Annotated in this window: 47 protein-coding genes (2 of these 47 cut by a window edge); 30 read left to right on the top strand and 17 right to left on the bottom strand. The window is 62.0% G+C overall.

Annotated elements, in window-relative coordinates; genetic code table 11:
- From glmU to FF124_RS13720, 3 genes are all read left to right on the top strand, one after another.
- Positions 1–898: the 3' portion of a bifunctional UDP-N-acetylglucosamine diphosphorylase/glucosamine-1-phosphate N-acetyltransferase GlmU gene (gene glmU / locus FF124_RS13730; RefSeq protein ID WP_138749060.1), read on the top strand. The gene continues 464 nt to the left of window position 1, outside the view; 898 of the gene's 1,362 nt are visible here — the last part of the coding sequence; the start codon falls outside the window, past its left edge; it ends in the stop codon at positions 896–898.
- Positions 899–922: 24 nt separating this feature from the next.
- On the top strand, positions 923–2,752 hold the full coding sequence (glmS, locus tag FF124_RS13725; protein WP_138749059.1) for a glutamine--fructose-6-phosphate transaminase (isomerizing): 1,830 nt from the start codon (positions 923–925) through the stop codon (positions 2,750–2,752).
- A gap of 61 nt (positions 2,753–2,813) precedes the next feature.
- The gene (locus FF124_RS13720) at positions 2,814–3,314 is read left to right on the top strand and encodes a GNAT family N-acetyltransferase (RefSeq protein ID WP_138749058.1); all 501 of its coding nucleotides are present in this window, start codon (positions 2,814–2,816) and stop codon (positions 3,312–3,314) included.
- A gap of 5 nt (positions 3,315–3,319) precedes the next feature.
- Here FF124_RS13720 and recG read toward each other — a convergent pair whose 3' ends face one another.
- Entirely contained in the window at positions 3,320–5,419 is a 2,100-nt protein-coding gene (recG, locus tag FF124_RS13715) for an ATP-dependent DNA helicase RecG (protein WP_138749057.1), read from the bottom strand.
- A gap of 93 nt (positions 5,420–5,512) precedes the next feature.
- Here recG and FF124_RS13710 point away from each other — a divergent pair, with 93 nt between their 5' ends.
- Both FF124_RS13710 and mfd read left to right on the top strand, forming a co-directional pair.
- Positions 5,513–5,815 carry an FAD assembly factor SdhE gene (locus FF124_RS13710; RefSeq protein WP_138749056.1) on the top strand — a complete coding sequence of 101 codons (303 nt, stop codon included), beginning with the start codon at positions 5,513–5,515 and terminating at the stop codon, positions 5,813–5,815.
- A gap of 16 nt (positions 5,816–5,831) precedes the next feature.
- Complete coding sequence (gene mfd, locus FF124_RS13705) at positions 5,832–9,338, top strand: transcription-repair coupling factor (protein ID WP_138749055.1); 3,507 nt, start codon at positions 5,832–5,834, stop codon at positions 9,336–9,338.
- 212 nt (positions 9,339–9,550) lie between these two features.
- Here mfd and FF124_RS13700 read toward each other — a convergent pair whose 3' ends face one another.
- Together FF124_RS13700 and FF124_RS13695 are read right to left on the bottom strand one after the other, a co-directional pair.
- Positions 9,551–10,222: a DsbA family oxidoreductase gene (locus FF124_RS13700; protein WP_138749054.1), complete on the bottom strand. Its 672-nt coding sequence runs from the start codon at positions 10,220–10,222 to the stop codon at positions 9,551–9,553.
- A 180-nt stretch (positions 10,223–10,402) separates the two neighbouring features.
- Positions 10,403–12,220, bottom strand: coding sequence for an extracellular solute-binding protein (locus FF124_RS13695; protein ID WP_138749053.1), 1,818 nt, complete (start codon positions 12,218–12,220; stop codon positions 10,403–10,405).
- A 255-nt stretch (positions 12,221–12,475) separates the two neighbouring features.
- Between FF124_RS13695 and FF124_RS13690 the strand changes: the two genes are divergently transcribed.
- A complete protein-coding gene (locus FF124_RS13690; protein ID WP_138749052.1) occupies positions 12,476–13,117 on the top strand; it encodes an invasion associated locus B family protein in 642 nt (213 codons plus the stop codon).
- Positions 13,118–13,207: 90 nt separating this feature from the next.
- On the opposite strand, the gene hspQ is transcribed toward FF124_RS13690, so the two are convergent.
- The 3 genes from hspQ to FF124_RS13675 form a co-directional block, all read right to left on the bottom strand.
- A complete protein-coding gene (gene hspQ / locus FF124_RS13685; RefSeq protein ID WP_138749051.1) occupies positions 13,208–13,537 on the bottom strand; it encodes a heat shock protein HspQ in 330 nt (109 codons plus the stop codon).
- Positions 13,538–13,698: 161 nt separating this feature from the next.
- Positions 13,699–15,108 (bottom strand): type I glutamate--ammonia ligase, encoded by a 1,410-nt coding sequence (gene glnA, locus FF124_RS13680; protein WP_138749050.1) that lies wholly within the window; start codon positions 15,106–15,108, stop codon positions 13,699–13,701.
- 73 nt (positions 15,109–15,181) lie between these two features.
- A complete protein-coding gene (locus FF124_RS13675) occupies positions 15,182–15,520 on the bottom strand; it encodes a P-II family nitrogen regulator (protein ID WP_024707846.1) in 339 nt (112 codons plus the stop codon).
- A 356-nt stretch (positions 15,521–15,876) separates the two neighbouring features.
- On the opposite strand from FF124_RS13675, the gene FF124_RS13670 reads away from it, so the two are divergent.
- Positions 15,877–17,343 carry an NAD(P)H-hydrate dehydratase gene (locus FF124_RS13670; protein WP_138749049.1) on the top strand — a complete coding sequence of 489 codons (1,467 nt, stop codon included), beginning with the start codon at positions 15,877–15,879 and terminating at the stop codon, positions 17,341–17,343.
- On the opposite strand, the gene FF124_RS13665 is transcribed toward FF124_RS13670, so the two are convergent.
- Genes FF124_RS13665 through uvrA form a run of 3 tightly spaced genes read right to left on the bottom strand, consistent with a single transcriptional unit; the run spans position 17,336 to position 21,537 of the window.
- Positions 17,336–18,136, bottom strand: coding sequence for a DUF72 domain-containing protein (locus FF124_RS13665; RefSeq protein WP_138749048.1), 801 nt, complete (start codon positions 18,134–18,136; stop codon positions 17,336–17,338). The genes FF124_RS13670 and FF124_RS13665 overlap by 8 nt on opposite strands.
- Before the next feature lie 21 nt (positions 18,137–18,157).
- Positions 18,158–18,616, bottom strand: a complete 459-nt coding sequence (locus FF124_RS13660) for a GNAT family N-acetyltransferase (RefSeq protein ID WP_138749216.1) — start codon at positions 18,614–18,616, stop codon at positions 18,158–18,160.
- Positions 18,616–21,537, bottom strand: coding sequence for an excinuclease ABC subunit UvrA (gene uvrA, locus FF124_RS13655; protein WP_138749047.1), 2,922 nt, complete (start codon positions 21,535–21,537; stop codon positions 18,616–18,618). Before uvrA ends, FF124_RS13660 begins: the two co-directional genes overlap by 1 nt.
- Positions 21,538–21,784: 247 nt before the next feature.
- Here uvrA and FF124_RS13650 point away from each other — a divergent pair, with 247 nt between their 5' ends.
- Positions 21,785–22,294: a single-stranded DNA-binding protein gene (locus tag FF124_RS13650; protein WP_138749046.1), complete on the top strand. Its 510-nt coding sequence runs from the start codon at positions 21,785–21,787 to the stop codon at positions 22,292–22,294.
- Between the two features lie 219 nt (positions 22,295–22,513).
- Positions 22,514–23,413: an alpha/beta fold hydrolase gene (locus FF124_RS13645; RefSeq protein WP_138749045.1), complete on the top strand. Its 900-nt coding sequence runs from the start codon at positions 22,514–22,516 to the stop codon at positions 23,411–23,413.
- Positions 23,414–23,451: 38 nt separating this feature from the next.
- Here the strand turns inward: FF124_RS13645 and FF124_RS13640 are convergent, their stop codons facing one another.
- Positions 23,452–24,093, bottom strand: a complete 642-nt coding sequence (locus tag FF124_RS13640) for a MarC family protein (RefSeq protein WP_138749044.1) — start codon at positions 24,091–24,093, stop codon at positions 23,452–23,454.
- 245 nt (positions 24,094–24,338) lie between these two features.
- Between FF124_RS13640 and gyrA the strand changes: the two genes are divergently transcribed.
- From gyrA to FF124_RS13600, 8 genes are all read left to right on the top strand, one after another.
- Complete coding sequence (gene gyrA / locus FF124_RS13635) at positions 24,339–27,137, top strand: DNA gyrase subunit A (protein ID WP_138749043.1); 2,799 nt, start codon at positions 24,339–24,341, stop codon at positions 27,135–27,137.
- A 143-nt stretch (positions 27,138–27,280) separates the two neighbouring features.
- Positions 27,281–27,775 (top strand): pantetheine-phosphate adenylyltransferase, encoded by a 495-nt coding sequence (gene coaD, locus FF124_RS13630; protein ID WP_138749042.1) that lies wholly within the window; start codon positions 27,281–27,283, stop codon positions 27,773–27,775.
- A 37-nt stretch (positions 27,776–27,812) separates the two neighbouring features.
- Entirely contained in the window at positions 27,813–28,391 is a 579-nt protein-coding gene (locus tag FF124_RS13625) for a peptidylprolyl isomerase (RefSeq protein WP_138749041.1), read from the top strand.
- A gap of 132 nt (positions 28,392–28,523) precedes the next feature.
- A complete protein-coding gene (locus FF124_RS13620) occupies positions 28,524–29,024 on the top strand; it encodes a peptidylprolyl isomerase (protein ID WP_138749040.1) in 501 nt (166 codons plus the stop codon).
- Positions 29,025–29,702, top strand: coding sequence for a hypothetical protein (locus FF124_RS13615; protein WP_138749039.1), 678 nt, complete (start codon positions 29,025–29,027; stop codon positions 29,700–29,702).
- On the top strand, positions 29,693–30,769 hold the full coding sequence (queA, locus tag FF124_RS13610; RefSeq protein ID WP_138749038.1) for a tRNA preQ1(34) S-adenosylmethionine ribosyltransferase-isomerase QueA: 1,077 nt from the start codon (positions 29,693–29,695) through the stop codon (positions 30,767–30,769). Before FF124_RS13615 ends, queA begins: the two co-directional genes overlap by 10 nt.
- Positions 30,766–31,899, top strand: a complete 1,134-nt coding sequence (tgt, locus tag FF124_RS13605) for a tRNA guanosine(34) transglycosylase Tgt (RefSeq protein ID WP_138749037.1) — start codon at positions 30,766–30,768, stop codon at positions 31,897–31,899. The genes queA and tgt overlap by 4 nt, the downstream gene beginning before the upstream one ends.
- A 378-nt stretch (positions 31,900–32,277) precedes the next feature.
- Positions 32,278–34,941 carry an autotransporter family protein gene (locus FF124_RS13600; RefSeq protein ID WP_187326938.1) on the top strand — a complete coding sequence of 888 codons (2,664 nt, stop codon included), beginning with the start codon at positions 32,278–32,280 and terminating at the stop codon, positions 34,939–34,941.
- Positions 34,942–35,175: 234 nt separating this feature from the next.
- On the opposite strand, the gene FF124_RS13595 is transcribed toward FF124_RS13600, so the two are convergent.
- Positions 35,176–35,775 (bottom strand): invasion associated locus B family protein, encoded by a 600-nt coding sequence (locus FF124_RS13595; protein WP_246072429.1) that lies wholly within the window; start codon positions 35,773–35,775, stop codon positions 35,176–35,178.
- Between the two features lie 203 nt (positions 35,776–35,978).
- Between FF124_RS13595 and FF124_RS13590 the strand changes: the two genes are divergently transcribed.
- The 3 genes from FF124_RS13590 to FF124_RS13580 are packed head-to-tail and all read left to right on the top strand — an operon-like array spanning position 35,979 to position 39,168.
- Complete coding sequence (locus tag FF124_RS13590) at positions 35,979–37,232, top strand: efflux RND transporter periplasmic adaptor subunit (RefSeq protein ID WP_425462538.1); 1,254 nt, start codon at positions 35,979–35,981, stop codon at positions 37,230–37,232.
- 9 nt (positions 37,233–37,241) lie between these two features.
- The gene (locus tag FF124_RS13585; protein WP_138749034.1) at positions 37,242–37,970 is read left to right on the top strand and encodes an ABC transporter ATP-binding protein; all 729 of its coding nucleotides are present in this window, start codon (positions 37,242–37,244) and stop codon (positions 37,968–37,970) included.
- Complete coding sequence (locus FF124_RS13580) at positions 37,960–39,168, top strand: ABC transporter permease (protein WP_138749033.1); 1,209 nt, start codon at positions 37,960–37,962, stop codon at positions 39,166–39,168. Before FF124_RS13585 ends, FF124_RS13580 begins: the two co-directional genes overlap by 11 nt.
- A gap of 109 nt (positions 39,169–39,277) precedes the next feature.
- Here FF124_RS13580 and eno read toward each other — a convergent pair whose 3' ends face one another.
- From eno to FF124_RS13560, 4 genes are all read right to left on the bottom strand, one after another.
- The gene (gene eno, locus FF124_RS13575) at positions 39,278–40,552 is read right to left on the bottom strand and encodes a phosphopyruvate hydratase (RefSeq protein WP_138749032.1); all 1,275 of its coding nucleotides are present in this window, start codon (positions 40,550–40,552) and stop codon (positions 39,278–39,280) included.
- Between the two features lie 202 nt (positions 40,553–40,754).
- Entirely contained in the window at positions 40,755–41,594 is an 840-nt protein-coding gene (gene kdsA / locus FF124_RS13570) for a 3-deoxy-8-phosphooctulonate synthase (protein WP_138749031.1), read from the bottom strand.
- A gap of 1 nt (position 41,595) precedes the next feature.
- Positions 41,596–42,486 carry a VOC family protein gene (locus FF124_RS13565; protein WP_138749030.1) on the bottom strand — a complete coding sequence of 297 codons (891 nt, stop codon included), beginning with the start codon at positions 42,484–42,486 and terminating at the stop codon, positions 41,596–41,598.
- Positions 42,487–42,582: 96 nt separating this feature from the next.
- Positions 42,583–46,506: an autotransporter domain-containing protein gene (locus FF124_RS13560; protein WP_187326937.1), complete on the bottom strand. Its 3,924-nt coding sequence runs from the start codon at positions 46,504–46,506 to the stop codon at positions 42,583–42,585.
- Between the two features lie 271 nt (positions 46,507–46,777).
- Here FF124_RS13560 and FF124_RS13555 point away from each other — a divergent pair, with 271 nt between their 5' ends.
- From FF124_RS13555 to FF124_RS13535, 5 genes are read left to right on the top strand one after another with little or no spacing between them, the layout of a single operon-like run.
- Positions 46,778–48,673 carry a SurA N-terminal domain-containing protein gene (locus FF124_RS13555; protein WP_138749028.1) on the top strand — a complete coding sequence of 632 codons (1,896 nt, stop codon included), beginning with the start codon at positions 46,778–46,780 and terminating at the stop codon, positions 48,671–48,673.
- Positions 48,674–48,685: 12 nt separating this feature from the next.
- Positions 48,686–49,708, top strand: coding sequence for an anthranilate phosphoribosyltransferase (gene trpD / locus FF124_RS13550; RefSeq protein WP_138749027.1), 1,023 nt, complete (start codon positions 48,686–48,688; stop codon positions 49,706–49,708).
- Between the two features lie 9 nt (positions 49,709–49,717).
- Entirely contained in the window at positions 49,718–50,533 is an 816-nt protein-coding gene (gene trpC / locus FF124_RS13545) for an indole-3-glycerol phosphate synthase TrpC (RefSeq protein ID WP_138749026.1), read from the top strand.
- Complete coding sequence (moaC, locus tag FF124_RS13540; RefSeq protein ID WP_138749025.1) at positions 50,530–51,024, top strand: cyclic pyranopterin monophosphate synthase MoaC; 495 nt, start codon at positions 50,530–50,532, stop codon at positions 51,022–51,024. The genes trpC and moaC overlap by 4 nt, the downstream gene beginning before the upstream one ends.
- Positions 51,025–51,027: 3 nt before the next feature.
- Entirely contained in the window at positions 51,028–52,245 is a 1,218-nt protein-coding gene (locus FF124_RS13535; protein WP_138749024.1) for a molybdopterin molybdotransferase MoeA, read from the top strand.
- A gap of 3 nt (positions 52,246–52,248) precedes the next feature.
- Here FF124_RS13535 and FF124_RS13530 read toward each other — a convergent pair whose 3' ends face one another.
- Positions 52,249–52,569, bottom strand: coding sequence for a DUF1476 domain-containing protein (locus FF124_RS13530; protein WP_138749023.1), 321 nt, complete (start codon positions 52,567–52,569; stop codon positions 52,249–52,251).
- A gap of 52 nt (positions 52,570–52,621) precedes the next feature.
- On the opposite strand from FF124_RS13530, the gene FF124_RS13525 reads away from it, so the two are divergent.
- From FF124_RS13525 to FF124_RS13505, 5 genes are all read left to right on the top strand, one after another.
- Positions 52,622–52,876 carry a hypothetical protein gene (locus tag FF124_RS13525; protein WP_138749022.1) on the top strand — a complete coding sequence of 85 codons (255 nt, stop codon included), beginning with the start codon at positions 52,622–52,624 and terminating at the stop codon, positions 52,874–52,876.
- A complete protein-coding gene (locus FF124_RS13520) occupies positions 52,851–53,603 on the top strand; it encodes a phosphoribosylaminoimidazolesuccinocarboxamide synthase (protein WP_138749021.1) in 753 nt (250 codons plus the stop codon). Before FF124_RS13525 ends, FF124_RS13520 begins: the two co-directional genes overlap by 26 nt.
- Before the next feature lie 19 nt (positions 53,604–53,622).
- Positions 53,623–53,871 (top strand): phosphoribosylformylglycinamidine synthase subunit PurS, encoded by a 249-nt coding sequence (gene purS, locus FF124_RS13515; RefSeq protein ID WP_024707875.1) that lies wholly within the window; start codon positions 53,623–53,625, stop codon positions 53,869–53,871.
- Positions 53,872–53,893: 22 nt separating this feature from the next.
- Positions 53,894–54,568: a phosphoribosylformylglycinamidine synthase subunit PurQ gene (gene purQ / locus FF124_RS13510; RefSeq protein ID WP_138749020.1), complete on the top strand. Its 675-nt coding sequence runs from the start codon at positions 53,894–53,896 to the stop codon at positions 54,566–54,568.
- A 132-nt stretch (positions 54,569–54,700) separates the two neighbouring features.
- Positions 54,701–55,294 (top strand): acyloxyacyl hydrolase, encoded by a 594-nt coding sequence (locus FF124_RS13505; protein WP_138749019.1) that lies wholly within the window; start codon positions 54,701–54,703, stop codon positions 55,292–55,294.
- 81 nt (positions 55,295–55,375) lie between these two features.
- On the opposite strand, the gene clpA is transcribed toward FF124_RS13505, so the two are convergent.
- Positions 55,376–57,671: the 3' portion of an ATP-dependent Clp protease ATP-binding subunit ClpA gene (gene clpA, locus FF124_RS13500; RefSeq protein WP_138749018.1), read on the bottom strand. Its footprint extends 104 nt past the window's final position; 2,296 of the gene's 2,400 nt are visible here — the last part of the coding sequence; its start codon lies beyond the right edge, outside the window; the stop codon is at positions 55,376–55,378.

Below are 57,671 nucleotides of genomic sequence, written 5' to 3'. Positions count from 1 at the left end.
CCGCGAGGAGAAGGATGCGAGCGCCGACGAACGCGGCGTGAAACTCTGCAACAGCGGCCTGATGGCGATCAACGGCCGCCGCGCGCTCGAATTCCTCGATGCGATCGGCAATGACAACGCCAAGGGCGAGTATTATCTGACCGACGTGGTGGAAGTGGCGCTTGCAAAGGGCGGCCGGGCGAGCGTGGTGATGGCCGATCCGCAAGAGGTGCTTGGCTGCAACAACCGCGCCGAACTGGCTGAGCTGGAACGCATCTGGCAGGCGCGCCGTCGCCGCGAACTGATGCTGTCGGGCGTCACGATGATCGCCCCGGAGACGGTGTTTCTTTCCCATGATACCGAGATCGGCCTCGATACGGTGATCGAACCCAATGTCTGGTTCGGGCCGGGCGTGCGCATTGCCGCCAACGTCACCATCCATGCTTTCAGCCATATCGAAGGCGCTTCGGTCGCTTCCGGCTGCCAGGTGGGGCCGTTTGCGCGCCTCAGGCCCGGCGCCGTGCTGCATGACGATGCCAAGGTCGGCAATTTCTGCGAGGTGAAAAACGGCGATATCGGCGTCGGCGCCAAGGTCAACCATCTGAGCTATATCGGCGACGCCAGCGTCGGCGCGAAGGCCAATATCGGCGCGGGAACGATCACCTGCAATTATGACGGCGTGAACAAGGCGCGGACCACGATCGGCGAAAGCGCCTTTATCGGTTCCAATTCGGCGCTTGTGGCGCCGGTTGCGATCGGGAACGGCGCCTATGTCGGCTCCGGCAGCGTGATCACCACCGATGTGCCGGACAATGCCCTCGCCATTGCTCGTGGCCGGCAGGAAAACAGGGAAGGGCGGGCCGAACTGATACGCGCCCGCGCGCGCGCCATAAAGGCGGCGAAGCAATCGAAATCCTAAAGTTTCAGCGGAGAGAACAGCGGAATGTGCGGAATTGTCGGAATTGTCGGCCGCGAGCCGGTCGCCGAGCGGCTTGTCGATGCGTTGAAGCGCCTGGAATATCGCGGCTATGATTCCGCCGGCATCGCCGTCATCGAGGCTGACGGAGCGCTTTCCAGAAGGCGCGCGCCAGGCAAGCTGGAAAATCTGCGCGCCCGTCTTTCGCAAGATCCGGTCGACGGCGTGACCGGCATAGCCCACACCCGTTGGGCGACCCATGGCGTGCCGAGCGAGACCAATGCGCACCCGCACGTCGCCGGCGATGTCGCCGTGGTCCATAATGGCATCATCGAGAATTTCGCCGAACTGCGGGCCGAGCTTGCGGCGGACGGCGTGGTCTTCGAGACGGAGACCGATACGGAAATCGTCGCAAGGCTGCTGGACAAGCACCGCCGCGAAGGCCTTGCGCCTCGTGATGCGGTGCTCGCCATGCTGCAAAGGGTCACCGGCGCCTTTGCCCTGGTGATCCTGTTCCAGGACCGGCCGGAAACGCTTTATGTTGCCCGCTACGGACCGCCGCTGGCCGTCGGTTACGGTTCTTCGGAAATGTATGTCGGCTCGGACGCGATCGCGCTTGCGCCCTTTGCTCAAGGAATTTCCTATCTCGAGGACGGCGACATGGCGATCGTCGACCGCGACGGCGTCGAGTTCTGCGATTTTTCCGGCGCGCCCGTTGCCCGCAAGCGCCAGCCGCTGCAGCTCTCCTCGATGCTGATCGACAAGGGCAATCACCGACACTTCATGGAGAAGGAAATCTTCGACCAGCCGGAAGTGATCTCGCACACGCTCGGCCATTATTGCGATTTCGCCAACCAGCGGGCGCAGACGGACGGCGACGGGGTCGATTTCTCGAAAGTCTCGAAGCTGGCAATTGCGGCCTGCGGCACCGCCTATCTGTCCGGCCTGATCGGTAAATACTGGATCGAGCGTTTCGCCCGTCTTCCCGTCGAGATCGATGTCGCCTCGGAATTCCGTTATCGCGAAATGCCGCTGTCGGAAGACCAGCTGGCGCTGTTCATCTCGCAGTCCGGCGAGACCGCCGACACGCTCGCATCGCTGCGCTATTGCAAGGCGAACGGGGTGAAGACCGGCGCGCTGGTCAACGTCACCGGCTCGACGATTGCGCGGGAGGCCGATGCGGTCTTTCCCATTCTCGCCGGGCCGGAGATCTCGGTTGCCTCCACCAAGGCCTTTACCTGCCAGCTTGCGCTGATGGCCTCACTGGCGCTGAGGGCTGGACGCGAACGCGGGACGTTGTCGCTGGAGGAGGAGCAGACCCTCGTTCACCAGCTTTCGGAGGTGCCGCGGCTGATGAGCCGGGTGCTGCATGCGGTCCAGCCGCAGATTGAACGCCTGGCGCGGGAACTGTCGCGCTTCCACCACGTGCTGTATCTCGGTCGCGGCACCAGCTATCCGCTGGCGCTCGAAGGCGCGCTGAAGCTGAAGGAAATTACCTATATCCATGCCGAGGGCTATGCCGCGGGCGAACTGAAGCACGGACCGATCGCGCTGATCGACGAGAACATGCCGGTCATCGTCATTGCGCCGCATGACCGGTTCTTCGAAAAGACGGTCTCCAACATGCAGGAGGTCGCCGCCCGCGACGGTCGTATCGTCTTCATCACCGACGAGGCCGGCGCGGCTGCGTCCGACCTGAAGACCATGGAGACGATCGTGCTGCCGGATATGCCGGAATTCATCGCGCCCATGGTGTTTGCCCTGCCGATCCAGTTACTGGCCTATCACACGGCCGTTTTCATGGGCACGGATGCAGACCAGCCGCGAAACCTTGCCAAGGCCGTCACCGTGGAGTGAGGCGGATCAAGATTTCCTCCTGGCAAATGTGATAGTCTCCACAGCAAGGAGGATCACGAAAATGAAGATACGCCGTGAAAGCCATGACGATGTCCGGGCCGTTGATGCGCTGGTGCGCCGGGCGTTCTATGGGCATCCCCACAGCGATGGCAGCGAGCCGGATATCATTCGCCGCCTGAGAAGCGTGGGGGCGCTCTCGCTTGCGCTGGTGGCGGAGGAAGACGGTCGGATTATCGGTCATATCGCCTTTTCCCCGGTCGGGTTTTCCGGCGGCGCACGGGATTGGTATGGCGTCGGCCCCGTTGCCGTCGATCCGGACTGTCAGAACAAGGGGATCGGCTCGGCGCTGATGCTCGGCGGCCTCGAACTCCTGAAGGATGACGGCGCGCGCGGCGCCATCCTCGTCGGTGATCCCGGCTTCTATGGCCGTTTCGGCTTCCAGGCGGAGCCCGGCGTCTCCCACAAGGGCGTCCCCGCCGAGAATCTGCTTGTCCTGCCATTCGACAATGAACTTCCGAAGGGCGAGGTTGCCTTCCACCGCGCTTTTTTCGGCGAGGTCTGAACACGTCAACCCGCGTTCAGATAGCGGATCGCCTCGTCCCGTCGGAAGAGATAGAGCAACATGCGCAGCGCCCTGCCGCGTTCGCCCTGAAGCTCCGGATCCTTGTTGACGACATAGGCGGCGTCCTTGCGGGCAAGCGCCAGAATGTCGCTATGCGCCTCCAGATGGGCGAAACGGAAGCCGGGCATGCCGGACTGGCGCGTGCCGAGAAGTTCGCCTTCGCCACGCAGTTTCAGATCCTCCTCGGCGATCCGGAACCCGTCATTGCTCTCGCGCAATACGGATAGCCGCGCCCGGCCGGTTTCCGACAGCGGGCCCTTGTAGAGCAGGATGCAGGAGGAGGCCTCATCGCCGCGACCCACGCGACCGCGCAACTGGTGCAGCTGGGCAAGGCCGAAGCGCTCGGCATGCTCGATGACGATGATCGTGGCGTCCGGCACATCGACGCCGACTTCCACCACCGTTGTGGCGACGAGCAGACGGGTCTCGCCGTTCTTGAACGCTTCCATTGCCGCTTCCTTGTCGGCGGACGACATGCGGCCATGCACGAGCCCGACAATCTCCGGCCCGAGCGCCTTTGCCAGGGTTTCCCGCCGCTCTTCCGCCGAAACCAGATCGACGGCCTCCGATTCCTCGACCAAAGGGCAGATCCAGTAGGCTTTCTTTCCTTCGTCAAGCGCCTGCCGCAGGCGGCCAACCACATCGCCGATCCGCTCCGTCGGGATTGTCACGGTCTGGATCGGCTTTCGTCCGGCCGGCTTTTCAGTCAGGTTGGAGACATCCATGTCGCCAAAGGCCGCCAGCACCAACGTGCGCGGAATCGGCGTCGCGGTCATCACCAGCAGATGCGGCGCCATGCCCTTGGCGGTCAGTTTCAGCCGCTGGTGCACGCCGAAACGGTGCTGCTCGTCGACGATCGCAAGCCGCAGGTCATGATAGCTGACATTGTCCTGAAACAATGCGTGGGTGCCGATGATGATCCGCGCCGTGCCATCGGCGATTTCCGCCTCGATCACGCGTCGCTCGGCCGCCTTTGTTTTGCCGGTCAGAAGCTTCACCGCAACGCCCGCCTTCTCGGCAAGCGCGGCAATGCCTTCAAAATGCTGGCGCGCGAGAATCTCGGTCGGGGCCATCAGCACGGCCTGGCCGCCATCCTCCACCACCGCCAGCATGGCCAGAAGTCCGACGACCGTCTTGCCGGAACCGACGTCGCCCTGGAGCATGCGCAACATGCGCGTTTCCTGGGCCATGTCCGCAAGGATCGCCGTGACGGCATCTTCCTGGCCGGAGGTCAGCGCGAAGGGCAGGGCGGCGCGAACCTTGCTGGAAAGCGCGTCCGTCGGGTGCACGGGCCTTCCCCTGGTCCGCCGCATCCGGCTTCTGACGAGGGCAAGCGAAAGCTGGCCGGCCAGGAGTTCGTCATAGGCCAGCCGGCGCCGCGCCGGGGCCTGCGGATCGAGGTCCGCCGCGTCGCGCGGATTGTGAAGCGCAAGAAGCGCCTCCTTCAGCGCCGGAAAGCCCTGACGCCTGACGATCTCGCCGTCAATCCATTCGGGAAAGGTCGGGATCCGCTCGCTGGCACTGTCGATCGCCCGCCGCAGAACTTTGGGCGAGAGCCCTGCGGTCATCGGGTAGACCGGTTCGCATTCCGGCAGGGTATCCGCCTTGTCGGCAGTCATCATGTAATCGGGATGGACCATGGAGGGGCGACCGTTGAACCATTCCGCCCGGCCGCTGACCAGCACCGTCTCGCCGACGGGAAGCGCCTTTTCCAGCCAATCGGCCTTGGCGCGGAAGAAGGTCAGCGTCAGTTCGCCCGTATCGTCATGGATGAACACCCTGTAGGGTGCGCTCGAGCGCGCCGGCGCCGGCTGGTGCCGGTCGACACGGCCTTCGACCGTCACGATCGCGCCCTCGGGCAAATAGGCAATGCCCGGCCTCAGACGACGGTCGATCAGCGAGGTCGGCGTATGGAAGACCAGATCGATGACGCGCGCCTCGTCGTCGCGCCCGGTGAGCCGGGCGAGAAGCTTTTCAAGCTTCGGCCCGATCCCGGAAAGCGAGGAGACGGGCGCGAACAGGGGGTCGAGCAAAGCAGGGCGCATTATTCCCAATTGGACCCAAGGAAGCGCTTTGGCAAGGCTGACAAGCGCGAAACGAGCGGCTATAGAGACCAATCAACAAAGAAGGTTTTTGAAATGACCGGTCTGAAACGTTCGAGCGCCGATCTCGACCCCCGCCGCCGGCGGATCCTGTTTCGCTGCTGGCATCGCGGCATTCGCGAGATGGATCTGGTCCTCGGCCAGTTCGCCGAGGAAAATCTTGCCGACATGGATGACGAGACGCTGGACGCGCTCGAAACGATCATGGCCGAGGAAGACAATGATCTGATCAAATGGATCAACGGCGCCGAGCCGGTGCCAGACCACTTGCGTATGCCGCTCTTCGAACGCATCTGCGCATACAGGCCGGATTTCGACCCGGTCGAGAAAGACATCTGAAGATTTTTGCAACAACATGATAGCCGGATTTAACCCGAAAAAGCTGGATGGCCTCAGCGGCGCCGTCACCATCGCCAATGCCGTGCCGGGAACCGAGCCGCTTGTGCTGGCGGAGATGGCGCGTGCCGGCCAGTCCGTCGCCTATGTGCTGTCCGACGGTCAGCGGATCGCCGATTTCGAACAGATGCTCGGTTTTGCCGCGCCCGACATTCCGGTGCTGACGCTGCCCGCCTGGGACTGCCTGCCCTATGACCGCGTTTCGCCGGGGGCGGACACGTCTGCGCGGCGGCTTTCTGCGCTCTCCGGCCTCATCGCCCATGCCGAAAAGCCGCATCCGGCCATCATCCTCGTCACCGTCAACGCCATGCTGCAGAAGCTCCCGCCGCGCGAGATCATCGCGACGCTCGGTTTTTCCGCCCGCGCCGGCCAGGTGATCGACATGGAGGTGATCGTCCGCCGGCTGACGGATGCCGGCTTCGAACGCGTGCCGACCGTGCGCGCTGTCGGCGAATATGCGGTGCGCGGCGGCATTCTCGATGTCTTTGTGCCGGGAGCCGAAAACGGCCTGCGGCTCGATTTCTTCGGCGACACGCTGGAATCGATCCGCGCCTTTGATGCCGCGACCCAGCGCACCATCGGCTCGGTCAAGGCGTTCACGCTCAACGCCATGAGCGAGGTGACGCTGAACGACGAGAACATCGCCCGCTTCCGCAAGAACTACCTGTCGCTCTTCGGCGCCTCGACGCGTGACGACGCGCTCTACCAGGCGGTTTCGGAAGGCCGTCGCTATGCCGGCATGGAACACTGGCTGCCGCTGTTCTACGAACGTCTGGAAACCATGTTCGACTATCTTTCCGGCTTCCGGATCGTCTTCGACCATACGGCGCGCGAGGCGGCGAATGACAGGGCGGATCTGATCGAGGACTATTACGAGGCCCGCCGCACCAATCTGGGCGCCGCCCATGGCGGGCAGGGCGCGCCCTACAAGCCCGTGCCGCCGGACATGCTTTATCTCGACGAGAGCGCATTTGCCGCCGGGCTCGAAGCGAATGAGGCCGTGCGGCTTTCGCCCTTCAACGAGGCATCCTCGCTCGGCAAGCCGGTGATCGCGCTTGAGGCCCATGCCGGCCCGCGCTGGGCCGTTGCCGCTCAGGCGCGCAGGCAGGAAGACGGCGAGCGGGCGAATGTCTTCGAGGAGGCCGTCCGGCATATCGCCGACACGCGCTCGAAGGGCGGCAAGGTGCTGATCACCGGCTGGTCGGAGGGCTCTCTCGACCGCCTTCTGCAGGTGTTGAAAGAGCACGGGCTTTCGAAGATCAAACCGGTCAAGGCGCTTGCGGACCTTCAAAGCCTCGCCAAGGGCGAGGCGGCGAGCGCGGTCCTCAGTCTTGAGGGCGGTTTCGAGACCGGCGACCTGCATGTGATCGGCGAGCAGGATATTCTCGGTGATCGGCTGATCCGCAAGACCAGAAAGAACAGGAAAGCCAGTGACTTCATCACCGAGGTTTCCGGACTGGATGAAGGATCGCTGGTCGTTCACGCCGAACACGGCATCGGCCGGTTCACGGGACTGCGCACCATCGAGGCGGCCGGCGCGCCGCGCGACTGCCTGGAACTGCATTATGCGGACGACGCCAAGCTGTTCCTGCCGGTGGAGAACATCGAGCTTCTTTCGCGCTACGGCTCCGATGCCGCCGACGTGCCGCTCGACCGGCTTGGCGGCGGCGCCTGGCAGGCGAAGAAGGCGCGGCTGAAGAAGCGGCTTCTCGACATGGCCGACGAGCTGATCGCGATCGCCGCCAAGCGGGCAACGCGCACGGCGCCGCCGCTGGTGGCGGCAGAAGGGCTTTATGACGAATTCGCCGCCCGCTTCCCCTATGAGGAGACCGAGGACCAGTATAACGCCATCGAGGCGGTGCGCGGCGACCTCGGCCTCGGACGGCCGATGGACCGGCTCATCTGCGGCGATGTCGGCTTCGGCAAGACCGAGGTGGCGCTGCGCGCGGCCTTCCTCGCCGCCATGAACGGCGTCCAGGTGGCCGTGGTCGTGCCGACGACGCTGCTGGCGCGCCAGCACTACAAGACCTTTATGGAGCGTTTCCGTGGGCTGCCGATCAAGATCGCCCAGGCTTCGCGTCTCGTCAGCGGCAAGGAACTGGCGCAAACCAAGAAAGATCTCTCCGAGGGCAAGGTCGATGTGGTGGTCGGCACGCATGCGCTGCTGGGCACCTCGATCAAATTCGCCAATCTCGGCCTCCTGATCATCGATGAGGAGCAGCATTTCGGCGTGCGCCACAAGGAGCGGCTGAAGGAGTTGAAGAGCGACGTGCATGTGCTGACGCTTTCGGCGACGCCCATTCCGCGCACGCTTCAGCTTGCCATGACCGGCGTGCGTGAACTGTCGCTCATCACCACGCCGCCGGTCGACCGCATGGCTGTCAGGACCTTCATCTCGCCCTTTGACCCGTTGGTGATCCGCGAGAACCTGATGCGCGAACACTATCGCGGCGGCCAGAGTTTTTACGTCTGCCCCCGCCTCTCCGATCTGGAGGAGGTTCTGGCCTTCCTGCAGGCCGAAGTGCCGGAACTGAAGGTCGCCGTTGCCCACGGGCAGATGGCGGCGGGCCAGCTCGAGGACATCATGAACGCCTTTTATGACGGCAGCTATGATGTGCTGCTGTCGACGACGATCGTCGAATCCGGGCTCGACGTGCCGACGGCCAACACCCTGATCGTCCACCGTGCCGACATGTTCGGCCTCGCCCAGCTTTACCAGTTGCGCGGCCGCGTCGGCCGTTCGAAGATCCGCGCCTTCGCGTTGTTCACGCTGCCGGCGAACAAGCGCATGACGGATACGGCCGAGCGCCGTCTGAAAGTGCTGCAGTCGCTCGACACGCTGGGCGCCGGCTTCCAGCTCGCAAGCCACGATCTCGATATTCGCGGCGCGGGCAATCTTCTGGGCGAGGAACAGTCCGGCCACATCAAGGAGGTCGGCTTCGAGCTTTACCAGCAGATGCTGGAAGAGGCGGTCGCCGAGGCCAAGGGCGACGAGGATGCCGGCGGCAGCGACTGGTCGCCGCAGATCGGGCTCGGAACGTCGGTGATGATCCCGGAAAGCTATGTGCCGGACCTGAACCTCCGCATGGCACTCTATCGCCGTCTTGGCGAATTGACCGATGCCGGCGATATCGACGCCTTCGGCGCGGAATTGATCGACCGGTTCGGGCCGATGCCGGAGGCGGTGCAGTCGCTTCTGAAGGTGGTGTTCATCAAGTCGCTCTGCCGCACGGCCAATGTCGAGAAGCTCGATGCCGGACCGAAGGGCATCGTCGTGACTTTCCGCAACAAGGAATTTCCGAACCCGGCGGGCCTTGTCCAGTTCATCGCCGAACAGAGCGTTTCGGCCAAGATCAGGCCGGACCAGAGCGTGTTCTTCAACCGCGACCTGCCGACGCCCGAAAAGCGCCTCGGTCAGGCCGCGATCATCATGAGCAAGCTTTCGAAGATCGCCGAAGCCGGTTAGGCAGCCCCAGCTTGCTGACAAACCTATCATCACACTCGGCGTCATCCTCGGACTTGATCCGAGGATCCAGGCAGCACGACAAGAGATCACAATAGGTTTTTCTAAATTAAATAACTGGAGTCGCCTGTATGCTCGGATCAAGTCCGAGCATGACTCCCGCAGGTAGGCCTGCGTGCGGTAGCAGCTTGCGCCTTATTGGGTTTGTCAGCAGCCTAGGCGGCCCCGTTTCCGTTGCCGACATCGCCCGACGCCAACTGCTGCAGCGCGTTCTGCAGCACTTCGGCCGGCTGCGCGCCGCTCAGCGCGTATTTCTGGTTGAGGATGAAGAAGGGCACGCCGGAGACGCCCATCTGTTCGGCATTGGCGATCTCGTTGCGCACCATATCGATATCGGCGTCGCTGGCGAGGAGGCGCGCGACCATCTCGCGGTCCATGCCGCACTCGGCGGCGATATCTGCCAGGACCGCATGGTCGCCGAGATTGCGGCCCTCTTCGAAATTCGCCTTGTAGAGCCGGTCGACCACCACATTCTGCATGGCGATGCTCTCCGTATGGGCCCACAGCAGCAGACGATGGGCATCGAGCGTGTTCGGCCGGATCAGGATACGGTCGAAATTGAAGGTGATGCCTTCCTCGCGGCCGAGATTTGTCAGCTGTTCATGCATCTCGTCGCGGCGGATCGGACTGCCGAGTTTTTCGGCGAGCATCGCCTGGTTGTCGACGCCTTCCGGCGGAATGGTCGAATCAAGCTCGAAGGGACGCCACTGCACGACCACTTCGACATCGCCCTCAAGCGCGGAGATGGCGCGGTCGAGGCGCGCCTTGCCGAGATAGCACCACGGGCAGACGACATCGATGACGGCGTCGATGGTTACGGTGTTCATACCGTTCCTTTCCAAAATTAAGAGGCGCTGGTTGGCCGTTTTGCCCGCCGACAGGCTTACCCTTTCCGGTGTCACCCTCGGGCTCGACCCGAGGGTCCAGGCGACGTTCTCCGTGCTGCCTGGATGCTCGGGTCAAGCCCGAGCATGACCCAAGAGGGAACGTCGGCATGCGGGCAGACCTCACTGCGCGTTCTGATCCCACCAGGTGGGAAGCTGATAGCCATAGATAGGTGTTTCAGCCGGCGGCACAATATCGTTCCAGCGCGCCACCCATTGGCCGTTCCGGTGATAGAGCGGCAGCATGTAGTGGCCGTTGACGAGCAACCGGTCAAGAGCACGGACGGAATCGGTGAAATGCCCCGTCGAGCGCGCCTCGAGCATGTCGTTGATCATGCGGTCGACATCGGCGTTGGCCACGCCGGCAAAATTGAACGTGCCCTCGATATCACGCGAGCGCGTCTCCCAGCGCCAGGTCTGCTCGGCGCCCGGTGAGAGCGACGACGTATAGTAGAAGCCCGGTGCGACGAGCACGATCATGTCATAGTCGAAGGTGTTGAGCCGCTTCTGATACTGTGCATCATCGACGGTGCGGATCGTCATCGCCACGCCGATGAGGTTCAGCGAATGCTGATAGGCGAGCGCCAGTTTCTCCTGGGCCGAATTGGTGGTCATCACCTCGAAGGAAAGCTGGTTGCCGTCCGGCCCGATCATCTTGCCGCCGTCGATCTTGTAGCCGGCTTCGGCCAGAAGACGCACGGCAGCGCCCAGAACCTTGCGGTCGGAGCCGGAACCGTCGGTGACCGGCATGGCGTAGTCGCCGGCGAGGATCTTCGGATCGATCACGTCGATCGCGTCCTCGAGCAATTCGCGCTCGGTTTCGGTCGCGGGGTTTCCATAGGCGCCGAGCGCGGAATTCTGCCAGTAGCTTTCGGTGCGCTGATAGGCGTTGTCGAAGAGCGTGCGGTTGACCCACTGGAAATCGAACACGTTCGACAGCGCCTCGCGGACCCGCGCATCCTCGAATTTCGGCCTGCGCGTGTTGAAGACGAAGCCCATCATGCCCGTCGGCGTCTCGGGCGAAAACGTATCCTTGATCACCCGGCCGTCACTGGCGGCGGGAAAATCATAGGCTCGGGCCCAGTGGCTCGGGTCGTCGTCGGGATAGATATCGACCGCGCCCTTCTTGAAGGCCTCGAACAGGGTCGAACTCTGCAGGTAGTAGTCGACGGTGATCTTGTCGTAATTGGCAAAACCGACCATCGAGGGCAGGTCCTTGGCCCAGTAGTCATCGCGGCGGGTGTACACGATCTGCTGGCCGGGTTCCACCGTGTCGATGGCGTAAGGGCCGGAGCCGAGCGGCATGGCCATCGTATCCGTGTCGAAGGTTTCCGGATCAAGCGCGTGCGCGGGGAACACCGGCATCAGCGCGAAGATCAAGGGCGTTTCCCTGTTGGCCTTGTCGTTGAAGGTGAAGCGCACGCCGCGCTCGCCGACCTTTTCCATCTTGTCGACCAGATCGAGACGGCGGTTATAGGGCGGGCGGCCCTTCTCCTTCAGAAGGTTGAAGGTGAATATCACATCGTCGGGCGTCACCGGCTCACCGTCCGCCCATTTGGCGCGCGGATCCATGTTGAACTGGATGTAGCGGCGTTCCGCGTCCCATTCCGCCGTTTCCGCGAGAAGGCCGTAAAGCGTGAAGGGCTCGTCGCGCGAGCGCTTCATCAACGGCTCGTAGACGAGATGGCCGAACTCTTCCTCCCAGAGACCGCGAGCGGATGACCGCATGCCCTTCAGCACGAAGGGATTGAGCGCATCGAAGGAGCCAACCACGCCATAGGTGATCTCGCCGCCCTTCTTGACATCCGGATTGACGTAACTGAAATGCTGATAGTCCGGCGGCAGGGCCGGGTCGCCATGCATGGCGATGCCGTAGAGCGGATCGGCGACGGCCGCACCCGCCCAGGCCACGGTAAAGAGGAGAGGAACAATGATGCGCATCGATTCGTCCTGTCTTGATCCCTAGATGACAAAGACTAGCATGGCTGCAGCGGCTTGCGAAATACGTGCGGGATTTTGCGGTTTCGCGGCAATTTAGACGTTTTCGGGGGTAGAACAGGAACGAATGTGACGATATCAGGGGAAACACTGGCGGTTGAGGCCCGAATGAGGGATGGTCTGCCGCATTTCGGTAACATTAGGCATGCAGGTTCCAGCACCATTGACCTCATGCAGACGAACCAGGAGAGATATTTCATGCTTTCACGCGCCAGATTTATGAAGCATGTCGCGGTTTGCGCTTTCACCATTGCCGGCATCTCCGCCGGCGGCGCATCGGCCCAGGACCAGCAGGCGGCCCAGCAGGGCCAGGGACTGCCTACCCAGGGCTGGTTCAAGACCTGTAACGACAACGGCCAAGCCAATGTCTGCATCGTCCAGAACTATGCCCGCGCCGAGAACGGCCAGGTTCTGACAGCCGTTGGCCTGATCACGCCGCAGGGTGGCAACGGCCAGCCGATGCTGCAGATCACCGTGCCGACCTTCCGTGTCATTCCGGCCGGCGTGACCATGCAGATCGACAATTCGAGCCCGCAGCGCGTCGATTATGCGCTGTGCACCAACGAACAGTGCATCGCCCAGGCGCCGCTGACCGACACACTGGTCAACGCCATGAAGCGCGGCGGCAAGGTCACCTTCACCTCGGTGAATGTCCGCCAGCAGCCGAACCCGGTCGACGTTACGCTCAGCGGCTTTACGGCCGCCTTTGACGGCGATCCGATCAGCCAGCCCGACCTCGTCGAAAGCCAGCGCAATCTTGATGAGTCGATCAAGAAGATGGCCGTCGACCGCCGCAAGAAGATCGAGGAAGCCCAGCAGAGCGCCACCGGCGGCAACTGATCAGGCAGATCCGTACAATAAGAAAGGCCCGGTCGCTCCATGGCGGCCGGGCCTTTTCAATTTTGCGGTCGGCGCCTTGGCCGCGTTGCGTCAGTGGGAGACTGCGTAACGCGGGGCAAGCTGTCCGTTGTCCGTCACGGTGAAAATCTCGCCGATCTGAGGGTTGCGCAGCGGTTCGCCGCTCAGATCATGTTCGAGATTGCCTTCCGAGACATAGGCCACATAGCCCTTCTCGTCGTTTTCCGCGACGAGGTGATAGAAGGGCTGGTCCTTGTCCGGGCGGATTTCCGGCGGAATGGAATTGTACCATTCGTCGGTGCGGGAGAATTCCGCGTCCACATCGAATATCACGCCCCGAAAGGGAAGCGTACGATGACGGACGATGTCGCCGATATTGTATTTCGCTTCACGTATCTTCATGAGCATTTCCTTTCAAATATTATATGGAAACGCACCACGGAGAGTGCAAGAGGCGCATCGGTTTTGTCGGTTTTGCCGCAAAAGCTTCTGAAAACAAAAAGAAAACCGGCCGCCCGAGGGCGACCGGTCTCTTGCTGTCTGAAAGACGGCTCGGGCTGGGATCAGACCGAGTAGTACATGTCGAATTCGACCGGGTGCGGCGACATTTCGAAACGCAGCACTTCTTCCATCTTCAGGTCGATATAGGCGTCGATCTGGTCGTCGTCGAACACGCCGCCGGCGGTCAGGAAGGCGCGGTCGGCATCCAGACTCTCGAGCGCTTCGCGCAGCGAACCGGAAACCGTCGGGATTTCCTTCAGCTCTTCCTTGGGCAGGTCGTAGAGGTCCTTGTCCATGGCGTCGCCGGGGTGCAGCTTGTTCTTGATGCCGTCGAGACCGGCCATCATCAGGGCGGCGAAGGCGAGGTAGGGGTTGGCGCCCGGATCGGGGAAGCGAACCTCGACGCGCTTTGCCTTCGGCGAGGAGCCGAACGGAATACGGCAGGAGGCCGAGCGGTTGCGTGCCGAATAAGCGAGCAGCACCGGAGCCTCGAAGCCCGGGACCAGACGCTTGTAGGAGTTGGTCAGCGGGTTGGTGAAGGCGTTGATGGCCTTGGCATGCTTGATGATGCCGCCGATGTAATAGAGGCAGGTTTCCGACAGACCGGCATATTCGTCACCGGCGAAGGTCGGCTTGCCGTCCTTCCAGATCGACTGGTGAACGTGCATGCCCGAGCCGTTGTCGCCATAGACCGGCTTCGGCATGAAGGTCGCGGTCTTGCCATAGGCGTGGGCAACCTGGTGGACGCCGTATTTGTAGATCTGGGTCTTGTCGGCCATGCGGGTCAGCGTGTCGAAGACCATGCAGAGCTCGTGCTGGGCGGACGCCACTTCGTGGTGATGCTTTTCAACGGTGATGCCCATTTCGGCGAGAACCGTCAGCATTTCCGAGCGCATGTCCTGGACGCTGTCGACCGGCGGGACCGGGAAGTAGCCGCCCTTGGTGCGCGGACGGTGGCCCATATTGCCGGTTTCGTATTCGGTGTAGGCATTCGACGGCAGTTCGGTGCTGTCGAGCTGGAAACCGGTGTTGTAGGGTTCGGCGGAGAAACGAACGTCGTCAAAGACGAAGAATTCGGGCTCGGGACCGAAGAAGGTCGTGTCGCCGATACCGGTCGATTTCAGATAGGCCTCGGCCTTCTTCGCCGTGCCGCGCGGGTCGCGGTTATAGGCTTCGCCGGAAAGCGGCTCCAGAACGTCGCAGAAAACAGCCATGGTGGACTGTGCGAAGAAGGGGTCCATGTGCGCCGTTTCGGTGTCGGGCATCAGGACCATGTCGGACTCGTTGATGGCCTTCCAGCCGGCGATCGACGATCCGTCGAACATGATGCCGTCGGCGAACATGTCTTCATCGACAGCCGAAACGTCCATCGTCACGTGCTGCAGCTTGCCCTTGGGATCGGTAAAGCGCAGATCGACGAACTTGACGTCGTTGTCTTTGATTTGTTTCATAATTTCAGCAGCTGTCGTCATTTAACGTTTTCCTTGCATAAGAAGATGACGATAGGGAATCCCCGTCTTTCCGGACGGAAAGAGGAGGGATGGATCAGATGGCGTCAACGCCGGTTTCGCCGGTGCGGATACGCACGACGCCTTCGACATTGGAAACGAAGATTTTTCCATCGCCGATGCGCCCGGTCTGCGCGGCATTGCGGATGGCATCGATGACGGCATCCACATTGTCGTCTGCCAGCACGACCTCGACTTTGACTTTGGGAAGAAAGTCGACGACGTACTCGGCGCCACGGTATAGTTCCGTGTGACCCTTCTGGCGCCCGAAGCCTTTCGCTTCCGTGACAGTGATGCCCTGCAAGCCGACTTCCTGAAGGGCTTCCTTCACTTCGTCGAGCTTGAAAGGCTTGATGATCGCTTCGATCTTTTTCATGAGAAAATTGCTCTCCGCTTCTCCCGTTGAAGCAGGCGTCAGCCCGCTCGGAACTTCAGATGCACATTGCATGCCAGTTTGATCATATTGTCCCGTAATCACACCAAAATGGAAGGGTGTTTTTACAGAAGCCACGGCTTTGCTGATGTGCCACCGAAATCAGGCTCGCCAAAAGGCGGGCTTGCGTCAAGAGCGGGGCATTTCCGTTGCAAGACACGGCCAATGCCTGGCGATTCAGCAGACATTCGTGTTTAAATAATAGGCAATTGATTATTGTATGAACATTATAAACGCAGCGCTTGCACTCGCGCCGCAATTGCCGTTCTACTCGTCGGCGCACTAGGGAGGTCCAAGACATGCTTCTCCTGACACCGGAAGAGATGGGCCGCGCCGACCGTCTTGCGGCCGAAAGCGGGATCGACAGCTACGGCCTGATGATCAGGGCCGGCCACGCGGTTTCCGCCGCCTTCCTGCGTCTTTATCCGGCGGCCTTGAGGGCCGATGTCCTCTGCGGTCCGGGCAATAATGGCGGCGACGGCTATATCGCCGCCGAGGCGCTGAAACAGGCAGGCGTTGAAGTCGCGCTTTTCCATCTGGGCGATCCGGAAAACCTGAAGGGCGACGCCCGACGCGCCTTTCAGGCCTGCAGCATAGACGGCAAGCCGGTGGAAGATTACCGGCCGGCCGCCGGCGCTGTGATCATCGACGCCCTGTTCGGGGCCGGACTGCAGCGGCCCCTGTCCGATGCGCTCTGCATGCTGATCAGTCAGGTGAACGAAGCGGCAGAACCCGTGATCGCCGTCGACCTGCCTTCCGGGATCAGCGGACTGACCGGCAAGGTTCAGGGCGCAGCCTTCTCTGCAGCCCACACAGTCACCTTCATGCGGGCAAAGCCGGGTCACTTCCTTCTGCCGGGGCGAGAGCATTGCGGTAGGCTGGACGTCTTCGATATCGGCATTCCGCAGCGCATTCTTGAAGAGGCGGGCGGGGGGCACCATCTCAACGGGCCGGATCTGTTTGCGAGCGCGCTGCCCGCGCTGACGGCCTCATCGCACAAGTTCAGGCGCGGCCATCTCGGCGTCTTCAGCGGCGGGCCATCGGCTTCAGGCGCAGCGCGGCTTTCCGCGACGGCGGGGCTCAGGACCGGGGCGGGACTGGTGACGCTTGCCGTGCCGCCGAACGCGGCGATGGTGGTCGCGAACCAGGTGACCGCGGTGATGCTGAAAGCGGTTCCAGACGTTGCCGCGCTTGACGAATGGCTTGAGGACAAGCGCCTTTCAGCCTTTGTCCTCGGGCCGGGTTTCGGCGTCGGGGAAAAGGCGCGGGCCTTCGTCTCGGCCTTGGCTTCCCGGCCGCTGGTGCTGGACGCCGACGGGATCTCATCCTTCGCCGACGAGCCGGACGCCTTGTTCGCGCTGTTATCGGGCGCCGATCCGCATTGCGTGCTGACGCCGCATGAAGGCGAGTTCGCGCGGCTCTTTCCAGACATCGCCGCCGACGACAACATCGGCAAGCCGGAAAAGGCCCGCCGCGCTGCCGAACGCGCCAATGCGATCGTGCTCTACAAGGGCGCCGATACCGTGATCGCAGCCCCGGACGGCCGCATCGCCATCAACGCAAACGCGCCGCCCTGGCTGGCAACGGCGGGTTCGGGCGACGTTCTGGCGGGGATTATCGGCGGCCTTCTGGCCCAGGGCACGCCGGCCTTCGAGGCGGCTTGCGCCGGCGCCTGGCTGCATGGCCAGGCGGCCAAACGGGCCGGCGAGGGGCTGACGGCGGAGGATCTGCCGAACCACCTGCCGCCCTTGAGCGGGGTCAGCTGAATTTCTGCTGCAGCGCCATGGCGCCGGCAGGGGCGCGGACCTTGCCATTGGTGATGAAGAAGGCGAAGACGTCGCGGGGCGTCTTTTCGGACTTTGTCTCATCAAGCAGCGGCAAGTCGTCCGGCGCGCCGCCCTCGGCCCATGTCTTCAGGCGCCCGGCCCAGCGGTCCATCTGGTCGTCGGGATAGCAATGCGGATTATCATCCGCGCCCTTCTGCAGGCGGCAATAGATAAAGTCGCCGGTGACATCGGCGATCATCGGATATTCGGGATGATCCGCACAGACGATGGTGGCGCCATAGCGGCGCACCAGCTCGACGAATTCCGGCACGACAAATGACGGATGCCGAACCTCGATTGCGTGGGAAAGCTGAATGCCGTCATGGGTTTGCGGCAGAAGTTTCAGAAAATCCTCAAAGTCGTCCGGCTCGAATTTCTTCGTCGGCATGAACTGCCAGAGGATCGGTCCAAGTCTGTCACCCAGCTCGGTGATGCCCTGATTGAGGAATTTCTCGATTGAGCCTTCGGCTTCGGCCAGCTTCTTGCGGTTGGTGCAATAGCGGCTCGCCTTCAGCGAAAAGATGAAACCTTCCGGCACGCTTGCCGCCCATTTGGCGAAGGTGGCGGGTTTTTGCGAGGAATAATAGGTGCCGTTGACCTCGATGACTCGCAGCTTCTCCGAAGCATATTCCAGCTGCCTGGTTTTCGGCAGCTTGTCCGGATAGAAGCTTTCGTTCCACGGATCGAAGGTCCAGCCGCCGATGCCCGCGCGAATTTTTCCTGATTTGGACATCGCGTCCCCCCTGGTTATCGATCAGTCCTCAATCGGCATTGCCATGTCGACGATCGTGAATTGCGGACGCTTCGGATTGGGTCTGCGCCCCGTCTCGGTGAAGCCGAAGCGCTCGTAAAGCGCTATATTGCGCGTCATCAACGCATTGGTATAGAGCCTGATTTCGCCGACATTCTCCGCTCGCGCACGGCCTCTGAGCCACTCAAGCATCGCTCGCCCATATCCCTCACCCTGGTGGGCGGGCGCCACGATGATACTGAACAGCATGAGGTGGTCGGCATGCTTCTCGACCACGCAAAGCCCCAACGGCTCGGCGGCGGCGCCGAACAGAAAGACTTCGCCGCGCGCAATGCGCGGCCTGTAGTCCTCCGTAACCGGAACCGGCGGATAGCCGAGCACAGGTAGATAAACTTCATAGGCTTCTTTTGTCAGCTGCTCGACTGACCTCAGATCCGAAAGCGCAGCCAGCCGTGGCGTCATCATTCCGCCGCTTCCGTTTTCTTCTGTGGCCGCCGCTCCAGCAGCTCCTGCATATAAATGCCGGTATAGGAACGCTTCTCTTTCACGATGTCCTCCGGCGTACCAGTCGCGACGATCTCGCCGCCGCCGTCGCCGCCCTCGGGGCCGATATCGATCACCCAGTCGGCGGTCTTGATCACTTCGAGATTGTGCTCGATGACCACGACCGAATTGCCCTGTTCGACCAGCTTGTGGAGCACGTCGAGCAGCTTGGCGACGTCATGGAAGTGCAGGCCCGTGGTCGGCTCGTCGAGAATATAGAGCGTCTTGCCGGTGGAGCGGCGCGACAGTTCCTTGGCCAGCTTGACGCGCTGGGCCTCGCCGCCCGACAGCGTGTTGGCCTGCTGGCCCACCTTGATATAGCCAAGCCCGACGTCCTGCAGCGTCTGCAGCTTGTCGCGCACCGAGGGGACGGCTGAGAAGAACTCGACGCCTTCCTCGACCGTCAGCTCCAGAATGTCGGCGATCGACTTGCCCTTGAACTGCACCTCCAGCGTCTCGCGATTGTAGCGCTGGCCATGGCAGACGTCGCAGGTGACGTAGACATCCGGCAGGAAGTGCATCTCGATCTTGATCAGCCCGTCGCCCTGGCAGGCCTCGCAGCGCCCGCCCTTGACGTTGAAGGAGAAGCGGCCGGGCTGATAGCCGCGGGCCTTCGCCTCCGGCAGGGCGGAAAACCATTCGCGGATGGGCGTGAAGGCGCCAATATAGGTCGCCGGGTTGGAGCGCGGCGTGCGGCCGATCGGCGACTGGTCGATGTCGATCACCTTGTCGACGAATTCCAGCCCCTCGATCCGGTCATGCGGCGCCGGGTTTTCGCGCGCGCCCATTATGCGCCGCGCCGCCGCCTTGTAGAGCGTCTCGATCAGGAAGGTGGACTTGCCGCCACCGGAAACACCGGTCACGGCGGTGAACATGCCGAGCGGGATCTCGGCGGTGATGTTCTTCAGATTATTGCCGCGCGCGCCGACGACCTTCAGCGCCTTGCCCTTTTTCTGCTTGCGCCGTTCGGCGGGCACGGCAACGGCCTGAACGCCGCTCAGATATTGCCCGGTCAGCGATTTCGGATTGGCCATGATGGCAGCCGGCGGTCCCTCGGCAATGATCTCACCGCCGTGAATGCCGGCGGCGGGGCCGATATCGAGCACATAGTCGGCAGCCAGGATCGCGTCCTCGTCATGCTCGACCACGATCACCGTGTTGCCGATATCGCGCAGATGCTTGAGCGTGTCGAGAAGCCGGGTGTTGTCGCGCTGGTGAAGGCCGATGGAGGGCTCGTCCAGCACGTAAAGCACGCCGGTGAGCCCCGAGCCGATCTGCGAGGCAAGTCGGATGCGCTGGCTCTCGCCGCCCGACAGCGTGCCGGAATTGCGCGACAAGGTCAGATATTCGAGGCCGACATCGTTCAGGAAGCGCAGCCGCTCGTTGATTTCCTTCAGGATGCGAACGGCAATATCGTTCTGCTTTTGCGAAAAACGCTCGGGCAGGCTGTCGAACCAGTCGCGCGCGCCCCTGATCGACATTTGGCTGACATGGCCGATATGACGGCCATCGATCTTGACGGCGAGCGCCTCGGGCTTCAGCCGGTATCCCTCGCAGGCCGGGCAGGGGGCGGCCGACATGTAGCGCTCGATCTCCTCGCGCGCCCAGGCGGAATCCGTCTCCTTCCAGCGGCGCTCGAGGTTCGGCATGATGCCTTCGAACGTTTTTGTTGTCTTGTAGGAGCGGGCGCCGTCGGCGTAATGGAACTCGATTTTCTCGTCCGTACCGTTGAGGATCGCATCCGTCGCGGACTTTGGCAGCTTGTCCCAGCGCTCGCTCATCTTGAATCCGAAATGCCTGCCGAGCGCCTCCAGCGTCTGCTTGTAATAGGGCGAGGAGGATTTTGCCCAGGGCGCGATCGCGCCATCGGAGAGCTTCTTGGTGCGGTCGGGAACGACCAGTCCTTCATCGATCTTCTGCTGGAAGCCGAGGCCGTCACAGGTCGGGCAGGCGCCGACGGGGTTGTTGAAGGAAAAAAGCCGTGGCTCGATCTCTGAAATCGTGAACCCCGAAACCGGGCAGGCGAATTTTTCCGAAAAAACAAGCCGTTCATGGGTTTCGTTGAGAGACTTGTTCTTCGCGCCACCGGCCGCCGTGTCCCCCTCGGGCAGCGGCTTGTCGGCGAATTCGGCGATGGCCAACCCGTCTGCAATCTCCAGGCAGGTCTCCAGACTGTCGGCAAGCCGGGTCGCAAGATCGGAACGCACGGCGACGCGATCGACCACGACATCGATGTCATGCTTGTACTTCTTGTCGAGCTTCGGCGCCTCTGCGATCTCGTAGAATTCGCCGTCGATCTTGACGCGCTGAAAACCCTTCTTCTGCAGTTCCGCCAATTCCTTCCGGAACTCGCCCTTGCGGCCGCGCACGAGCGGCGCGAGCAGATAGAGCCTGGTGCGCTCCTCCAGGTCCAGAATGCGGTCGACCATCTGGGTGACTGTCTGGCTTTCGATCGGCAGCCCCGTTGCCGGCGAATAGGGGACGCCGGTGCGGGCGAACAGAAGGCGCATATAGTCGTAGATCTCGGTGACCGTGCCGACGGTCGAGCGCGGGTTTTTCGATGTGGTCTTCTGCTCGATGGAAATTGCCGGCGACAGGCCGTCGATCCGGTCGACATCGGGTTTTTCCATCATCTCCAGGAACTGGCGCGCATAGGCCGACAGGCTTTCCACATAGCGGCGCTGGCCTTCCGCATAGATCGTGTCGAAGGCGAGCGACGACTTGCCCGAGCCCGAAAGCCCGGTCATCACGATCAGCGAATTGCGCGGAAGATCGACGTCTATGCCCTTCAGATTGTGCTGGCGCGCGCCGCGAATGGAGATATTTTTGAGTTCGCTCATAGGTTTCGGCTTCTCGGCAAAGGAAATTCGGGTTCTTATGTAGTTCGCAAGGACGGCCTGTCGAGGCTTTGCTTCAATACGTCGCCGGAAATGAATCGGTTGACGGGATCATACCAGCGCATTAGAACAAATAAAGAACATTTTTATTGTGGATTTCACGCCTGCCATTGGTCGCCATGCGGCAGATCGTTTATGCTGGCGCGAAATTCTTCAAGAGGGCCGCGATCGCGGCCAAACAGGTGGTTTCATGGCAGGTAGTGTAAACAAGGTAATCCTCGTCGGCAATCTCGGAGCGGATCCGGAGATCCGGCGCACCCAGGACGGCCGGCCGATCGCCAATCTCAGGGTCGCAACCTCGGAAACCTGGCGCGACCGCAATTCCGGCGAGCGCAAGGAGCGCACGGAGTGGCACCGCGTCGTCATCTTCAATGAGGGCCTGTGCAAGGTTGCCGAGCAATATCTGCGCAAAGGCGCCAAGATCTATATCGAGGGCCAGCTGCAGACGCGCAAATGGACCGATCAGGGCGGCCAGGATCGCTATTCGACCGAAGTCGTGCTGCAGGGCTTCAACTCGACGCTGACCATGCTCGACGGTCGCGGCGAGGGCGGCGGCCAGGGTGGCGGCGGCGGCTTTGGCGGCAGTCAGGGCGGCGGTTATGACGATTACGGCTCCCAGCCGGCCTCCGGCGGCGGCGGTCGCAGCAGCGGTGGCGGCGGCGGTTTCTCGCAGGATCTCGACGACGACATTCCGTTTTGATCCTGTATAGGCTCTGCCGCTTGGCTGAGTAAACATTCACGTTCGCCAGCAAAGCGCTGTTGCTCGTTCACCGAATTATCCACTCGGCCATTCTCATGGTGAGAGAGGAAGGAAGACATGAAACTGATCCGTTAGCGATGATCGCAAAAGCCCTTGAACCGGTGCGTCGAACGTGCGGTCGCACCGTGTGTTTTTTGCGTCCGTTCCTCGGGAACGGCGTTGTTTTTCTATGGATCAAACATGTCAGATTTTGTTTCTCCGGTCACCGACAGGGGTGAGCGTTCCGGATTTTTGCTGAGCGGCGGCTTTCGCCTGTCCTTCAAAGTTGAGGGGCAGGGGCATCCGATTCTAGTCATCGGCAGCGCAGCCTATTACGCGCGCTGTTTTCCGGCTTTCCTTCGCCAGCGCTGCCGTTTTCACTTTATCGACCATTGCGGGTTTGCCGCTCGGATAGATGCGAGCGACGACAGAGACTTCAGTCTCGATCGCGTCGTTGAGGATATCGAGCGGATGCGGCGTGATCTTGCCCTCGACCGTTTTTGTATTCTCGGGCATTCGGGGCACGGGTATATGGCGCTCGCCTATGCAGCCCGTTTTCCGCAACATGTGACGCATGTGGTGATGGTCGGCACGGCGCCGAGCCAGTCGGCAGCGATGCTGGAGGCGGCCGAGGCGCGTTTCGAGGCTGAAGCGGACGCTGGCCGCAAGGCAGTTCTTCAGCGCGATCTGGCTGCTCTTGCCGATGATATCGCAGTAGAGCCCGATGCCCGGTTCCGGCATCTTCTGCTGCGTCTTGCGGCGCGGAGCTGGTTTGATCCAAGCTATGATGCCAGGCCGTTGTGGAAGGACGTTCCGGTCAATGATCCGGTTTTCGACCATCTTTGGGGCGAGGTCTTCCGTGATATCGATATAAGGGCGCTCGCTGAAAAGCTCGATGTCCCGGTGATGATCGCGCTCGGTGCGCATGACTATCTGATTGGACCGCCCAGAACCTGGCAGGCCTATCTTCCCGCCTTCGCCAAAGTCAGGCTGGAGACGTTTGCGAAAAGCGGCCACACGCCTCCGCTTGAGGAGCCTGAAGCTTTCGCTGAAGCCTTGCTATCGTTCATGGAGCAATAGACGGCGCCGGCAAGCCCGTTCCGCCGCGCCGATCAGGCTCAAGAGGCAGGCGCCAGATGAAAAGCTGTCTGCATGCCGTCGATAACGAATTGCACGGCCAGCGCCGTCAGCATCATGCCCAGAATGCGGGTCAGGATATTGCGGCCGGTTTCGCCCAGGAACCGGTCGATCAGGCCGGCCATCAGCATCGCCACAAGAACGACCAGCGAGGCGACCATGATGACGCCGACCAGCGCCAGCTTGTCGAGCCATGTCTCCATCTTCGAGCCAAGCAGGATCGTCGCCGAAATGGCGCCAGGGCCGGCAATCAGTGGCATGGCCAGCGGGAAAGCGGCAAGATGCGCGATATTGTCCTTGGTGATGGCTGTTTCGGTGGTCTTCTCCTTGCGTTCCTGACGCTTTTCGAAAATCATCTCGCAACCGATCCAGAACAGCAGGATGCCGCCGGCGATGCGGAAGGCGCTCATCGATATGCCGAGCGCACCGAGGATCCGATCGCCCAGAAGCGCGAAGGCGACGAGGAGGCAGAAGGAGATCAGCGCGCCGCGCATGGCGACCATACGGCGCTCGCTCTGCGTCATGCCCACGGTCAGCGCAAGGAAGATCGGCACCATGCCGGGCGGATCCATCGTCACCATCAATGTGGTGAAGCCGCTCATGAGCGTGCCCATGTCTGCCATTGAAATGTCCCGGTCCTGTTGATCCCAAAACGCGACGCGGTCCGCCTACCGCCGATTCTCCGGCGAAAACCCAGAGTGGTATCCGGTGCGCTTGTGACACCCTGCCACAACTCCGCCGTCAAATCCGAATTAAATCTGACAAGAGCCGTTTCTGTCCACTGCGCAAAGCCCTGCCAAATTGGCGTTCGCCGCGGGATTCGGCTATAAACGCGCGATATGATTCTAGCTTGAGATCGTGATTCATTTTGACTGATCAAACGACACCATCGGGCGGGGGGCTCCCGCCGGGCATCGAGCCCATTTCCATCGTGGAAGAAATGCAGCGTTCCTATCTCGATTACGCCATGAGCGTAATCGTCAGCCGTGCGCTGCCGGACGTGCGTGACGGGCTGAAGCCGGTCCACCGCCGCATTCTCTACGGCATGTCGGAGCTTGGCGTCGACTGGAACAAGAAATACATGAAGTGCGCCCGTATCACCGGCGACGTCATGGGTAAGTTCCATCCGCACGGCAACGCCGCGATCTATGACGCGCTGGCGCGCATGGCGCAGGACTGGTCATTGCGTCTGCCGCTGATCGACGGGCAGGGCAATTTCGGCTCGGTCGACGGCGATCCGCCGGCGGCCGAACGCTACACCGAGTGCCGGCTGCAGAAGGTCGCGCACACCATGCTCGACGATCTCGACAAGGAGACCGTCGATTTCCGCGAAAACTATGACGGCACGCTGTCCGAGCCCGTCGTTCTACCGGCGAAATTCCCCAACCTGCTGGTCAACGGCGCAGGCGGCATCGCCGTCGGCATGGCGACCAATATTCCGACACATAATCTCGGAGAGGTGATCGACGGCGCCATCGCAGTGATGGAGAACCCGGCGATCGAACTGCCGGAACTGATGCAGATCATCCCGGGTCCCGACTTTCCGACGGGCGCACAAATCCTCGGCCGCGCCGGCATCAAGTCGGCCTACGAGACCGGACGCGGTTCGGTCATCATGCGCGGCCGCGCCACGATCGAGCCGATGCGCGGCGACCGCGAGCAGATCATCATCACCGAAATTCCCTATCAGGTGAACAAGGCGACGATGATCGAGAAAATGGCCGATCTGGTGCGCGAAAAGCGCATAGAGGGCATTTCCGATCTGCGCGACGAGTCTGACCGCGAAGGTTACCGCGTCGTCATCGAATTGAAGCGTGACGCCAATGCCGACGTCATCCTGAACCAGCTTTATCGCTATACGCCGCTGCAGACCTCCTTCGGCTGCAACTTCGTGGCGCTGAATGGCGGCAAGCCGGAACAGATGACCCTGCTCGACATTCTGAAGGCCTTCGTCGCCTTCCGGGAGAATGTCGTCAGCCGGCGGACCAAATACCTGCTGAAGAAGGCCCGTGATCGCGCCCATGTGCTGGTTGGTCTTGCGATTGCCGTTGCCAATATCGACGAGATCATCAACCTGATTCGCCGCGCGCCCGATCCGCAGACGGCACGCGAGCAGTTGATGGAACGCCACTGGCCGGCGCAGGATGTCGAGGCGCTGATCCGCCTCATCGACGACCCGCGCCACAAGATTTCCGAGGACGGCACCTATCAGTTGTCCGAGGAACAGGCCCGCGCCATCCTCGAACTGCGCCTGTCGCGCCTCACCGCGCTTGGCCGCGACGAGATCGGCGACGAGTTGAACAAGATCGGCGATGAAATCAAGGATTACCTCGAGATCCTGTCATCACGCGTGAAGATCCAGGAGATCATCCGCGAGGAGCTGATCGCCGTGCGCGACGAATTCGGCACGCCGCGCCGCACCGAAATTCTCGAGGGCGGCCCCGACATGGACGATGAGGACCTCATCGCCCGCGAGGACATGGTCGTTACCGTTTCGCGCAACGGCTACATCAAGCGCGTGCCGCTCAACACCTACCGCGCCCAGCGGCGCGGCGGCAGGGGGCGCGCCGGCATGTCGATCCGCGACGAGGATTTCGTTACCCGCGTGTTCGTGGCCAATACCCACACGCCGGTGCTGTTCTTCTCCTCGCGTGGCATCGTCTACAAGGAGAAGGTCTGGCGCCTGCCGATCGGCACGCCGCAATCGCGCGGCAAGGCGCTGATCAACATGCTGCCGCTGCAGCAGGGCGAGGCGATCACCTCGATCCTGGCGCTGCCGGAAGACGAGGAGAGCTGGGCCGAGCTCGATGTGATGTTCGCCACCACCCGCGGCACGGTCCGGCGCAACAAGCTGTCGGACTTCGTCCAGGTGAACCGCAACGGCAAGATCGCGATGAAGCTCGATGACGAGAATGATCGCATTCTTTCGGTCTGGACCTGTACGCCGGATGACGACGTGCTGCTGACGACGGCGATGGGTCAGGCGATCCGCTTCCCGGTTCCCACGATCCGCGTCTTCGCCGGACGTAACTCCATCGGCGTGCGCGGCATCGCGCTGGCAGAGGGCGACGAGGTGATCTCGATGACCATCGTCAGCCACAACGACGCGGAACCCTGGGAACGCGCCGCCTATCTGAAACGCGCCGCGCTCGAGCGTCGCTCGGAGACCGGGGAGGGCGAGGATATCGCGCTTGTCGGCGAAGAGGTGACGGAAGAAGGCACGCTCAGCGATGATCGCTACGAGGAACTGAAGTTCCGCGAACAGTTCATCCTGACGGTGACGGAAAAGGGCTTCGGCAAGCGCTCGTCGTCCTATGACTTCCGCATCTCCGGCCGCGGCGGCAAGGGCATCCGCGCCACCGACACGTCGAAGACCGACGAAATCGGACGCCTCGTCGCCGCCTTCCCGGTTCTCGACCGCGACCAGATCATGCTGGTCACCAATGCGGGGCAGCTGATCCGCGTACCGGTGGACGATATTCGCATCGCCAGCCGCGCCACCAAGGGCGTGACGGTGTTCAAGACCGGGGCCGACGAGAAGGTCGTCTCCGTCGAGGTCATCTCCGAACCGGAGGAGGCGGAACCTGTCGAGGACGACGGCGCGGAAGAAGCCTCGGCTGATGGCGCACCCGCCGCCGAGGCAGGCGAGGGTGACAGCGAGGCCTGATCCGCGCGCCGAAGACATGAAAAGCCGGGCCGTTGCGTCCGGCTTTTTTTTTGATCACCCCGCTATCGCTTGCGGATGCGAAGCGGCTTGCGGCTTGCCACATTCCATGACAAAAGGCCGAGACCGAAACCGAGGCATGACGAATGGCGACGGCTTTTTACCCCGGCTCTTTCGACCCGATGACCAATGGCCACCTCGACGTGGTGCTGCAGGCGCTCAATATTGCCGACAGGCTGGTATTGGGCATTGGCATCAACGCGGGCAAGAAGCCACTCTTCGAATTTGAGGAGCGCGCCGATTTCCTGCGCCGTGCGGTCGCCGAAAACCTGCCGCAAAGGACGCGTGATCTCTCCGTCGTGGCCTTCCAAGGCCTTGCTATTGACGCTGCGCGGAAAAATGGCGCGGGCATGATCATCCGCGGCCTGCGCGACAGCACCGATTTCGCCTACGAAATGCAGATGGCCGGCATGAACCAGACCATGGCGCCGGATATCCAGACCGTATTTTTGCCGGCAATGGCGCTATCCCGTCCGATATCGGCCACATTGGTGCGGCAGGTCGCTGCCATGGGCGGCGATGTGGAGCGCTTTGTGCCGGATTTTGTGGCAGCCGCGCTCAGGGCGAAATTCCAGCGCTGAAGCCCGGCTAGAGGAAACGAATTTCAAGGAGAAAACCATGAGGAAGACGATTACGGGACTGGCTGCGGCCACGATGATGTCTGTGGTCTCGCTTGCCGGTATGGCACAGGCAAAGGATGGCAAAGACCTTCTGACCCTCAACACGACCGATGGCCCGGTGGTCATTGAGCTTTTCGATGAGGAAGCGCCGCAGAACGTCGCTCGCGTCAAGGAACTGGCCGAGGAAGGCGCTTACGACAACGTGGTCTTTCACCGCGTAATCGGCGGGTTCATGGCGCAGACCGGCGATGTCCAGTTCGGTGATACCGAGGACGGCTTTGATCTCAACAAGGCCGGGATGGGCGGTTCCGACATGCCCGATCTGCCGGCCGAATTCTCCGACATTCCGTTCAAGCGCGGCGTGGTCGGCATGGCCCGCTCGCAGAACCCCAACTCCGCCAATTCGCAGTTCTTCATCATGTTTGACGATGCCCCGCATTTGAACGGCCAGTATACCGTTATCGGCGAAGTGGTCGAAGGCATGGATAATGTCGACAAGATCAAGAAGGGCGACGCCGCGCAGAACGGCAAGGTCAGCAATCCGGACAAGATCCTGAGCGCAACCGTCAGCCAGTAAACCGCTTCCGCATAGAGCGCCTTTCGACCTTCTTGCATCCGAAGGGCGCTCTGTCCGCTTGTTTCAGCCGCATAATCCTGTCCATCCTCGCATCACACGGATTATGCTCTCGCTCAGCCACAGGAGAACCAGATGGCCGAAATCAAAGACCCGGAAAACACCTTCATCATGGAGACGACCAAGGGAAAGGTCGTCATCGAGGCGTTTCCGAATGTTGCCCCGAAACATGTCGACCGCATTCGCGAACTGACCCGCGAAGGCGCCTATGACGGCGTCGTCTTCCATCGCGTCATTTCCGATTTCATGGCCCAGGGCGGCGACGTCGAGCATGGCAAGAAGGGCGGCAATGCAGGCCGCGCCGGCACGGGCAGTTCGGACAAGCCGGACCTTCCCGCCGAGTTCTCCTCCGTGCGCCACGTGCGCGGCACCTGCTCGATGGCGCGTTCGCAGAACCCGAACTCGGCCAATTCGCAGTTCTTCATCTGCTTCACCGATGCTCCCTGGCTCGACAAGCAGTACACCGTCTGGGGCCAGGTTATCGAAGGCATGGAGGCCGTTGATGCGTTCGAACGCGGCGAACCCGTGCGCAATCCGGATCACATCATCACGATGAAGGTCGCGGCTGACGTTTGATTGGCAGACGGTAACAGCAGCCTCTATGAAGAAGTTGGTGCTGCGCTCGATGGCGCGCAGCACCATGCACATGCAATTACGTCGTTGTTCGCCCGCCACTATATGAGTTTTCACCGTCACTGTAGAAAGCTCAGCAACGCCCCTCCAAAAAGCAGCACCAAAACGAGAATTGTGCTTTTTGCCGATAGTATCTCCGGCGCATTCAATTCGGCCACCCGCGCTGCCTGCTTTTACTTTTCTATGATGGAGCTGATAGCAAAGCGCACCAGGCGAGGCTCTTTTGAGGGCAATGATCTGCTTTTCCAACTAGCCCACACGTTTGCCGATAGTGTTCCGATGGAACTTTCAAACCATTACGAAATCCTCCATTCCGTTGAAGCGGAATTTGTCTTAGGTACTGGACACAAGAAAGCCTGCGCCCTTTTTCGCAATTCTTTTCCGAATCTGGAATACGCCCGTAATGCAGTAGCGCACGGAGGCGAACGCTCGCTAGCGGCTAGCTCGAAAAGCAAGCAGCGAGTGTTGTTTCATTCGGAAATAAATACTGCGAGGTTGTCTAGGGTTGGAAAGATATATCTAGGTAACGATGGCATCGAATTAGAAATGAATTTCGAGCAAGCACGCCTGCAAAAATATTGGGAAGAATTCTCAGATTTGATAGAAGAAATATGCGCGTAGACCTCTTCGACTTCGATCTTCCGGACGAGAATATCGCCTTGCGGCCCGCAAGCCCGCGCGACAGCGCGCGGCTGCTGCTGGTCCGACCCGATGGCGCGCCGGCGCTCGAAGACCGCATTGTCAGCGAGTTGCCATCCTTTCTGAAACCCGGCGACGCGCTGGTGTTCAATGATACCAAGGTCATCCCGGCGCAGCTTGAAGGCATTCGAAAGCGCGAAGGTGGCGAGGACGTACCGGTTTCCGCCACGCTGCACCTGCGCAAGGCCGACAATCTCTGGCACGCCTTTGCCCGGCCGGGAAAGCGCATCAAGGTCGGTGACCGACTTCACTTTGCCGCAGCGGACGGATCGGCCGACCTGGTAGCCGAAGTCAGCGAGAAGCGGGACGGGGGCGAGGTGGCGCTGACCTTTGCCGCGCGCGGCGCTGCGCTCGACGAGGCGCTGATGCGGGTTGGCCATGTGCCGCTGCCGCCCTATATCGCCTCCAAGCGCGCCGAGGACGGCAAGGACCGGGACGACTACCAGACCGTCTATGCGCGCGAGAACGGCGCGGTCGCCGCGCCGACGGCCGGCCTGCACTTCACGCCGGAACTGCTGGCCGCACTGGAGGAAGCCGGCATCGAGCAACATTTCGTCACGCTCCATGTCGGGGCGGGGACATTCCTGCCGGTCAAGGCCGACGACACCGACGACCACAAGATGCATTTCGAGCGCGGCATCGTGACGCCGGAAACCGCCGAAGCGCTGAACGCGGTCAAGGGGCGGGGCGGGCGGATCGTTTCCGTCGGCACCACCTCTCTCAGGCTGCTGGAAAGCGCCGCTGCCGAAGACGGGACAATCGGCGCCTGGGAAAACGAGACCGGCATTTTCATCACGCCCGGCTACCAGTTTCGCGCCGTCGATATGCTGATGACCAATTTCCACCTGCCGAAATCGACGCTGTTCATGCTGGTTTCGGCCTTTAGCGGGCTGGAGACGATGCGCGCGGCCTACGCGCATGCGATCGAAACCGGCTACCGTTTCTATTCCTACGGCGATTCCAGCCTGCTGTTCAGGAAAGACCGATGAGCGAACAATTCGAATTCACCCTCAAGGCGACGGACGGCAATGCCCGTCTCGGCGCGATCGTCATGCCGCGCGGCGAAATCCGCACGCCCGCCTTCATGCCGGTCGGTACGGCCGGCACGGTCAAGGCGATGTATCTCGACCAGGTGCGCGACCTCGGCGCCGACATCATTCTCGGCAACACCTATCATCTGATGCTGCGGCCGGGCGCGGAGCGCGTGGCGCGCCTTGGCGGCCTGCATTCTCTGATCCGCTGGCAATACCCGATCCTGACGGATTCCGGCGGCTTTCAGGTGATGTCGCTGGCGGCCCTGCGCCAGATCGACGAGAAGAAGGGCGTCACCTTCAAGTCGCATATCGACGGCAGCGTACATCACATGAGTCCGGAACGCTCGATCGAGATCCAGGGGCTTCTCGGTTCCGATATCCAGATGCAGCTTGATGAATGCGTCCGGCTGCCGGCGGAGCGCGCCGAAATCGAAAAGTCGACGGACATGTCGTTGCGCTGGGCCGAGCGCTGCCGCATTGCCTTCGGCGACCAGCCCGGCAAGGCCATGTTCGGTATCGTCCAGGGCGGCGACCTTCCCGACCTGCGCATCCGTTCGGCGCGCGGTCTCGCCGATCTCGACCTGAAGGGCTATGCCGTCGGCGGTCTCGCTGTCGGCGAGCCGCAGGAGGTCATGCTGGCGATGCTGGAGACGACGCTGCCCGAGCTGCCGACGACAAAGCCGCGTTACCTGATGGGCGTCGGCACGCCTGACGACATTCTGAAATCCGTCGCGCGCGGGATCGACATGTTCGACTGCGTGATGCCGACTAGGGCAGGGCGCCACGGCCTCGCCTTCACCCGGCGCGGCAAGGTCAATCTCAGGAATGCCCGTCATGCCGAAGACTTGCGGCCGCTGGACGAGGAAAGTAATTGCCCGGCGGCGCGCGACTATTCCCGCGCCTATCTTCATCATCTCGTACGCGCCAATGAATCGCTTGCCGGCATGCTGCTGACCTGGAACAACCTCCATTACTATCAGGACCTGATGCAGGGCATCCGTGCAGCCATCGCCGAAGGTCGCTTCACGGATTTCATGGCCGAGACGCAGGAAAGCTGGGCGCGGGGCGATATTGCTCCTGTCTGACCAATTTCTCCGGTGTTGAAGACGGAATGATTCCGGTTCGATACCGTCCACTGATGTCAGAGGCAGCACGCCCCAAATCGCTGAATTTCTTGTATTTTTCATCCAAAAACATCGAGACATTCATGTAAGTAAAAACTAATATAAGTGTTATTAATGCAACGTAGGTTGCAATTGTTCTTTCTTGTAATCTTTCCTTGCATGTTAGAGCTTCCCGGCAGATGAGTTCTAGCACAGTATCCGCGTGATACCCGCCGAAGTTGCAGAATGCTCTTTCGGTCTGTTTGCCGTGCTGTTCATCAGCATGCCCGGCAGCCAGCAAAGCAATTCAGGCGGGGCAGCGGCACCCTTGTGGTCCGCAGCCATGATTGGGAGGAAACAATGATCACAGCGAAAACGAGACTGTTGCAATCAACCGCGTGCGCGGGAATCCTGTTATTTGGTCTGAGCGGAACCGCGCTGGCCGAGAAGATTGAATTCTATCCGATCAGCACGGATCCGAACGACTGGGTGGTTGACCGCTACCCGACAGCAAGCTTTACGCGGCTTGACACCTATATGGGACGGTCCAACGTCCTCGCTCTGGAGACCCTTGGCTCGAAAGCGGGTTCAAACAGCTACTATCAGTGGGAAGGCTACTCGCAGAACACAACCGTTCCTTCGGGTGATTCCTTTATCGGCGGTGACATTTATGTTGCCGATGGCTGGCAGGCCGGCAGTGACACGGACTATATCCGCACGAGTATCTGGGGCTCGGCCATGACCGAAAAGGAGGTCGCGACCGGCAATTACAACAATAATGATGCTGTCTTTCCGATCATTCAGTTCACCAACCGGGACGGGCAGGGAAGGCTCGAAGTATGGGATGCCGGCACGGACAATGGGTGGGTTGAACTGCCGGAAACGACCGGACTGATCAACTTTTCCGGCTGGAACACGATCGACATGCGCCTGATGACGGATGTCGACGAAGAAGGCAACAGCGCCGTACACTATTATTTCAACAATGCGTTGATCTATGTTTGGGAACCTGCGCTGTCCTTGGACGACACAAGCCCCGAACAATTCTTTGCCATGTATCTGAAGAACCGGAACAACGGCGTAACCGACTTTACGTCCCACTGGTCTCGCTTGCTGTCAGGTCTGCTCCTGCCGGAAGACGTGAACGAAATCGGCAACGCGCCCTATGATGTTCTGGTCGCCAACAACGATGCGCCGGTGACCGTCGGCGCGGGCGCCACGATCGGCGGCACGCTGACGTCCAAGGGAACCTCGGCCTATAACCAGGTCATCGCTCTTCAGCCCGGGGCAAAAATCTCCGACGATCTGATCCTGCAGCATAGCACGGGCAATTTCATGTCGGGCGCAGGTGATACGGCTACCGTCGGCGGGGACCTCTATGTTGAAAACGGTTCCAGCACGACCGGCGGCACGATTGAGAACAAGGTCAATGTCAACGGCCGAATGTTCGTGGATGATACATCGAAGGCGGGAGGCAATCTGAATATCGCAGGCAGCGCGAACAGTTCCGGCCGGCTGGCGCCGGGTAACTCGATCGGTACGATTACCGTTGGCGGCGACCTCAACCTCGCATCCACCTCGGTGATCGAAGCGGAAGTGGACCTTGCCGGAAAGTCCGACCTGATCGCCGTGGGCGGCGTCGCTAACCTCGCAGGCGCTGTCGAAGTCGACACAATCGATGGCTACCTTCTCGATCATGGCTATGTGATCCTGACTGCGTCCGGCGGCGTCAACGGCGAGTTCGCATCGTCGATTCCCGTGTGGGACAATGTCGACAATTATGCCTTCGTTGCCCCCTATCTGAGTTACGATCCCAATTCTGTGATCCTGACGGTCGGGCGAAACGATCGGAGATTCGCCTCGGTCGCCGAGACGCCAAATCAGGTCGCCGTTGCCAATGCTCTGGAGACACTGGGCGATCTGTCGCCGCCGCCGACGCTCTATGAAAACATCATCCTGAAAATGACCGCCGATGACGCACCGCTGGCCTACAGCGCTCTGTCGGGCGCGATCTACGCCTCAGGCCAGACCGTCATGATCGACCAGACACAATATGCCAGGGACGCGGTCTACGGCCGGCTGCACCAGGCTTTCGGTGGCAAATCGACGTCCTCGGTCGAGGTCATGTCCTATGCCGAGGGGCGTGACGACATGGTTGGCGGAAGGCTTATCGAGGAAAGTGCTTTCGGCGCCTGGGGATACGCCTATGGCGGCTGGAGCGCATATGACGGCAACGCCAATGCCGGCAAGCTCGACTCCTCCACCGGCGGCTTCCTCGCCGGTATTGACGGATCGATCGGCGACAGATGGAGGCTCGGCGTTCTGGCCGGCTACGGCTACACGTCCTTCGACAACAAGGGACCTGCTTCGGGCAATACGGATTCCTATACCATCGGCGCTTACAGCGGCGGCGAGTGGGCGGCCGGCACGGCCGGCGCCGTGGCCTTCCGTTCAGGCATGGCCTACACCTGGAACACGGTATCTGCGGACCGTACGGTGAGCTTCCCCGGCTTCTACGACGCCATGTCGAGCGACTACGATGCCGGGTCCTTCCAGGTCTTCGGAGAGCTTGCCTATCGCTATGCGGCCGACGAAAATACCGAGGTCGAGCCTTATGCCAACTTCTCTTATGTCGGCCTGAACTCGGATAGCTTTACCGAGACCGGAACGACCGCAGCGGCGCTCAGCGTCGCGTCGGAATCGTCCAATACCTACTTCTCGACGATCGGCCTGTGGGCGGCTGCGGACTTTGCCGTCATGGGGCAGGCGGGCTCCGAGGCCTATTTCGATGTCGGATGGCGGCACGCATTCGGAGATATCACGCCCAAGTCGACGGCTGCCTTTGCCGGCAGTGCGCCGTTCACCGTCTCCGGCGTGCCGCTGGCGGAAAACACGGCTCTGATCGGCGCCGGGATCGATTTCGCGTTGTCGCAACAGGCAAAGCTCGGCTTCGGCTATATCGGTCAGTTCGGCGATGGCGTCTCCCAGAACAGCATCAATGCGCGTCTGAACGTCAGCTTCTGATAAAGGTCGCTTTTTCCGAGAACTTCCAGCAACCGGGCGCTCGTGTCCGGTTGTTTCTGTCTGGGCAAAGGGCAGGTCTCCCGAAGGGACAGAGAGCACAGCCACTGCCACAAGAAGACCTCTACAAAAATCACATAAGGTAGATTATGGAACTTACGCCAGACCGAAACACAGAAAACGGCTCCGGACGATGTGTTCGCGGAGCCGTTTGTGGACGGGACATAACGAAGCGACTTAGCGCAATGCATTCAAGCGGTTGAAGGCCGCTGTGAAGCCTTTGAGTGAAATCGGGTAATCGACCGTCTCGTTGCCATTGATCGGCTGCCCCTTGATGTGAAGCGTCCCGCCGCTTTTCAAACGGTCGAGCATGGCCGCATCGATCGACACCGGGACAAAGCAGCCCTGCGGCAGGCATGTCGAGAACCCGAATTTCGGACCCTCGGTCTCCGCGTCGATTGAAAGCGAGACGCCCTGAGCCAAGGCAAAGCCGAACGGCATGACAATCACGCCCTGGGCCTGATCGGCGGCCGGAGCGGTCAGCTCGACCGAAATGACCCGTTGTCCGTTTTCCTTGGTGACCTGGACCTGAGCCATGACACAGCGGTCCGCATCTCCGTCCGAAACGCATTCGACGCGCCAGTCCTGATAGGTCTCGCTGAGAGAGCTTGCGCCGTCCGGCAAGGTCGCGGAGGCCTGGCTAAGCGGCATGGTGCTGATGAAAGCGGCAGTGACGACGGCTGCAAGACAACGATGGTTCAATGGTTTTCCTCCACGGCTGCGCGTTTGTATTTCTTCGACGCTTGCCGTCGAATGCAGACACTTATTGCGATCCAAGAGATAACACGATTCGCGTCGCACACCATTGCGCGAGAACGCGCCCGGCTATTTCGGCGCATGACAAACGGATTGGCCATGTACCACGCGACAATCATTTTCCTTGCCGCGACGCTTGCATGCGCGCTGCTTCGTGGCCATAGTCGCGGCAAATCGTCAAATGCGCAGCCCCAGACAGGAGCTCTTCGAAAATGTCCTCCGATATGGACAGAAGCGGCCGGCGCGGCGGCTCGGAATCCTATGAGCGCCCTCGCCCGCAAGTGCCTGATATTCATGCCATTCTTGGCGATGACAAGCCCCGGCGCGGTTTCCGCATCCCCTGGGGAATGATTGTTCTTGTCGTGGTGCTGGCCGCCGGCGGCTATGGCGGCTACCGCTATCTGACCTCGGGCGAGCTGCAGATCGTTGCGGCAAAACCGACCTATGTCACGCAGGAGGTCGAGCGCGGGCCGATGACGGTGACGGTTGCGGCCACAGGCGCAATCGAGCCGACGGTCAGGGTCGATATTTCGAGCGAGCTGTCGGGCACGGTGAAGGCCGTGCGCGCCGATTTCAATGACCAGGTCAAGGCGGGCGACACGCTGCTCGAATTGGAGACCGACGAGCTGAAGGCCGATATCCTGAGCGCCAAGGCGAAGCTTGCCGCCGCCGAGGCCGATGTTGCGGCGGCGAAATCCGACCTTGAATCCGCAAAGGCGACGATGGAACGCACGCGCACGCTCGCCGAGCGCGACGTCGCGCCGCGCCAGGAGCTTGAGGACGCGCAGTTCGCCCATGCCGCAGCCGTGGCCGACCAGCAAAGCGCCGAGGCCCGCCTGGCCGTGGCGGAGGCCGAGCTCGAGCTTGCCGAACTGCGCCTGAGCAAGGCCACCATCCGCTCGCCGATCGATGGCATCGTGCTTTATCGCAATGTCGATGTCGGCCAGACGGTGGCGGCCTCGCTCGAAGCGCCGACGCTGTTCGTGATTGCCGGCAATCTGACGGAAATGGAACTGAGGGTGAATGTCGACGAAGCCGATGTCGGCCAGGTCGAGCCGGGCCAGAAAGCATCGTTTGCAGTCGAGGCCTTTCCCGGGCGGCGCTTTCCGGCCGAGATCCGGTCGATCCGCTATGCCTCCGAACTCAACAGCGATGTCGTGACCTACAAGGCCGTGCTTGCCGTCGACAATTCCGACCTGCTCCTGCGCCAGGGCATGACGGCAACGGCCGATATTCTCGTGGATGAGACGCCCGACGCCATTCTGGTGCCGAATGCGGCGCTGCTTTTCACGCCGCCGGGCGAAGCAGCGGGTTCGGCCGAAGGCGACGAGCGCACCGTCTGGATCCTGCGCAACGGCGAACCCATGGCGGTCGAGATTACAGTCGGCGCCAGCGACGGACGGTTTTCCGCCGTCACCGGCGGCGATCTGCGCGCCGGCGACAAGGTCATCACCGCAACCGGCAGAAACGGGCAGTGAGGTAGGATCATGACGACGGCGCCGCTCATCGAATTCCGCAATGTTTACAAGACCTATGGCACCGGCGAGGCCGAGATCGTCGCGCTCAACGGCGTCGATTTTGCGATTGAGGCGGGCGAGTTCGTGTCGATCATGGGGCCTTCCGGGTCGGGCAAGTCGACGGCGATGAACATTTTGGGCTGGCTCGACCGGCCAACCAGCGGGCAGTTCTACTTCCAGGGCGTCGACACGACGGAGCTGAAGACGACGAAGCTCACCTTGCTGCGCCGCCATCTCCTGGCTTTCGTCTTCCAGCGCTACAATCTGCTCCCGCGCTCCTCGGCGCTGGAGAATGTGGAGCTCCCCCTGCTCTATCGCGGCGTCAATCGTCGGGAGCGACGCGAGCGGGCTGAGTTCGCCCTATCGCAGGTGGGCCTCGCCGATCGTCTCGACCAGCGCACGCAGGAGCTTTCCGGTGGCCAGCAGCAGCGTGTGGCGATCGCCCGCGCGCTGATCACGGAGCCTGCCGTGCTGCTGGCCGACGAGCCGACCGGCAGCCTCGATACCCGCACCAGCAACGAGATCATGGAACTGATCACCGGCCTCAACACCGAGATCGGCATCACGGTCGTCATGGTGACGCATGAGGAGAACGTGGCGCGCTATGCCAGCCGCCGCATGCAGTTTCTCGATGGCGCACTCGAGCGCGCCTACCGGCCAGGACGTGGCGACAGACAGGAGAGCGGCCATGTTTCTTGAGATGATCAAGCTTGCCCTGCGCGCCGTTCGCCGCAACCTGCTGCGCTCCTTCCTCACCGTGCTCGGCGTGGTCATCGGCGTTTCGGCCGTGATCGCCATGGTCACGATCGGCAACGGCACGGCCGAACAGGTGCGCAGCGAGATCGCCCGCCTTGGAACTGATATCCTGTTCGTCAGGCCCGGCCAGCGGGCGCCCGGCGCGCCGGCGGAGGCTGCAAAGGGCTTCAGCGAGCGCGATATCGCCGCATTGCGCAACCAGGTGCCGGATCTGCGCGCCGTCGCGCCGCAGAACATCTCGACGGTGACGGTCGTCGCCGCGGGCGAGAACCGCAGGACGACCGTGATCGGCACCAATGACGATTTTCTCGCCGCACAGGACTGGACGATCGAGACAGGAACCGACTTTTCCCGCGCGGCAGCTTCCGGAGGCGGCGACACCGCCTGCATTCTCGGCGCAACCGTGCGGCGCGAACTGTTTGGCGAGTCTGATCCCGTCGGCAGCAATGTGCGCGTCGGCAATGTCTCCTGCGCGGTGATCGGCACGCTCAGGGAAAAGGGCGAGAGCAGCATGGGCCGCGACCAGGACGACATCGTGCTGATGCCGATCAGCGCCTTCCAGCGCCGCGTCGGCGGCGACAGCTATATCGAGAGCATTCTGCTGGCTGCGCGCGATGGCGTGTCAACCGAGAAGCTCGAAGCCGACGTCACCGCCCTCCTCCGCCAGCGCCGCAACATCCAGCCCGGACGGGCCAATGATTTTGAAGTCAACGACATGACCGAGATCGCCAATGCCGTGACCGGCACGAAAAGCCATCTCACCGGCATGCTGACCGCCGTAGCGGCCGTCAGCCTGCTTGTGGGCGGCATCGGCATCATGAACATCATGCTCGTATCGGTGACCGAGCGCACCCGCGAAATCGGGCTCAGGCTCACCGTCGGCGCGCTTGAACGGCAGGTGCTCCTGCAGTTCATGGTCGAAGCTGTCGTGCTTTCGCTTCTCGGCGGCATCGTCGGCGTGGTGGCCGGTCTCGCCGTCGCCTACGCGGTGGTTCAGTATCTCTCCGTACCCTTCGTCATCGCTCCCTGGATGATCCTCGGCGCCTTTGCCTTCTCCGCGTTGATCGGCATCATTTTCGGCTTCTTCCCCGCCCGCCGTGCGGCCCGGATGAACCCGATCGAGGCTCTGCGCCACGAATAGAAAGGCGGGGTCTCCGGTCGGCCCAGCCTCAACACCCATCCAAGAAAAATGCCCGCGGCACAGGCCACGGGCATCTCAAATCAAATCAAACAAGAAACTTTCAGGCCGATCAGGCCTTCAGGATCGACTTTCCGGCAAACACGGCCTGGGCGCCGAGTTCTTCCTCGATGCGGATCAGCTGGTTGTATTTCGCCAGACGGTCGGAGCGCGACAGCGAACCGGTCTTGATCTGACCGCAGTTCGTGGCAACGGCGAGGTCGGCGATGGTGGCGTCTTCGGTTTCGCCCGAACGGTGTGACATCACCGAAGTGTAGCCGGCCTTGTGGGCGGTCTCGACGGCATCGAGCGTTTCCGTCAGCGAGCCGATCTGGTTGACCTTGACGAGCAGCGAATTGCCGACGCCCATCTTGATGCCGTCCTTCAGGCGCTTGGTGTTGGTGACGAAAAGGTCGTCGCCAACGAGCTGGCACTTGCCGCCGATCATCGACGTCAGTTCCTTCCAGCCGTCCCAGTCATCTTCTGCCAGACCGTCCTCGATCGAGAAGATCGGGTACTTGCCGATCAGGTCGGCGAGATAGGCGGCCATTTCGCCGGAGGAGAAGGTCTTGCCCTCGCCTTCCATCTCGTACTTGCCGTCCTTGTAGAACTCGGTGGAGGCGGCATCCATGGCGAGATAGACGTCGTCACCCGGCTTGTAGCCGGCCTTTTCGATCGACTTCATGATGAAATCGAGTGCGGAGATGGTGCTGGGAAGCGCCGGCGCGAAACCGCCTTCGTCGCCGATCGCGGTATTGAAGCCGCCGGCGGAGAGTTCCTTCTTCAGGGTATGGAAGATTTCAGAACCCATGCGGACCGCGTCGCGCAGCGTGTCGGCGCCGACGGGCATGATCATGAATTCCTGGAAGTCGATCGGGTTGTCGGCGTGTTCGCCGCCATTGATGATGTTCATCATCGGAACCGGCAGGAGATGGGCAAAGGTGCCGCCGACATAGCGGTAGAGCGGCAGGCCGCAAGCCGTCGCCGCGGCCTTGGCGGAGGCGAGCGAAACGCCGAGGATGGCGTTGGCGCCAAGGCGGCCCTTGTTCGACGTGCCGTCGAGCTCGATCATCGTCTGGTCGATTTCCATCTGGTTCTCGACATCCAGGCCGACGATGGCTTCGAGAATTTCCGTGTTGACGGCGTTGACGGCCTTCTCGACGCCCTTGCCGAGATAGCGCTCGCCGCCGTCACGCAGCTCGACAGCCTCATGCGCGCCGGTCGAGGCGCCCGAGGGCACGGCGGCGCGGCCGATCGTGCCGTCTTCCAGATACACATCGACCTCGACCGTGGGATTGCCACGGCTGTCGAGGATTTCACGGGCGAGAATGTCGGTGATTGTCGTCATGTCTGTCTACCTGTCGACCTTGCTGTTCGAATTTGTAACGGGCGCGCCAAGGCGCGGAGATTTTCCTTAATGCGTCCGGCGTCTTGGGTCACCTGCGCATCGCAGCAAAACTGCATAAAGCAGTTCATTCGCCAGAACTATGACGAATGAAAGATTTTCCGGGCAGACCCCATGAAAATGCGGTCGATCCCTTGCGCCAAGATTATCTTTCCTTCGCGATGGCGTCAAAAGCCAGAAGTTTTTCCAGGAGCCGCGGCATTTGATCGAGCGGAACCATGTTCGGGCCATCCGACGGCGCGTTGTCGGGATCCTGATGGGTTTCGACAAAGACGCCTGCGACGCCAACGGCAACGGCAGCGCGCGCCAACGTTTCGACGAATTCGCGCTGGCCGCCGGTCGAACCGCCCTGCCCGCCCGGCTGCTGCACCGAATGGGTGGCGTCGAAAATCACCGGCGCGCCGGTCGCAGCCATGATCGGCAGGGAGCGCATGTCGGAGACCAGCGTGTTGTAGCCGAAGGATGCGCCGCGCTCGCACAGGAGCACGTTGTCATTGCCGCTGTCGACGATCTTGGCAAGCACGTTCTTCATGTCCCAGGGGGCCAGAAACTGTCCTTTCTTCACATTGATGACCCGGCCGGTCTTCGCGGCCGCGATCAAAAGATCGGTCTGGCGGCAGAGAAATGCGGGGATTTGCAGCACATCGACGACCGGCGCCACCTCGGCGCACTGCGCCTCGGTGTGAATGTCGGTCAGCACCGGGAAGCCGAATTCCTTCTTCAGGTCGGCAAAGACCTCCAGCGACTTCTCCAGCCCCATGCCGCGCTCGGCTTTGAGCGAGGTCCGGTTCGCCTTGTCGAAGGAGGATTTGTAGACGAGGCCGATCCCGACCTCCTTGCAGATCTCGACAAGCCGGCCAGCCATCATGAAGGCGTGATCGCGGCTTTCCATCTGGCAGGGCCCGGCGATCAGCGACAGCCTGCCGCTGTTGGAAAAGGCGACCTTCGCCGCACCCTCGCCGGCCGAAACGGTCCGATTGTTCATGTTATGCTTCCTTGAATATGAATGTCACGCCCTGGCCGGGCGCAGGCGGAACGCAGATCATCCCGTCCGCCGTTTCGTGTTGGACAGCGTTTTTCGCGAGAATGTCCGCGATATTGCCGATATCCGCAGCCTCAAAGACAATCGCACGACCGACAAGACCGCGCCCCGTGGCAGGCGGATCGATGCCGAAACGCGCGCGGAGATGGTCGTGGGTGAAGATTGAAAGGTCGGCGCCGGCCCCTTCCACCGTCACGCCGTGCGGATGGATCTCCGTCTCGTGGCAATGGCTCAACTGCTGCAGCAGCGGCTCGAACTCCATCGGATTGTCTTCGCCGATCAGCACCTCGGCAACCCCGGTCACGCCGTTCTGGTGCGCCATCAGCGCTTCCGGCGGGCTCAGCGGCAACAGCCGCTCGCAGGTGAAGAAGAAAAGGTCCGGCGCGCGAAGATCCGCCGCGAAGGCCAGACGGAAACCGGCTTCCGCCTCGCTGCCATCCTCCCGCTGGAATGTGCGGGAAAAGCGGAAGAGATCGCCAGCGGCGATGCCTTCCGCCACAAAAGCCTCGTGGTCGGCGGCCGCGTCATCGCTCTTGAACACGATTGCTGACAGCCCGTCCTCGCCGACGCGGAAGCGGAAGGCCTTGTCGCGCGCCACGAATTGGAGGCCGTCGCGAATGTGATTCCCGTAGATCTGAAGGTCGGCAATCCCGAGCGGTTCGAGATAGGTTCCTTCCGCAAAATAGACACAGGCGTTTTCCGTGCCGAAGGGATGGCGGGCATCGGGCGCGACGCTGAAGCCGAGCGCGCTCAGCCGAAGCCTTGCCGTCGCCAGGTCAACGACGGGCAGCACGATGTGGTCAAGCGGGCGCTGGGCTCGGTGCGAAAGAGACATGAGGCTCCTCCTTTGAGAGGCATCCTTGATGGCATGAAAGCAGGCGGGCTTCAAGAAGTTGTCGAAACCCGCCTGCGATGGCCTGTCTGCGCCGCCTTACCAGATATAGCGTAGTTTTGCCGAGGCGATCAGTGCCGAGTATTCCGCCCCCCATTCGCCGTATGCGCCAATCGAAAGATCGGCCTGCGGGGTCAGTTGGATGCGCGCGCCGATATTGGCCGCAACGGCGCTGCCTGTCGGCGCATTGCTGGAGATCGAGAAGCCGTAGCCGGGCAGAGCCAGGAAATTCGCGTTCGCATTGCCGCCACCGCCATAGCGATAGAGATAGGAGACGCGCGAATTGAACGAGAAGCGCTGCGCATAGTCCCCCGCCGCCGTGTCAAAGCCGACGCCGGCCTCGACCGTTCCCCTAAAGAGGCTCGAGTCGGAATAGGCAAGCGCCGAACTGCCAAGGCCGGCGGCAACCTCTTCCTGATAGGATGGCGCGCTGGTGTAGACCGCGCTTGCAGCGGCGAAGGGAATGAAGGCCATGCCGCCATTGACGATGCGGCCGCCGGCCTCGAAGCGGCCGCCGAACGTGGTCGCGGAATAGCTGCCGCGCAGCCGGTCGACCGCCGTGCCGAAGGCAACGGTGCGCTCGGTGTCGATATTGTCGACCCCGAGGCCGACCGTGGCCAGGCCGTAAAGCCCCTGCGCGGTCTGCCCGGCGGCCGTGACGGCGGCATGCAGCGACTGGCTGTCGGCCGAGCCGTTCTGTTCGGTCTGGTCGTAGCTCGTCTGTCCGCCGCCGAAGACGAAGCCGATCGCGGTCGAATCGTCCAGTTGCGCCAGATAGCCGCCCTCGACGATATTGCCCTTGATATCGGCGCCGGAATTGCCGGCGCCTGTATCGCCGTCGACGCTGGCCGTCTCGCCGTTATATTCGAGCCAGATGGAATTGGACGGCATCAGGGAACGGTATGGCGCATACGGCGCGCCATAGGAACTTCCGTATGCACCGCCTGTGGAGCCGCCATAAGAGCCTCCATAGGTCGAGCCGCGACCGGCCGAGGCCCAGTCCCATTGCGGCTGGCGGCTCGAAGGCGTGCCGAGGTTCCAGTAGGCGAGCGCCGATGTTTCGCCCGCCGACGGCAATGTGTCCTCGTCCTTTTCCTCGATCGGCCGCCATCCGGCGAGCAGCCGGCTCGGATTGGACGACCGCCGCAGGAAGTCCTGCATGCCGAGAGTAGCCGTCATCGTCGCATTGATGCCGAGCTCGCCGCCAAGCGTCGTCATCGCCGCCTCATAGGCGCTGCCCGATTGCAGCATGCCGGCAGACAAGGTTCCCGTCAGCGGCACGCCGTCGTTGAAGGCCTTGACCAGCTGATCATTGACGCCCCTGCCGAGCGCGGAGAAATTGAAATTGCCGCCGACATAAGCAAGCGACATGTTGAGCCGGTTGCCTTCCTCGGAGATGGTGCCGCGAAACTGGGAAGGAAGCGAGGCAAGCGGCGCGTCATAGGTGCCGGTGATTTCGCCCGCCTCCAGCAGCGTATATTGCTGCTTCAGTTCGCCGCCGTCGACGAAATCGATATCGAGTTCGGTCTCGTCGAAAGAAACCGTGCCGGTGACCTTGGCCGGAACCTGGCTGGTCTGGATGACCGCCGCATAGGTCGCGTCCGGTTCGAAGTCGAGATCGCCATTGACGGTGATCGACCCGTCCTCGTCGCCGGAAAGGAAGGTGCCGCCGGAGCGCACGGTGGTGGAACCGATCTCGCCCGAACCGCCGAAAGAGGCGCCCGCCTTCACATCGGCGCTTGTTCCCCGAAGCGCACCATCCACCAGGAAGGTCCCGCTTTCGGCCTCAAGCGTACCGGAAAATTCATTGTTGTCGGCCGTCAGCCTGAGCGTTCCCGGTCCTTTCTGGGAGACAGCGCCGGTGCCGCGCAAAAGACCGGCAAATTCGATGTCGTCGGAACGGGCAAAGCTCAGCGTGCCGCCGGTCTCGATTGCCGCATTGCCCTGCAGCGTGCCGGTCGTGCCGCCATTGCCGACCTGGATTTCAGCGCCGGTGTCGATATAGGTGTTGCCTTTGTTGGTATTGTCGGCCGTCAGAATGGTCGTGCCGGCATAGGCTTCGATATCGACGGTGCCGCTGATGACGCGCGAGAACTCATAGTCAGAAGATGTATGGTTGAAAACCAGATAGCCCTGACCGTCACCGAAGGTTACTTCGTTGACGTCGAGCGTGCCGGGGCCCTGCGGGGTTATGTCCGGAAGGGAGCCGATCACCAGCCCGCCGGTCGAACCGGCATTTGCGGCCAGCACAAGATTGTCAGCCGTCAGCGTGCCGCCGTCGGAAAGCTGCAGGACTCCGGTTCCGTTCTCGCCGACCGTCAGGTCGCCGTCGATCGTCCACGACGACCCGGCTCCGTCGACAGCAACGAGACCGATCGAACCCGCGCCGGAAGCGATCGTGCTCTCGGTACTGGTCACGGTGCTGCCATCGGTGACAAGAATTCCGCCATTGCCTTCCACGCCGACGGTGATGCCGCCATCCACGTTCCAGGATGACCCCGCTCCGCCCAGGGTAACCAGACCTTCGCCGGTGGTCGTCGTCCCGATTTCCACCGTTCGGTTGTTGACAATGCCGCCGCCTGCAATCGCCAGAAGGCCGGTGCCTTCCGATCCGATCTCAAGGTTTGAGCTGTTGTTCCACGTAGCGCTGCCAAGAACGCCGACGACACCGACGCTGCCGGCATCGCGCCCGATTATGCCGCCGTTCGAGTTGAGCGTTCCGCCATTTTCCAGTTCCAGCAGGCCTTCGCCCGTCGTGCCGACGGTCATGCGATTGGTGAGAGTCATTTCGCTGTCTGCATCGGTGATGACGACAATGCCGGTGCTGTTCGCATTCGCGCCGACCAGCGCGAAATCCGCCGTGACGGAGCCGCCGTTCGAAACCGCCATGCGGCCATCGCCATTGCGCCCGACCCTGAGCGAGGCGGAGAGCTGCAGTTGCGAGCCGGCGCCGTCGACATAAACCGTACCCTCGCCGCTCGAAACATTGCCGATATAGCCGTTGCTGGCGGTCATCGTCGCGCCGTCAAGGACTGAAAGCGTGCCCTCGCCGCCCGTGCCGCCGGTGTTCACATTGCCGCCGAGCGAAATGTCATTATAGACATTCCACAGCGAACCGCTGCCGGTCACCGTCGCTTCATTGCCGGTGGAGGACGTGTTTTCGCCGATCGAAAGCGAGCCGCTGATCGCATGCGCGCCGCTCTGGACCAGAACCGTGCCCTTGCCGCTGCTGCCGATCGTCGTCGCGCCATAGCCGTTCCACTGCGTACCGGCGCCCGACAGGGTAACGCTGCCCGCGCCGCCCGCATTGCGGCCGACGATCGCCTGGTCCGATTCGATGAAGGCGCCGTCGGAGACGCTCAGGCTGCCGGTCCCGCTGTTGCCGACCGAAAGTCCGTTGGCGCCCGTGCCGTAGGTCCTGAGGCTCGTGCCGCTTCCGGAAAGCGTGACGGTGCCGGTACTGTCATCTGCATTGCCGAGAATGATCGAGGCGGTCTGGCCGGTCGCGCCCGCGGACATGTCGATCCGGCCGGTGCCGGCATCGCCGACAATGATCGAATTGTCCATCTGCACCTGGCCGCCCGCGCCGAGCGTCAGCGTGCCATTGCCGCCAGCCGACGCGCCGAGACGCGTCCGCTCGCCGTTGATCGTGGCATTCGAGGTCACCCGCCCGGTCGCGGTGTCGCCGATGATGAATGTGCTGATATACTCCGTGCCGCGATCGGTGGGCAGAACCGGCGCATTGGCCGTGGTGTTGATGGTAACGTTGTCACCGGTCTTTGGCGTATTGGTCGTGGCGGCGCCATTCTCGAGCCAGTTGTTGGCCGTATACCAGTCTGTCGATTCGGCGCCGGTCCACAGGAAGTCGGCTGCAGTGCCCGGCGTGCCCCAGAGGAGGAAAAGCGCGGATGAACTCAGGAAGATCGAACGGGCCGCCTTCAGCCGCAAATTCACATTACGCATGACACCTCCAGCACAGAAACGCTTGAACCACCTGCAGCCGGCCCTCAACGGCGACCGGTCTCGCATGCTTGCAATTCTGGACTGCAGTAAATTAAGAACTTCTTGCGAGGGGAGAATTGTCCGCCATGCTTAATGTTTATGGTTAGCACTTGGTTAATTCGGCAGGGCCGGTGTTTTCGCCGCGCATGCAGCTATCACTTCAATTCCGTTCAATCTTCGTCTAAGAAGCGTCACAAAACCCTTATGACCGGAAAACAGGGACCGCTCGAGAATGCTTGAAACAATGCGCAAAGGCGCCCAGACCTGGGTCGCGAAACTCCTGCTGATCCTGCTGATTATTTCGTTCGGCGTCTGGGGCGCTTCAAGCGCGCTGTTTTCGGGCAATTCCGACGTCGTGGTCCAGGTTGGCGACAAGACCGTCTCGGCCAATGAATACCGCCTCGCTTACCAGCGCCAGATCAACAGCCTCAGCAACCAGTTCGGCCGCCGGCTGACCGGCGAGGAAGCGCGCATGATCGGCGTCGACCAACAGGTCTATGCCCAGCTCGTTGCCGGCGCTGCCCTCGACCAGCTTGCCGACAACATGAATCTCGGCCTTTCCGAAGACCGGCTTGCCGAGATCATCGCCCAGGATCCTGCCTTCCAGAACACCGACGGGCGATTCGACCGCCAGCGCTTCAGCGCGCTCCTGCGCAATGTCGGCCTCAATGAGGATGACTATGTGGCCGAGCGCAGCAAGGTTGCGGTCCGCTCGCAGATCGTCGACGGCATGGCTGACGGTTTCGTGCCGCCGGAAACGCTGGTGGACGCCATTCGCGAATACCGGTCGCAAAGCCGCGTGGTCGACTATATCGTTCTCAACAATGCCTTTGTCGACCCGATCAAGTCGCCGGGCGATGATGTCCTTCAGCCCTGGTTCGAACAACGTCAGGCCGCCTACCGCGCGCCCGAATACCGCAAGATCTCCTATGTCGCGCTCCGGCCGTCCGACATCGCCGATCCCGGCGCGGTTTCGGACGATGCCGTCCGGGCCGATTACGAGGCGCGGATCGCCAGTTACACGACGCCGGAGGAGCGCCGGATCCAGCAGATGACCTTTGATGATCAGGCTGCCGCAGAACAGGCGGCCCAGGCGCTCGAGGACGGCGCCAAGACCTTCGACCAGCTCGTCTCGGAAGCCGGCCGCACGGCGGCCGACGTGACGCTCGGCATCTATGAGAAGGGCCAGTTCCCCGACCAGGCGATCGACGAGGCCGCCTTTGCCATTCCCGAGGAAGGCGGCGTCAGCGGCGTCGTTCAGGGCAATTTCGGTCCGGTCATCATTCGCGTGACCGACATCCAGCCGGAAAGCACAACCCCCCTTGCCGATGTCGAGGACCAGATCCGCACGGAGCTTGCCGAGCAGCAGGCCGCCGACGACATCCTGAACGTCGAGAACCAGTACGAGGACCAGCGCGCCGGCGGCGCCAGCATGGCCGAGGCCGCGCAAAGCCTCGGCCTTGAAGCGGTGACGATCAACGCCATCGACGCCAACGGCCGCGATCCGGACGGCAACCCGATCGATGACATTCCGCTGGGCACCGAACTCGTCGGCGCCGCGTTTCAGAGCGATACCGGCCTTGAGAACCTTCCGCTGAACCTCAATGACGGGGGCGTGGTCTGGTACGAGGTTGAAGATATCACCCCGCCGCGCGACCGCACCTTCGATGAGGTCCGCAGCCAGGTAGAGGCCGACTGGGCCGCCGAGCAGCAGCGTGATGCGCTCGCCGCCAAGGCCGACGAACTGAAGCAGCGGGTCGAAAACGGCGAGAGCCTGCAGCAGGTGGCCGACGATCTCGCCATCGACGTTCAGCACAGCCCGTCGATCACCCGCAATTCGCAGAACAGCGACCTCGGCCCCGAGGCGATCGCCGCGGCCTTCAGCGGACCGCTCGGAACCGTGGCCACCGCCCCGCGTGACGGCGGGATCGAGCAGATCGTGCTGTCGGTGGCAACCGTGGTCAATCCCTCCGACACGCTGGAGACCAGCGGCGACAACCAGGTCATCACCGCCATTGCCTCTTCCGCCGGAGACGATATCCTCGACGAAATGATCAACAAGCTGCAGAGCGAATACGGCGTCTCGATCAACCAGACGCTCGCCCAGCAGGCGGTGAACCTGCGATAAGCGAGAAAAGCCATGTCCGAACTGAAACCCTTCATCGCCAAGGTCGCCGACGGCCAATCGCTGACGAGCGAAGAATCCCGCCAGGCCTTCGACATCCTGATGTCGGGCGAGGCCACCCCCTCGCAGATCGGCGGCTTTCTGATGGCGCTCAGGGTCAAGGGCGAGACGGTCGACGAGATTGTCGGCGCGGTTACGACGATGCGGGCCAAGATGCTGCCGGTCAAGGCGCCGGAACACGCGATCGATATCGTTGGCACCGGCGGCGACGGCGCCGGCACCTACAATATCTCGACCCTGGCTGCGATTGTGACGGCAGGCGCCGGGGTGACCGTTGCCAAGCATGGCAACCGGGCGCTGAGCTCGCGCTCCGGCACCGCCGACAGCCTGTCGGAGCTTGGCGTTGAGCTGGATACCGGACCCGCGATCATCGAGGCCTGCCTGGCAGAGGCCGGCATCGGCTTCATGTTCGCGCAGAAGCATCACGCCGCCATGCGCCATGTCGGCCCCTCCCGGGTCGAACTCGGTACGCGCACAATCTTCAACCTTCTCGGACCGCTTTCGAACCCGGCCGGCGTGAAGAGCCAGCTGCTCGGCGTGTTTTCGCCGCAATGGCTGGTGCCGCTCGCCGAGGTGCTGCGCGATCTCGGATCCGAGACCGTCTGGGTCGTGCACGGCGAAGGCCTTGACGAAATCACCACGACCGGAACGACCAGGATCGCCGAGCTGTCTGATGGCAAGATTCGCGAATATTCGCTGACGCCGAAGGATTTCGGCGTCGAGCCGGTGACGCTCGACGCGCTTCGCGGCGGTGACGGCAAGGTCAACGCCGCGGCGCTGCGCAAGGTGCTTTCCGGCGAGCGCAACGCCTATCGCGACATTGCGCTCTGCAACGCCGCTGCCGCCCTGATGATTGCCGGCAAGGGCGAGACGATCGCCGACGCAATGACGATCGCCGCGCAATCGCTGGAAAGCGGCAATGCGGCGCTCGCGCTCGACCGGCTCGTCGCCGTCTCCAACCAGAAAAGCGAAGGCTGAGGACCGGCCATGACCGATATCCTGCGAAAGATCGAAGCCTACAAGCGCGAGGAAATCGCCGCCGCCAAGGCGAAGGTTACGCTCGACGACCTGAAGGCGCGCGCAGCCGATCAAGAAAAGCCGCGCGGCTTTCTGGAAGCGCTCCGTCGCAAACAGGACGAGGGCCGGTTCGGGCTGATCGCCGAGATCAAGAAGGCGAGCCCTTCCAAGGGTCTGATCCGCCCGGATTTCGATCCGCCGGCCTTTGCCAGGGCCTATGAGGCGGGCGGCGCGGCCTGCCTTTCGGTGCTCACCGATACGCCGAGCTTCCAGGGCGCGCCCGAGTTCCTCGCCGCCGCCCGCAATGCCTGCACCCTGCCCGCGCTGCGGAAGGATTTCATGTTCGAGCCCTATCAGGTGCACGAGGCCCGCGCCTGGGGCGCCGACTGCATCCTGATCATCATGGCAAGCCTTTCCGATGACGAGGCGCGCGTACTTGAAGAGACCGCCTTCGAACTCGGCATGGACGCGCTGCTTGAGGTCCATAACGAGGAAGAATGCGCGCGCGCACTTAAGCTTTCCTCTCATATGATCGGCATAAATAACCGTAATCTCAGGAATTTTGAGGTTACGCTTGAGACCAGCGAACGCCTGGTCAAGATGGTGCCGGACGACCGGCTGCTCGTCGGAGAAAGCGGCATCTTCGTCCATGACGACTGTCTGCGTCTGAAAAAGAGCGGCATCACCACCTTCCTTGTCGGCGAAAGCCTGATGCGCCAGGACGATATTGCCGGCGCGACGCGGGCGCTTCTGACTGGCGTTGACGCCGGGCTTCCGGCGCAATGAGCGACAGGCCGGCAAATCTGACCCATATCGCGGCCGACGGCTCCGCCAATATGGTCGATGTCGGGGGCAAGGACGAGACCGTTCGCACGGCCACGGCCGAGGGTTTCGTGCGCATGAAGCCCGAGACGCTGGCGCTGATTGAAAGCGGCAACGCGAAGAAGGGCGACGTCATCGCCACGGCCCGCCTTGCCGGGATCATGGGCGCCAAGCAGACCGCCAATCTCATTCCGCTCTGCCACCCGCTGATGCTCACCAAGATCGCCGTCGATATCGTTACCGATGCCGCCCTGCCCGGCCTGCGGGTTACCGCCACCGCGCGGCTGACCGGGCGAACCGGCGTCGAAATGGAGGCGCTGACGGCCGTTTCCGTCGCCTGCCTGACGATCTACGACATGGCCAAGGCGGCCGACCGGGAGATGGAAATCGGCGCGATCCGCCTGGTCGAGAAATCGGGCGGCGCAAGCGGCGACTACAAACGATCGGAGACGTGAGGCATGGCCGGCTCGCTTCTGCCCGTCGATGATGCGCTCTCCATCCTGCTGAACGGCGCATTGCCGATCACGGATAGGGAGAGCTGCGATCTGGTCGAAGCCGATGGTCGCGTGCTGGCCGAAGACCTTATCTCACGCATCACCCAACCGCCCTTCAGCGCCTCGGCCATGGACGGCTATGCGGTCAGGTCCGATGATGCAACAACCGGCGCGACGCTCTTAGTGATCGGCACGGTTGCGGCCGGCGAGACGCCGGAGATATCTGTCGCCCCGGGAACCGCGATCAGGATCTTCACCGGCGCTCCGCTGCCATCGGGCGCCGACAGCGTGGTGATCCAGGAGAATACGGAAGTCATGGGCGACCGTATCCGCATCATGAAATCCGTAACCAAAAACGCCAATATCCGCGCCGCCGGGCAGGATTTTCGACAAGGACAGGTTCTGCTCGCGGACGGCAGTCGGCTTGAGGCGCGCAATCTTTCGCTGGCGGCCGCCGGCGGCTATGGGTCGCTGCCGGTCTATCACCGTCCGAAGGTCGCCGTGCTCGCCACCGGCGATGAACTGGTGCGGCCCGGCGAGACACCGGGAACGGGACAGATTTCGGCTTCGGCGGGGATCGCCCTCGTGAGCCTCGCCCGCGCGAATGGCGCCGAGGCGCGCGACCTTGGCATTGCCGCGGACGAGCCATCCGCGATCGAGGCCGCGGTCGAGGATGCTCGCGCATGGGGCGCAAATGTCCTGATCACCATTGGCGGGGCGTCCGTCGGCGACCGCGATCTCGTCGGCCCGACATTGCAGGCGATGGGCATGTCGCTCGATTTCTGGAAGATCGCCATGCGGCCTGGAAAGCCGCTCATGGTCGGCAATCTCGACGCCATGAAGGTGCTCGGCCTGCCCGGCAATCCCGTTTCCGCCTATGTCTGCGCGCTGGTCTTTGCCGAACCGCTGATCCGTCGCCTTGCGCGGCTTGCGCCCCGCGATCGGCTGATGCGCGCCGTCGCGGCGGAGGCGATCGGCCCCAACGGTCCACGCCGCCACTATATGCGCGCGCGTTTCTCAGATCGTGGCCAGGGGCTCGTCTCGCCCTCGGCAAGCCAGGACTCATCGCTGATCGCGACGCTGGCCGACGCCGATTGCCTGATTGTCCGCCCACCCGGAGACGGCCCGCTGAAACCCGGCGACCCGCTCGAGGTGATGCTTTTGGGCAAAGCAGCCAGCTGAGCCTCAGATCCGCTCGCTCTGATGGCTGGCAGCCTGAAGAAAGGCCTGCATCTTCATCCGCACGGTTTCCTCGTCGATCTCGATACCCGCCTCGGCGAAATCACGCATCAGCTTCTTCAAAACGTCGTCATGGCCGGCATGGGTGAAATCGGCAGCGATCACTTCGCTGGCGTAGAATTCTAGATCCTCGCGCCCCAGAAGATCTGCTGCCCAGGCGGCCAGCATCCGGTTACGCCGCGCGATCACACGAAAGCGTGCGGCTTCCTGCTGCACATAGGCTGCCTCGAAGGCACGCTCGCGATCGGTAAAGATCGATCCGGACATATCCACCTCCATCGCGCCGCCGGACGGCGCTCCGTTTCCTCTTGCAAAGAGAATGGCGACAAAACTGACGTTTGAAAAGAAGCAGGATTTAACTATTTTAATAAGATCGTTTAAAATCCAAGATGAAATCGGCTCCAAAGGCGGCCGCCCATCGATCCGTGCGTGCAATTGCCTTGAAAAACGCTTGGTTTTGATTGAGAAAGCCGCACGACTTCGCTATTCCAGCGAGAGAGACAGAAATATCGCGTGCGCCAAGGCCACGCCAACTACGCGAGAAAAAAATGAATCGTCGCCGCCGGGTTTTTGAAGGCAAGGGCAAGATCCTCTACGAAGGCCCCGAGCCCGGAACGCTGATCCAGTTCTTCAAGGATGACGCCGCCGAGCCGGGTATTGCCGGTGAGGTTATTGACGGCAAGGGCGTGCTCAACAACCGCATCTCCGAATATGTCTTCAGCCATCTGAACGCGATCGGCATTCCGACCCATTTCATCCGCCGCCTCAACATGCGCGAGCAACTGGTGCGCGAGGTGGAGATGATCCCGCTCGTGCTCACCGTCCGCAATATCGCCGCCGGCTCGCTTTCGCGCCGGCTCGGCATCGAGGAGGGCACCCCCCTTCCCCGTTCCATCGTCGAGTTCTCGCTGAAATCCGACGAGCTGAAGAACCCGCTGGTCACCGAAGAGCATATCACCGCTTTCGGCTGGGCGATGCCGCCTGAACTCGATGACATGGTGGCGCTTGCGATCCGCATCAACGATTTTCTCTCCGGCCTGTTTCTCGGCGCCGGCATGCAGCTCGTCGACTTCAAGATCGAGTGCGGCCGTCTGTTCGAAGGCGACATGATGCGTATCATCCTGGCCGACGAGATCTCGCCGGATTCCTGCCGGCTCATCGACCTGCAGACGCGCCAGCGGATGGACCGCGATGCGCGCGGCGGTGCTGCGCCCAATGCCCATTCGGAGATTGCCCGCAGGCTGGGCATCATGAACGAGAACGAACCCGCCCGCGCCGCCGGCCCGGTACTTGTCAAATAGCAGATTGAGGATTGAACCAGTGATCAATGCACGTGTCATCGTTACCTTGAAGAACGGCGTTCTCGATCCGCAGGGAAAGGCCATCGAAGGCGCCCTTCACGGTCTGGGGTTCGACGGTCTGTCCGCCGCGCGCCAGGGCAAGGTCTTCGACCTCGCGCTCGACACCGATGACCGCGCCAAGGCCGAGGCCGATGTCGCGGCCATGTGCGAGAAGCTTCTGGCCAACATGGTGATCGAGAATTACGCGATCGAACTGACCCAGGCCTGAGCGCAGGAAGAGAGCGAAAGCCATGAAGACCGCATTGATCCAACTTCCGGGCCTGAACCGCGACCGCGACATGTTCGCCGCGATCCGCACCATATCCGGCCATGATCCGATCCCCGTCTGGCAGACCGAGACCGAACTGCCGGATGCCGACCTGATCATCATTCCCGGCGGCTTTTCCTATGGCGACTATCTGCGCTGCGGGGCAATCGCGGCGCGCATGCCGGTCATGCGCGCGGTTGCCGAAAAGGCCCGCGCAGGGGTCCGCGTCATCGGCGTGTGCAACGGCTTCCAGATCCTGCTTGAGGCCGGCCTTCTGCCGGGCGCGCTGATGCGCAATGCCTCGCTGAAATTCGTCTGCCGCCAGGTCCGTCTCGCAGTCGCCAACAACCGCACGGCCTTCACGTCCGGCTACGAGGCGGGCGAAGTGATCAACTGCCCTGTGGCCCACCACGACGGCAATTACTTTGCCGAGGCCGATGAACTCGCCCGAATCGAAGACAACAATCAGGTCGTGTTTCGCTATGCCGAGGGCACCAATCCCAACGGCTCGATCAATGACATCGCAGGATTGGTCAACGAACAGGGCAACGTGCTCGGCATGATGCCGCATCCGGAAAACCTGATCGAAACCGCCCATGGCGGAACGGACGGCCGGCGGCTTTTCGAATCAGCGCTCGACATGCTGGCCACCGCCTGAAGGCCTTCGCTTCGCGACCCGTCAATTGGTCGTGGTTAAGCTTGACCTTGGGGATGGAATCGTCAGTAATGCACGCTGAAATCCGGTCCGTCCTTTGGGCGGTTGCGGATCGCTTACCGATTGGAAAGACTTATGACTTCAGTATCGTTTCTCAGGCCCTCCGCCATGATGGCTTTTCTGGCGATGGGCGCAGGATCCGTTTTCGCGGCGGATGCCAACGTTCCGGCAAGCCCGACGCCGCCTGCCGAGGAGAGTATTTTCGACGAGGCTCGGTTTGAAGTCGCCGCATCCCTCGGCTCCAATTCGGACTTCGAAAAGGGCGTCTTTCTCATCCCGAGCCTGTTCTTCGACCCGCTTCACAGCGAAGGTCGGGAAGGCTTCGACAAGTTTCTGCATCCCCGTTTCTTTTTGAGCGCCAGCATTTCGACGGCTGACGAATCGTCGCAGATCATGGCCGGCGCGAGCTGGAAGTTTCCGGTTGCCGGTCCGACCTTCGTCGATATCGGTTTCGGCGGCGCGCTGTCGAACGGCAGTCTGGATGAATATGGCGGCCGCGGACCCGGTATCGGCTCCCACCTGCTGTTTCACGAATATATCGCCTTCGGCGTCGACCTTGACGACAGCTGGAGCATCACGGCGACTGTCCGTCACTCCTCGAATGCGGAACTCGCCAGCCCGAACAGCGGCTTGACCTATGGCGGCCTCGGCATCGCCAAAAATTTCTAGAACCGGCAACGGTTCTCCGCAGAGGAAATGAAAACGCCGGGCAACTCGCCCGGCGTTTTGCTTTCCAGTCGATACCGCCGATCAGCTGTCGGCGGCGGACTTGCTCGATTTGGAGCCGCCCTTCTTGCCGGACTTGCCCTTGGGCCCGTCCGACTTCAATTCGGCCGGCTTGACCGGCGTTGAGTCGGGTATAGCATCCAGCGTCAGCTCTTCCTTGCCATCCTTGTCCGTCTTTACATCGACGCGGACGACGCCGCCCTTCTTCAGCTTGCCGAACAGGATCTCGTTGGCGAGAGGCTTCTTGATGTGCTCCTGGATGACGCGCGAGAGCGGGCGGGCGCCCATCTTCTCGTCATAGCCGCGCGAGGCCAGCCACTCGACCGCCTTGTCCTCCAGTTCGAAGGTGACATTGCGTTCCGAAAGCTGCGATTCGAGCTGCATGACGAATTTCTGCACGACCTGATGGATGACTTCCGTCGGCAGCGGCGCAAACGGAATGATCGCATCGAGGCGGTTGCGGAACTCCGGCGTGAAGATGCGGTTGAGCGCCTCCTCGTCCTCGCCGGTGCGCCGTGACGAGCCGAAGCCGATCGCCGACTTCGACATTTCGGCGGCACCCGCATTGGTCGTCATGATCAGGATGACATTGCGGAAGTCGATCTTCTTGCCGTTGTGGTCGGTCAGCGAACCGTGGTCCATCACCTGCAGCAGGATATTGTAGATATCCGGATGCGCCTTCTCGATCTCGTCCAGCAGCACGACGCAATGCGGGTGCTGGTCGACGCCATCGGTCAGAAGGCCGCCCTGGTCGAAGCCGACATAGCCGGGAGGGGCGCCGAGCAGGCGCGAGACCGTATGCCGCTCCATATATTCCGACATGTCGAAGCGCAGTAGCTCGACGCCGAGCGAGGAGGCAAGCTGCTTCGACACCTCGGTCTTGCCGACGCCCGTGGGGCCGGAGAAGATATAGGAGCCGATCGGCTTGTTGGGCTCGCGAAGTCCGGCGCGGGCGAGCTTGATCGAGGTCGCAAGCGCGTCGATCGCCTTGTCCTGGCCGTAGACCACCGAGCGCAGTTCCTGCTCGAGATTGGCCAGCACCTGCTCGTCATCCTTGGAAACCGATTTCGGCGGGATGCGGGCCATGGTCGCAACGGTCGCCTCGATCTCCCTCTCGGTGATCATCTTGCGCCGGCGCGAAACCGGAAGCAGCATCTGCGCAGCACCACTCTCGTCGATCACGTCGATGGCCTTGTCCGGCAGCTTGCGATCCGAGATGTAGCGCGCCGACAGTTCCACCGCCGCCTTGATGGCGTCGTTGGTGTAGCGCAGGTTGTGATATTCCTCGAAATAGGGCTTGAGGCCCTTCATGATTTCGATGGCATCGTCCACGGAGGGCTCGTTGACATCGATCTTCTGGAACCGGCGCACCAGCGCACGGTCCTTCTCGAAGAACTGACGGTACTCCTTGTAGGTAGTCGACCCGATGCAGCGGATAGCGCCCGAGGAGAGCGCCGGCTTCAGGAGGTTCGACGCATCCATGGCGCCGCCGGAGGTAGCGCCTGCGCCGATCACCGTGTGGATCTCGTCGATGAAAAGGACGGCCCCCTCATACTCTTCGAGTTCCTTGACCACCTGCTTCAGGCGCTCCTCGAAATCGCCGCGATAACGGGTGCCGGCGAGCAGCGTGCCCATGTCGAGCGAGAAGATCGTCGCATCGATGAGTGCTTCCGGCACCTTGCCCTCGACGATCCGCTTGGCCAGCCCCTCGGCAATCGCCGTCTTGCCGACGCCGGGGTCGCCGACATAGAGCGGATTGTTCTTCGAGCGGCGGCACAGGACCTGGATGGTCCTGTTGACCTCGGCATCGCGACCGATCAGCGGATCGATCTTGCCGCTCATCGCCTTCTCGTTGAGATTGACGCAATAGGCCTTCAGTGCGTCGGGCTGCTTGCGCCCGTTTTCGTCGGCCTGCTGCGCCGCACCATCGGTATCCTCGTTTTCGGAATTGGCGCCGCGCGGCGTGCGGATTTCCGACGAGCCCGGCCGCTTGCCGATCCCGTGCGAGATATAGTTGACCGCATCATAGCGCGTCATTTCCTGCTGCTGCAGGAAATAGGCCGCGTGGCTTTCGCGTTCGGCGAAGATGGCGACGAGCACATTGGCGCCCGTCACCTCCTCGCGGCCGGATGACTGGACGTGGATCACCGCGCGCTGGATGACGCGCTGGAAGCCGGAGGTCGGCTTGGAATCCTCGTCATAACCGGTCACCAGATTGGCTAGTTCGGTATCGACATATTCGGTGACTGTCTTGCGCAAAGCGTCGAGGTCGACATTGCAGGCACCCATGACGGCGGCGGCATCTCCATCATCAATCAGC

This window comes from Martelella lutilitoris, assembly GCF_005924265.1.
GTDB lineage: Bacteria > Pseudomonadota > Alphaproteobacteria > Rhizobiales > Rhizobiaceae > Martelella > Martelella lutilitoris.
Note: the sequence above shows the minus strand (reverse complement) of the source record. Positions and strands in the feature narration are given on the sequence as shown.

Excerpts from the sequence above, each read along its gene's own strand:
- glnA (WP_138749050.1), bottom strand. The coding sequence starts at position 15,108 with ATGACGACAGCTGCTGAAATTATGAAACAAATCAAAGACAACGACGTC.
- FF124_RS13560 (WP_187326937.1), bottom strand. The coding sequence starts at position 46,506 with ATGCGTAATGTGAATTTGCGGCTGAAGGCGGCCCGTTCGATCTTCCTG.
- moaC (WP_138749025.1), top strand. The coding sequence starts at position 50,530 with ATGAGCGACAGGCCGGCAAATCTGACCCATATCGCGGCCGACGGCTCC.
- glmS (WP_138749059.1), top strand. The coding sequence starts at position 923 with ATGTGCGGAATTGTCGGAATTGTCGGCCGCGAGCCGGTCGCCGAGCGG.
- FF124_RS13665 (WP_138749048.1), bottom strand. The coding sequence starts at position 18,136 with ATGTCCAAATCAGGAAAAATTCGCGCGGGCATCGGCGGCTGGACCTTC.
- kdsA (WP_138749031.1), bottom strand. The coding sequence starts at position 41,594 with ATGAACAATCGGACCGTTTCGGCCGGCGAGGGTGCGGCGAAGGTCGCC.
- FF124_RS13555 (WP_138749028.1), top strand. The coding sequence starts at position 46,778 with ATGCTTGAAACAATGCGCAAAGGCGCCCAGACCTGGGTCGCGAAACTC.
- eno (WP_138749032.1), bottom strand. The coding sequence starts at position 40,552 with ATGACGACAATCACCGACATTCTCGCCCGTGAAATCCTCGACAGCCGT.
- coaD (WP_138749042.1), top strand. The coding sequence starts at position 27,281 with ATGGCGACGGCTTTTTACCCCGGCTCTTTCGACCCGATGACCAATGGC.
- FF124_RS13580 (WP_138749033.1), top strand. The coding sequence starts at position 37,960 with ATGTTTCTTGAGATGATCAAGCTTGCCCTGCGCGCCGTTCGCCGCAAC.
- purQ (WP_138749020.1), top strand. The coding sequence starts at position 53,894 with ATGAAGACCGCATTGATCCAACTTCCGGGCCTGAACCGCGACCGCGAC.
- FF124_RS13720 (WP_138749058.1), top strand. The coding sequence starts at position 2,814 with ATGAAGATACGCCGTGAAAGCCATGACGATGTCCGGGCCGTTGATGCG.
- recG (WP_138749057.1), bottom strand. The coding sequence starts at position 5,419 with ATGCGCCCTGCTTTGCTCGACCCCCTGTTCGCGCCCGTCTCCTCGCTT.
- FF124_RS13590 (WP_425462538.1), top strand. The coding sequence starts at position 35,979 with ATGGACAGAAGCGGCCGGCGCGGCGGCTCGGAATCCTATGAGCGCCCT.
- FF124_RS13505 (WP_138749019.1), top strand. The coding sequence starts at position 54,701 with ATGACTTCAGTATCGTTTCTCAGGCCCTCCGCCATGATGGCTTTTCTG.
- FF124_RS13600 (WP_187326938.1), top strand. The coding sequence starts at position 32,278 with ATGATCACAGCGAAAACGAGACTGTTGCAATCAACCGCGTGCGCGGGA.
- FF124_RS13525 (WP_138749022.1), top strand. The coding sequence starts at position 52,622 with ATGGCGACAAAACTGACGTTTGAAAAGAAGCAGGATTTAACTATTTTA.
- FF124_RS13530 (WP_138749023.1), bottom strand. The coding sequence starts at position 52,569 with ATGTCCGGATCGATCTTTACCGATCGCGAGCGTGCCTTCGAGGCAGCC.
- FF124_RS13640 (WP_138749044.1), bottom strand. The coding sequence starts at position 24,093 with ATGGCAGACATGGGCACGCTCATGAGCGGCTTCACCACATTGATGGTG.
- mfd (WP_138749055.1), top strand. The coding sequence starts at position 5,832 with ATGATAGCCGGATTTAACCCGAAAAAGCTGGATGGCCTCAGCGGCGCC.
- FF124_RS13670 (WP_138749049.1), top strand. The coding sequence starts at position 15,877 with ATGCTTCTCCTGACACCGGAAGAGATGGGCCGCGCCGACCGTCTTGCG.
- FF124_RS13710 (WP_138749056.1), top strand. The coding sequence starts at position 5,513 with ATGACCGGTCTGAAACGTTCGAGCGCCGATCTCGACCCCCGCCGCCGG.
- FF124_RS13625 (WP_138749041.1), top strand. The coding sequence starts at position 27,813 with ATGAGGAAGACGATTACGGGACTGGCTGCGGCCACGATGATGTCTGTG.
- FF124_RS13620 (WP_138749040.1), top strand. The coding sequence starts at position 28,524 with ATGGCCGAAATCAAAGACCCGGAAAACACCTTCATCATGGAGACGACC.
- FF124_RS13520 (WP_138749021.1), top strand. The coding sequence starts at position 52,851 with ATGAATCGTCGCCGCCGGGTTTTTGAAGGCAAGGGCAAGATCCTCTAC.
- trpC (WP_138749026.1), top strand. The coding sequence starts at position 49,718 with ATGACCGATATCCTGCGAAAGATCGAAGCCTACAAGCGCGAGGAAATC.
- FF124_RS13565 (WP_138749030.1), bottom strand. The coding sequence starts at position 42,486 with ATGTCTCTTTCGCACCGAGCCCAGCGCCCGCTTGACCACATCGTGCTG.
- FF124_RS13660 (WP_138749216.1), bottom strand. The coding sequence starts at position 18,616 with ATGACGCCACGGCTGGCTGCGCTTTCGGATCTGAGGTCAGTCGAGCAG.
- FF124_RS13675 (WP_024707846.1), bottom strand. The coding sequence starts at position 15,520 with ATGAAAAAGATCGAAGCGATCATCAAGCCTTTCAAGCTCGACGAAGTG.
- FF124_RS13690 (WP_138749052.1), top strand. The coding sequence starts at position 12,476 with ATGCTTTCACGCGCCAGATTTATGAAGCATGTCGCGGTTTGCGCTTTC.
- hspQ (WP_138749051.1), bottom strand. The coding sequence starts at position 13,537 with ATGAAGATACGTGAAGCGAAATACAATATCGGCGACATCGTCCGTCAT.
- trpD (WP_138749027.1), top strand. The coding sequence starts at position 48,686 with ATGTCCGAACTGAAACCCTTCATCGCCAAGGTCGCCGACGGCCAATCG.
- FF124_RS13700 (WP_138749054.1), bottom strand. The coding sequence starts at position 10,222 with ATGAACACCGTAACCATCGACGCCGTCATCGATGTCGTCTGCCCGTGG.
- FF124_RS13695 (WP_138749053.1), bottom strand. The coding sequence starts at position 12,220 with ATGCGCATCATTGTTCCTCTCCTCTTTACCGTGGCCTGGGCGGGTGCG.
- FF124_RS13650 (WP_138749046.1), top strand. The coding sequence starts at position 21,785 with ATGGCAGGTAGTGTAAACAAGGTAATCCTCGTCGGCAATCTCGGAGCG.
- FF124_RS13535 (WP_138749024.1), top strand. The coding sequence starts at position 51,028 with ATGGCCGGCTCGCTTCTGCCCGTCGATGATGCGCTCTCCATCCTGCTG.
- queA (WP_138749038.1), top strand. The coding sequence starts at position 29,693 with ATGCGCGTAGACCTCTTCGACTTCGATCTTCCGGACGAGAATATCGCC.
- tgt (WP_138749037.1), top strand. The coding sequence starts at position 30,766 with ATGAGCGAACAATTCGAATTCACCCTCAAGGCGACGGACGGCAATGCC.
- FF124_RS13585 (WP_138749034.1), top strand. The coding sequence starts at position 37,242 with ATGACGACGGCGCCGCTCATCGAATTCCGCAATGTTTACAAGACCTAT.
- uvrA (WP_138749047.1), bottom strand. The coding sequence starts at position 21,537 with ATGAGCGAACTCAAAAATATCTCCATTCGCGGCGCGCGCCAGCACAAT.